Genomic DNA, 55797 nt, shown 5'->3' with positions numbered 1-55797 from the left:
ATCTTGATCTCGACCTTCAGTCCGGCCTTGAGCAGGCCGTCCTGCACCACCTCCATGGCCTCGGCGGCCTTCGGGTAGATGCCGTTGCGGCCGATCAGGGTGATGGTGGTGCCGGTCGGTACGCCGTCGGCGCGGGCCTGGGCCACCAGTTCCTCGGCGCGCTCCGGGTCGTACGGCCACGGCCTGATCCGCGGGTTGTACCCGGTGACGCCCTTCGACACCAGCTGCCCGCTGGGGCGGCCCGAGAAGACGGCCGTGACCAGGCCTTCCCTGTCGATGGCGTAGTTGATGGCCCGGCGGATCCGGATGTCGTCGAGAGGTGCCTCGGTGGCGTCGATCCTGAGGTACGAGACCTCGTTGGTGGTGAACTCCACCGCACGGTCGCCCGCTCCGTCCTCGGGGGCGAGCCCGATGGCGACATCCGCCTCGCCGTTGGTGACCATGGCCGCGCGCACACTGCCCTCCGCCCGCCACACGTACTTGGCCGCGGCGAATGCGGGGGGCTCGCCCCAGTAGTCGGCGTAGCGCTTGAGCCGCAGAAAGCGGCCCTGGCTCCACTCGTCGATCCGGTACGGCCCGGTCCCGATCGGCTCACGCACCCGGGCCCCGGGGTCCGTACTCGTCGGCACCATCTCGACGAAGGACAGGCGTAAGGGGAGGATCGGGTCGGGCTCGGCCGTCCTGACCTCGAGCGTCGCGTCGTCGACGGCGGTGGCGGTGACCTCGCTGTCGCTGAAGATGTATCCGTCGACGTTGCAGTCGATGGCCGAATCGGTGGCGCGTTTGATCGAGAACGCGGCCGCGGCGGCCGTGAAGGGCGAACCGTCATGGAAGGTGACGCCCTCGCGGATCGTGAAGGTCCATGAAGTGGCGGAGGCGCGTGCCCACTTGACGGCCAAGGCCGGCTCCAGCCGACCGGTGGAGGGGTCGCGCTCCGTGAGTGCCTCCGTGACGTTGGCGCGGGTCACTCGTCCGGTCGCGGTGAGCGAGGCGTCACAGGGCTCCAGGGTCGGCGGCTCCTCGGGCAGGACGATGCGCAGCGTGCCGGGACCTTCGCCGATGGGGTCGGCACCGGCGACGGAACAAGCGGAGACGCCCACGAGCGTGAGGGCGGACAGCAGCGCGCCCGCGGCGCGTTGTCGGGGGCGAGGGGCCCTCGCACGAGTGGTCACTGAGCCTGAACCGGTCACTGTGCCTCCATGGCCCCTGTCCATAAGAGAAAACCAGGTTTAGATATGTGGACGACTGACGGCTTGCCATTATGTGGTCGGTTACGGCGAGTGGGTCAAGGGGTCTGCAGCGGAATGCTGATCTCTCTTCCGTACGACTCAACACATCGGATCTCTTCTGGATGTATTGACGGCCAGTCGCATCATCTCTACCTTGCGCTCTGGGATAGATCCGATGAATCTCGTGAGTCGTACGAGCCTCCAGGAGGCGCGATGCCCAGCCCGTCCAGCCGACCGTTCAGCCGTCCGTCCAGACGTACCGTGCTCGCCACCGGCTCCGTGCTCGGCGGAACGCTGCTCGCGGGAGGCCTGCCCGCCCCGGCCGGAGCGGCGGACACCGCGCCGGCCGGCTCCGATCCCTGGCGCGCCGTCCTCGACGACGCCGACCTGGTCTGGCAGCGGATGCCGAAGACCTGGTACGAGGGCCCGTTCCTGGGCAACGGCTTCCTCGGTTCGGGGATCTACGCCGAACCGGCTGCCGAGGACGGCACCTTCCAAGCCGTCCGCTTCAACGTGCAGCACTCCGAAGTGCAGGACCACCGCCCGCAGTTCGGCTCACTGTTCGGGCTCGCACGGCTGCCGATCGGCCACTTCACGCTGGAGCCGGTGGGCACGATCACCGGCCTGGACTGGCGGCTCGGCCTGCGCGACGCCGAGCTGACCGGCACGCTCACCACGGACCGGGGCACCCTTACGATCCGCGCCCTGGTGCACAACTCCCGCTCCACGCTGGCCGTCGAGGTGACGCCGAGCCAGGGCGAGCGGGACTTCGCGTGGGCGTTCCATCCGGCCGAGGCGGTCAGCCCGCGCGCCGCGTTCCGGCCGCTGCCACAGGGGTACGAACCCAACCCGCCCGCGGAGACGAGCGAGCACGACGGCATCTTTGCCGCCGTACAGCCGCTCCGGTCCGGCGGGCAGCATGTCACCGCGTGGCGGGAACGGACGCGCGGTGGAGTGCGGACGCTGTACGCCCATGTCGCGCACTCGTATCCGAAGTCGACGGCACTCGGGCGGGCGCTGGCCGTGGTCCGCGACGCCTCGAAGCTCGCGTACGACGCGCTGGCGGTTTCACACCGTGCCTGGTGGCACGCCTTCTACCGGAAGAGCTTCCTCTCGCTGCCCGACGCGCGCATGCAGCGCTTCTACTGGATCCAGCTGTACAAGACGGCGTCCGCGGCCCGGCGCGACGCACCCGTGATGGCCACCTGCGGGCCCTGGCTGGAGTCGACGCCCTGGCCGGCGACCTGGTGGAACCTCAACGTGCAACTGGAGTACTGGCTCATCCACGCCTCCAACCACCTCGAACTCGACGCCGTCACAAGGGCGTTGAGCGAGTTCAGGGACAACCTGACGGCGGAGACGGCGCCCGCGTACCGCGCCGACTCGCTGGGCATCCCGCGCACCACCGACGCCTCGCTGGTCAACGGCGGCGCGACGGGCCCCGTCCTGGGCTACGGCGTCGGCATCCCGGGCCAGGACCCGCCGACTCCCGAGGTCGGCAACCTCACCTGGGCCCTGCACAACGTCTGGCTCAGTTACCGCCACACCATGGACGAGTCGATCCTCCGCGACGTCCTCTTCCCCCTCCTCCGCAAAGCGATCAACTACTACCTGCACTTCCTGGAGCCGGGCGCCGACGGCAAACTGCACCTGCCCGCCACCTTCTCGCCCGAGTACGGAGGCAACTCGCGGGACTGCAACTACGACCTGATGCTGCTCACCTGGGGCTGCCGCACGCTCCTCGAATCCGCCGAACTCCTGCGGATCGACGACGAGTTGGCACCACGCTGGCGCGAGGTCCTGGCCAGACGGGCCGACTATCCGACCGACGGCAACGGCTTCATGATCGGCGCGGACATCCCCTTCGCCAAGTCGCACCGCCACTACTCGCATCTCCTGGCCGTCTACCCGCTGTACGAGCTGACCGGCCGCACGCCCGAGGAGAGGGCGCTGATCGAGGAGTCACTGGCCCACTGGGTGGGCTTCGAAGGCGCCCTCCAGGGCTACACGTTCACCGGCGCCGCCTCGATGTCGGCGCTGCTGGGCAAGGGCGAGGACGCGCTCAGCTACCTGGGCCAGCTGATGACCCGCTTCATCCAGCCCAACACCATGTACCAGGAAACGGGCCCGGTCATCGAGACCCCCCTCTCGGCCGCCCAGTCCCTGCACGACATGGTCTGCCAGTCCTGGGGCGGCGTCATCCGTGTCTTCCCCGCGCTGCCGGCTGCCTGGGCGGATCTGACGGTGCACAACTTCCGTACCCAGGGAGCCTTCCTGCTCAGTGCCGTACGCAAGGACGGGGTGACCCGCTGGGTCCGGCTGCACAGCGAAGCAGGCGCCCCCTGCGTCGTACGGCATGGCATCAGCGGCCCGATCGAGGTACGCGACGGCAGGGGACGCCCGTTGCGGTACGAGTCCGTGGGCGACGGTGCGATCCACGTCGCCCTGCGCAAGGGGGAGTCGGCGCTCATCACCGCCAGGGGCGACCGTCCCGACCTGAGGATCACGCCCGTCGAGCCGAACGAAGAGGCACCGCGCTGGGGGTTGCCCGGTTGACCGGTCCTTGCCCGTGACCGCCGGGCGGTGTGTGCTCAGCTCCGTTCCATCGGACTGCCGGCAGCGCGCACGACGCGCGGGCCCGCGCCCAGTTCGCGACGGCACGCCTTGTTGAACGCCTGGAGATCGGGGATGCCCACTGCCGCGGCGACGGCGGGGATGGGCAGGGTGGAGGCGAGAAGAAGGTGCCGGGCCCGCTCCAGTCGGCGGCGCCGGATGTAGGCGATGACCGTGAGGCCGGTCTCGGCACGGAAGAGGCGGGTCAGGTGAGTGTGTGAGACTCCGGCCGCGCGAGCGATCTCGGGCACGGACAAGGGGCTGACCAAGTGCTCCTCGACATGGGCCTGAGCGGCGGCTACGACGGGATGCCGACGTCCGGCCTGATCGGAGCCGGTCAGGTGGGCGACGTGCCAGAGCGCTGCCCAGACCTCGGCCGAGGCTCGCGCCGCGGACATCGGCATCGCGGTGACCGCGTGTCTCAGCAGGCCGGCCAACAGTGTCCCCTCTGCCCCCGCGTCCTGCATCAGCGGCACGGTCCGCGGCGCTCCGTCCCCTTGCATGCGCAGGTGGACGTACAGGTGCTCCGATCGGCCGCGGTAATGGAAATGCACCTCGGTGTCCGGCGGGACCAGGCTCACATGCCCGGGCCGGATGGCATGGACGCTCGTCCCCACGGACAGGGCACCCACATAGCTGTACAGGTGCAGTTGCCAGAGGTCCGGCAAGCGGAAGACCTCGTGCGCGGTCGAGACGCCGTGCACACCGACGCCGGCGTTCACCACCTCGGGCGGCTCGTCGAGCCGCAGCGACACCTTCTCCATGGTGGTGGAAATCTACCAGCAGCAGACGATTACATCCCACGACGCCAAGGGTTTTGCCACCTACGTTAGTTGCATGCCAACCACCAAACAGCTGCTGACCTCGGTCCAGGTGGCGCGCTTCGTGGCGCAAGGGTTCCTGCGTCTGGACGGGGTCGTGCCACAGGAGATCAACGACCGGGCCGTCGCGTCCCTGCCCGCCGGCATACCCGAGGTGCCCTACGGCACTCCGCCGGCCAAGGCGTTCCCGCAGGACACCTTCATCCACGACCTGCTCTCCCTGCCCGTGGTGTCCGGCGCTCTGGAGAGTCTTGTCGGGCCGGGCCCGACGGTCGACCACCACGCGGTCCACGTGCGCGAGCCGCACGAGGGCGTCGCCCAGGCGCTGCACGGCGATGCCATCATCGACGTACGGCCGGACGCCTTCGACGTCCAACTCATGTACTACCCGCACGAAGTGACACCCGACATGGGCGGCACCCTCAGCGTGCCGGGCAGTCATCTGCGCCGCGTCAACGAGACCGACATAGGCCGGGTCCAGAACCTGCGCGGTCAGACCCGTCTGACCTGCCCGGCCGGCACGGTCGTCCTGGTGCACCACGGGATCTGGCACGGCGGGCGCCGCAACGACACCGGGCGCAGGCGCTTCATGTACAAGATCCGCTTCAATCCGACCGTGCCGCAGGTCCGCCTCTGGGACACCTCCGACCTGGACGACCCGGCGGTGACGGCGGAGCTGAACAGGTCCTTCCCGTGGTACGAACACGCCACCGCCCGGCTGGAGATCTACAACCGCGTACTGCTGTGGCGCGCGCTGACCGGCGACGACTCGTTCGACGTGGAGTACTGGGTCACCCGCGTCAGCAACCGTCCGGCCTTGAGGAGCCACGCATGAAGCAGCAGGTCCTGGTGCTCTACCTCGCCTCGTCGGCCCTCGACGCCGACGTCGTGGGCTGGTCCCGCTACGACGGCACCGGCGACACCCACCCGACGACCGGTGACAGCGACGAGCCGCCGTACAAGACGGGCCTCGCCGCACTGCAGGACGGCTGGCGTCTGTTCCAGGCGTCCCAGTTGCTGCCGCCCCATCCCGGCCACGAGTACGACACCTCGTTCCTCAAGCACGAGTTCTTCTTCGAGAAGCCGGCGGAGACCGCTCGCCGGGATGACTGCCACTGCCAGGGCTCTATCAGCTAACATAGAATAATTAGATAGATAAATGGCAGGCGCAGGCGAGGAGTGGCCGTGGACTTCGGGCTGACCGACGAGCAGGACCTGTTGCGCGCGACGGCTCGGCAGTTCGTCGCCGACGTGTGCCCGGCCGAGAAGGCCAAGCAGTGGGACGAGGAGGGCGTCGTACCGCCCGGGCTGTTTCAGGGCATGGCCGAACTCGGCTGGTTCTCCCTGCCGTTCGGCGAGGAGGAGGGCGGCGACGGCGGTGGGCCGCTGGAACTCATCCTGATCGCCGAGGAACTCGGGCGGGCCAGTTTCGACGTCGCCATGTGCTACATCGGGGTGCTCATCCCCGGAATCACCGTGTTCCGCTGGGGCAGCGAGGCGCAGCGCGACTTCATCCGTACGCACGTGATGACGGGCCGCCACCGGCTCGCCGTCGGCCTCAGCGAGCCGGACAGCGGGTCCGACGCCGCGGCGCTGCGCACCACCGCCGAGGACCACGGGGACAACTTCCTCGTCCGCGGCCAGAAGGCGTGGTGCACGGGCGGCGGCCTGCCCGACACGACCATCGCCACGTACGTGCGGACGGGGCCGCGCGAGCCCAAGCACGGCGGCATCAGCCTGCTGCTCGTCGATCCCGCCACCGAGGGCGTCGAGGTGCGCCGGACACCGACGCTGGCCCGGCACATCCTGGGCACCAACGAGGTCTTCTTCAACGATGCCCTGGTGGCCAAGGAGAACCTCGTCGGCCCGCGTGACGAGGGCTGGAAGGTGATGCTCTCCAACATCGAGCTGGAGAAGGTGATCATCAGCGGAGGTTACCTGGGCGCCGCGCAGGCCACGCTCGACGAGATGCTCGAATACGCCCGCACCCGGCACGCCTTCGGTCGTCCGATCGGCAACTTCCAGGCTCTCGCCCATGCCATGGCCGACCTCCAGACCGAGATCGACTCCGCGCGGCTGCTCGCCTACCGGGCCGCCTGGCTGCTCGCCCAGGGCAAGCCGTGCACCAGGGAAGGGTCGATGGCGAAACTGAAGGGTTCGGAGACGTACGTGGCGGCGGCCCGGCTCGGGATGCAGGTCTGCGCGGGGCACGGGTTCTCGACGGAGAGCGTGATGAGCTTCCGCTACCGGGAGTCGATCGTGGCCACGATCTCCGGGGGCACGAGTCAGATCCAGCGCAACGGCATAGCCCGCAGCATGGGGCTCAGATCCTACTGAGCCCCGCCGCCCGTGTCCTGTCCGGCCAGCCATTCCTGGTGCCGTGCGAAGTGGCCCTGGTCCCGGGTCACCCAGATCCCGGAGGCCCGGGCCAGCACGGCCCGCGCCGGCAGCAGCACCATCTCGCCCGCGATGTACCAGCGCCGGCCCTCCCGCTTCTCCACCCAGGCCCGCACCTCCAGCGGCCGCTGAACCGGCACCGGCTTCACGAAGCTCACGGTCAGTTCCGCCGTCACGCTCAGCACCCGGTGCAGCAGCGGCAGATGGCCGAGACAGTCGTCCAGCACGGCCGCGGTCCAGCCGCCGTGCGCGACATCGGGCCCACCCTCCTGGTCGCGCGGGCAGGACAGCTCGAACCGGGCCGTCCCGTCCTCGTCGAGCCGCTCATGCTCCACTCCCAGCCGGCAGGAACCGGCGGCGCGGCACGCCCCGCACAGGGCGACCCCGCCAGGAGTACGGGGCGGCTCCTGGAAGTCCGCTCCGGCCCAGGGCCCCGTCGGTGGCGTCGTGGACATACTGTGACTCCTCTTGTCGGGCACCGCGGTGTCAGACCTCGGCAAGCAGCGGACGCAGCTTCCCGGCGATGAGCTGGACCTGCCGGGCCACCATGTCCTCGGGCATGCCGGCCAGCGAGGCCCACAGGAACACGCCCTCCACCGGCAACCCTGCCACGTACGCCCTGATGGCCTCGGCGATGTCCTGCGGAGTGCCGTACAGGAACTGACCGACGCCGTTCGCGTTCAGTCCCGTCTCCCGCCACTTCTCGGGGTCGATGGGGCGGGGGACCGGCCGGTCGGTCCCCTCCACCATGTACCGGCGGTAGCTGTCCCATTGGTAGGCCAGGTGCTCGCGCACGACCGGCCAGTCGCCGTCGGGGTCCTCGGTGACGAACGTGGTGAACGAGCCCTGCATACGGGCCGCCGACGCGTCGTACCCGCCGTCCGCGAGCCCTTCCCGGTACGGGGCCAGCAGCGCCGGATTGAGCGACAGCAGCCCCGTGCCCAGCCGGCCGGCCCGCCGGGCGCCCTGCGGGCCCTGGTAGCCGAGCCAGATCGGCAGCGGATCCTGGACCGGGCCGGGAGTCACCCGGGATTCGGCCCACAGGCCGCGGATCTCCCGTACCCGTTGGTCGGTCGTGGTGTACCGCTTGGCCAGGTCGGCTCCGTACAGCCGGTACTCGGGCACCCGGTACCCGGTGCCGAGCCCGAGGTCCAGGCGGCCGTCGCTGATGATGTCCACGAGCGCGGCCTGTTCGGCGATCTCGGGGGCCGCGTGCAGCGGTGCGGGGATGACCGCGGTGCCCAGGCGGACCCGGCGGGTGCGGGCGGCGGCCGCGGCGGCCATGGTGAGCGGCTGGGGGAGGTAGCCGTCCTCGAAGCCGTGGTGCTCGGAGAACCAGACCGAGTCGAGGCCGAGCCGGTCCGCCTCCTCGCACATCTCCAGCGCGAACCCGTACACCCGCGACCAACTCTGCCGCCACGGCGGCGGGTTGCGCAGGTCGAAGTAGATGCCCACCTTCACGAGGAACCTCCTGCTGCTGTGTTGTCCGCCAGTCGGATCGTCGCGTGCGCGACGGCAACTCCGTCCCCGGGCGGCAGGAGCCGTACCGGGCGCAGCTCAAGCGCCTCGATCTCCGGGAGGTCCTCGACCATCGCCGAGATCCGCAGGACGGTCTCCTCGAGGGCCGCGAGATCCACTCCCGGGCCCCCGGTCCGGCCGTCCAGCAGCGGGGTGGCCCGCAGCGAACGGACCATCTCGCGGGCGTCGCGGTCGCTGAGCGGGGTGACGCGGTGGGCGACGTCCGCCATCAGGTCGGCGTAGTCCCCGGTGAGGCCGAAGGCGACCACCGGGCCGAAGACCGGGTCGGCGCGGACGGTGAGGAACGCGTCCGGTCCGGGGTCCGATCGGGGACCCGGTTCGGGACCCGGTTCGCTGTCGCGGACGGCGATTCCGTACGAGGCGAGCAGTTCGGCGGCGACCGCTGCGGGGACCGGGCCGGGGGCGCAGGAGGCGATCAGCGACCGGGCGCGCCCGGTGTCGACTCCAGCCAGATCCGGTACGACGCCCGCGGGTGTGCTGCGCCAATCCTGGTAGGCCGCCGCGTGCCCGAGCGAAGTGGCCGCCGCCTCGGGGAACGTGTACGTCGGTACCACCAGGTCGCCCCGGTGCAGGAGGTCGGCGACGCCCGCGCCGCCCAGGAAACTGGCCAGCACCGGTTTGTCGGGCCGGGCCGCGGCCGCGTCGAGGATCGCCGACGCCACCTCGTCGGGTTTGTCCGCCAGCGGCGGCATGAACAGGACGACGGCCGCGTCGATGCCGTCGTCCGCAAGGACGGCGTCCAGCGCCTGCCGGTAGTGGGCGGCCGTGGCCGTGGGCGTCAGGTCGACCGGGTTGGAGACGTCCGCATGGGGCGCGAGGGCCGCCCGGAGCGTCTGCCGGGTGCGCTCACCGAGTGCGGGCACGCGCAGGCCGCTCGCCGCGCACGCTCCGGCCGTCAGCGCCGCGGGGCCGCCCGCGTTGGTGATCAGGGCGACCCGGTTGCCGGGCGGGGGAGGCTGGTGGGCGAGCAGGAGGGCGACGTCGAACAGCTCCTGGAGACTGCGGGTGCGGATCACGCCGGACTGGGCGAACAGTGAGCTCACCGCCGAGTCGGCGTGACCCGGGTGGACCGCGACGATCGGTTTGCGCGGCGCGATCCGGCGGGCGACGCGGGCGAACCGGCGCGGATCGCCGAAGGTCTCGACGTGCAGCAGGATCACCGAGGTTCCCGGGTCCTCCTCCCACCACTGGAGCAGTTCGTCGGTGGACACGTCCACGGCGTGACCCACCGACACGAAGCCGGAGAAGCCGAGCCGCAGCCGTCGGGCGAAGTCGAGCACCGCGAGCCCCAGTGGTCCGGACTGGCTGGACATCGCCACCCGGCCGGGCGTCGGCAGGGCGGGCGAGAAGGTCGCTGCCAGCCGCGCCGCGGGTGTCGTGTTGACCACGCCCATGCAGTTGGGGCCCACCAGCCGCATGCCGGAGGCGCGGGCGAAACGGGCCAGCTCCCGCTCGGTGGCGCGTCCTTCGACGCCGGTCTCCCCGAAGCCCGAGGAGACGACGACCACCGCCTTGACGCCGACCTCGGCACACTCGCGCACGACATCGGGGACGGCCTCGGCCCGTACGGCCACCAGCGCCAGGTCCGGCGGTTCGGGCAGGTCCCGGACGCTCGCGTACGCCCGCACGCCGGCGATCCGCTCGGCCCGCGGGTTGACCGGGAACACACTGCCGCCGAAGCCGCCCCGCAGCAGGTTGGCCACGATCTCGTGCCCGATCGTCAGGGGGTCCCGGTTGGCGCCGATCACTGCGACCGAGCGCGGTTCGAGCAAGGGCTTGAGCGAGCGCCGTACGGCCGTGTGCTCGCGGCGTTCGGCCCGGGCCACGGCCTGGGCCTGCGGGTCGATGGCGATCTCGAAGTGGATGATCTGGCCGGGCGGACCGGTCTCGATCCGGTAGCCGGAGGCGAGGAACACGTTGATCATCCGCGCGTTGTCGGCCAGGACGTCGGCCTCCAGCACCCGGATGCCCCGCGCGCGTGCGGCGGCGGCGATGTGCTCCAGGAGCAGCCTGCCGAACCCCTCGCTCTGATGGTCGTCCCGGATGGTGAACGTGACCTCGGCGTGCTCCGGTTCCTCCGGGTCGCGGACGTAGCGCACCAGGCCGGCGATCTCGTCACCGGCCAGGGCGATCAGCGCCAGCTCGTTGAGGTAGTCCACGTGGGCGCCGCGCCGGATGACGTCGTCGCGGGCGCGGACCACCGGCCCGAGGGAGCGGTAGGCCAGGGTGGCCCGGGACAGGGTGCCGACGAACGCGACCAGACGGTCGGCGTCCTCGGGCCGGATGGGGCGGACGAAGGTCGACCGCCCGGTCCTGACGAGTCCGGGCCGTTCCAGGTCCTCGGGATACGAGGGGTACGAGGGGTACGAGGGATACGAAGGAGACGAGGGAGACGAAAGACTCGGGGGGTACGGAGGTGTGGGCACCGGTGATCCGTCCGAAGGCCCCGGGTCGTCGGCGCCGCTCAGACGGCCGCCTCCTGGGGAGTCTGCTCCGGCAGGCGGAAGAGCTCGTTGAAGGTGCCGCGTGTGACGCGCTCGCGGACGTCGTCCGGCACGCCGTCGAACAGGTCGTGGAGCGTTGACTGGGTGTGGCCGTAGGTGCCCTCGAGGTGGGGGTAGTCGTCGCCCCACATCACGTTGCGGTAGCCGGTCGACTCGACGATCTCCACCGAGCTCTTGTCGTGCTGGAAGGAGGCGTACACCTGCTGCCTGATGATCTCGCTGGGCAGCCGGCTCAGCTTCGGCCGGACGAACATGCCGTGCTGGCGGTAGGCCTCGTCCATCCGGTCGCCGATGACCGGCACCCAGCCCGCGCCCCCCTCCGCTATCAGGATCTTCAGGTCGGGGTGGCGGTCCAGAGCGCCGCCCGCGACCATGTGGGACACGACCCGCATGCCCGGGTAGGTCGTCTCCATGTAGTTGACGACCGCGCCGCCGGGCCCGCGGAAGACGACGTTCTGCGCGCCCGTGCCGATGTGGAAGCCGAGCACCAGCCCGGCCCGCTCGACCGCTGTCCACAGCGGCTCCCAGCGGTCGAGGGCGTACTCCTCGCCCGGTCGTGTCGAGCACGGCAGGAAGACCGCCTGGAAGCCCAGTTCCGCCACCCGCTCGACCTCGGCGACCGCGTCGTCGATGTCGGCCGTCGAGACGCAGGCCGTGGTGATGACGCGCTTGTTCTTACGGAGGATCTCGTCGTGGGCCCAGTCGTTCCACGCCCGCACCGTCTCCCGGGCGAGCTCCCGGTCGGTGATCGACACGAGCCAGAACCCCATGGACGGGAAGGCCAGTTGGCCCCACACGCCCTCCTGGTCAAGGTCCTTGAGGCGTACCTTCAGGTCCCAGGCGCCCGGCGGGCGCATCGCGTCCATGAAGTCGCCGAGCTGGCGGTCGATGCGTTCGCCGTCGATGTAGAGCATCTCGTACTTCTCGCCGCGCTCACTGCGTGGCGCCCGCGCGCCGAGCCGCGCTGACATCCTCTCGGTCCACACGTCGGCGGGTTCCATCACATGGGAGTCCCCGGAGTTGACCCAGATCTTCGTCATGACGCCCCTTCGGGTCAATGGATGCAAGTCAATCGATGCAATCAGTTAGCGATTTTAGTTGTATCGGGGACGGAAGGGAAGACCGGGATGGTGAAGATCGGCTCCCGGATCGTTCGAGAGCTGGGGGGTCGCCTCGAATCCGTCCAATTGGTTGACTGATTGATCTGATAGCTGGAAGATCTGGGCACTAGCCGCGAGGAGGCGCCATGGTCGGTGACAGGGACACCGCTGACAGGTACTTCGAGCCCCAGGTGGAGACCATGCCGCGCGAGGAGCTGCGCGCGCGGCAGGAGGAACGGGTCCTGGAGCTCGTCGAGTACGCCTATGCCAACTCGGCCTTCTACCGCGAGCTCTGGGACGAGCACGGGGCGCACCCGCGAGACATCCGGTCCCTGGAGGACTTCCGGGCACGGATTCCGTTCATCACCAAGGACATGGTGCGCGCCTACCGGGCCCGCACCGGCGATCCCTTCGGCGGTCTGCTGTGCGTCCCGACCGAGGAGCTGACCTCGGTCTCCTCCAGCTCGGGCACCACCGGCGACCCGGAGTTCTTCGCCGAGATCTGGCAGGACGCGCCGCCGCTGGTGACCGCGCAGGTCCGTGACCTGTGGGAGCTGGGCCTCAGGCCGGGGGACCGGGTGCTGAGCCCGCCCGGCACGTTCCGCAACTTCATGGACGCCGGCTTCCAGGCGCTGGGCGCGGTGGTCATCGAGGTGGACACCTGGATGGGGAACATGCCCGGGGTGGTCGAGGCCCTGCGCACCTACCGCCCCGCCTACCTGCAGATGATGTATCCGCAGATGGTCGAGCTGGAGCACATGGCCGAGAAGACCGACCTGAGGGAGGCCTTCTCCTCCCTCAAGGGCGCCTCCTGCGCCGGGCAGCCGCTCAGCCGGAAGATGCGCGAGCGGATCCGCGACGACTGGGGCATCGACGTCTACGAGTACACCAGCGCAGCCGACACCGGCACCGCCTGGGAGTGCCGCGAGCACGACGGCTTCCACCTCTGGGAGGACACCGTCTTCGCGGAGTGCGTCGAGGTCGACGAGCACGGCTGGCACGACGTCCCGGAGAGCGACCTGGGTGAACTGGTCGCCACCGACCTGGACAACCGGGCCGCGCCGCTGATCCGTTACCGCAGCGAGGACCTCGTTCGCCTCTCCCGCGACACCTGCGGCTGCGGCCGCACCCACGCCCGCATGTGGGTGGCCGGGCGGCGCGGAGACGAGACGGTGGTCCAGGGGCGCTCCGTGGTTCTGCGGGACGTCTGGCAGGCGGTGGAGGACCAGCCGGAGACGGTCGCCGGAGTCTTCCAGATCGTCCGGGACCACCGCGAGGTCGACGAACTGCGGCTGCGCGTCGGCTACGACCCCGAACTCACCGGCGACATCGACGCCCTGGCCGGCCGGCTGAGCGAGGCCGTGCGCGAGCGGACCGGCGTCAAGCCGGTGCTCGACATGCGCACCGAGGAGGACCTGTTGAAGACCATGACCAGCGTCGCCAAGTTCCCCAGGGTGGTGAAGAGCTGATGGCACGCGCCGACACCCTGGCCCGGGCCAGGAAACTCGACCGGCCCGAAACCGCCTACCTCATGCGCTTCCCCACCGCTGACGGCACGCGGGACATGGAACTGACCTGGGCGGAACTCGCCCGGGACACCGACTGGGTCACCGCACGGCTGCGGGAGCACGGACTGGCCGCCGGGCAGCGCGCGTTGCTGACCGCGTCCGGCTTCGAGGGCTTCTGGGGCCACGCGGTGATCGGCGCCCTGGGCACGCTGAAAGTGACGTACGGCATCGCCGAAGCCATGGGCTGGGACCACCGCCGCGCCGCGGTCTTCCACCGTGAACTCGCCCCGCACGCGGTGATCGGACTGTCGGCCCAGACCCTGGAGGGACTCGCCGGCGCGGCCGACATCGGTGAGATGTTCCGGCCGACGTCGGTCGTACTGGCCCGGCCCGCCGCCGTACCGCTCCTGCGTGCGGTGGGCGTGTCCGCCGCTCTGATCTCGGCCGTGGGACCGGCCCTCGCGCTGGAATGTCCCGAGCGGCGCGGCGCACACGTCAACGCCGCCGAATGGCGGGTCGGCGAGCGGGACGGGCTGTTGTCCGTGGCGGCGGGGGAGGGGCGCGCGTCGCCGCTCCCCGAGACACCGCTCGGCATCGCGGGCCGTGTCGTCGCCGGCCGGTGCGGCTGTGGCAGCGAGGACCCGCGGGTTCTGCTCGCCGAGGCCAACTGATCTTCTTACGAGAGGAGTTGAGATGTCTGAAGGAGTGGTCGACGGCCGGGTAGCGGTCGTCACCGGCGCCGGCAACGGGATCGGCAGGGCGCACGCCCTGGCGTTCGCCGCGCAGGGCGCGAAGGTCGTGGTCAACGACCTGGGCGGCTCGCGTGACGGGGCGGGCGCCTCGGCCGGGCCGGCCCAGACCGTGGTCGACGAGATCGTCGCGGCCGGCGGTGAAGCGGTGGCCAACACGGACGACATCTCCACCTGGGAGGGCGCGGGTCAGCTCGTCCGGCAGGCGGTGGACACCTACGGCGGTCTGGACGTGCTGGTCAACAACGCCGGCATCCTGCGCGACCGGATGATCGTGTCGATGACCGAGCGGGACTGGGACAGCGTGCTCGCCGTCCACCTCAAGGGCGGCTTCGCCACCCTGCACCACGCGGCCGCGTACTGGCGCGAGCGCGCCAAGGCCGGTCACGGCAACGACGCCCGGGTGATCAACACGACCTCACCGTCCGGCATCTTCGGCAACCCCGGCCAGTCGAACTACGGCTCCGCCAAGGCCGGCATCGCGAGTCTCACTCTCATCGCGGCCGCCGAACTCGCCCGCTACGGCGTCACGGTGAACGCCATCGCGCCCACCGCGCTGACCCGGCTGACCGAGGACATCGAGATGATGAAACAGGCCGCCGAGAGCCAGGACCTGACCCCGGAGGCCATCTCGCCGCTCGTGGTCTGGCTGGGCTCGGCCGCCTCACGCGAGGTCACCGGCCGCGTCTTCGGCGTCGTCGGCAACCGCATCACGGTCCTGGAGGGCTGGGTCAACGGCCCGGCCGCGAGCGCCGACACGCGCTGGACACCGGAAGAGCTGTCCTCCGTCGTCCCCAACCTGGTGGCCAAAGCGGCTCCGAACGCCGACGCCCTCGGCAACCGGAACGGGGCATGAGATGACGACGGCACAACGACGGCCGGTGGCCGAGGGCCTGTTCACCTGGCCGCCCGCCGAGTCCGCACCCCTTCGGCTCATCGGCTCCGAGTGCACGGTGTGCGGCCTGGTCAGTTTCCCGGCGGCCGCGGACTGTGTCCGGTGCGCGAGCACGGAGTCGAAGGAACGCCTGCTGGCGGACCGCGGCACGCTGTGGACGTACACGACCCAGGACTTCCGCCCGCCGTCCCCGCCGTACGACGGCCCGGCGGCCTTCGAACCCTACGCCGTCGGGTACATCGAACTCCCCGGCGAGCTGCTGGTCGAGGCCCGCCTCACCGAACCCGACCCGGAGAAGCTGCGGATCGGGCAGGACATGCGGCTGACGCTCGTGCCCTACACGGTGCAGGACGACGGCACCGAGGTCGTCACCTTCGCGTTCACCCCGGTCGAGAAGGAGACGTCATGACCGAGGCCGTCATCATCGGCGTGGGGCTCCACCCCTTCGGCCGTTTCCCCGGGAAGCCCGCGCTGGACATGGGCGCGGACGCGGTACGGCTGGCGCTCTCCGACGCGGGCGTGACCTGGCCGCAGATCCAGGGCGGTTACATCGGCAGCTACGAGGTCGCCAACCCGGACGCGATCGTCGGCCGGCTCGGCCTGACCGGCGTACCACTGCGCGGTGTCTTCAACGGCTGCGCCACCGCCGGTACGGCGGTGGCCCTGGCGGCCCGCGCGATCGAGACCGGCGAGCACGACCTGACCATCGCGATCGGCCTCGACAAGCACCCGCGCGGCGCGTTCGCCGCGGACCCGTCCGTGGCCGGCATCCCCTCCTGGTACGGGCAGACGGGGCTCTTCCTCACCACGCACTTCTTCGGCATGAAGATCAACCGCTATATGCACGAGCACGGCATCTCCCACGAGACGCTCGCCCGCGTGGCCTCGAAGAACTTCCGCAACGCGGCCGGAAACGAGAAGGCCTGGCGCCGTACGCCGCTGTCGCCCGAGGAGGTCCTCGCCTCCCCGGTCCTCAACTACCCCCTGCGCCAGTTCATGTACTGCGGCCCGAACGAGGGCGCCGCGGCCGTCGTGATGTGCCGCGCCGACCAGGCCCACAAGTACACGTCAGCCCCGGTGCGGGTCCGGGCCACCGCCCTGCGCAGCCGCCGGCTCGGCGCCTTCGAGGTGCAGAGCCCGTCGTTCCCCGTCGGAGAGGCGGTCGAGAGCCCGACCGTGGACGCCTCCCGGGCGGCCTACGAACGCGCGGGCATCGGCCCCGAGGACGTGGACGTCGCCCAGCTCCAGGACACCGACGCCGGGTCGGAGATCATCCACATGGCGGAGAACGGCCTCTGCAAGGACGGCGAGCAGGAACGCCTCATCGCCGAGGGCGCCACCGAGATCGGCGGCCGGCTCCCGGTCAACACCGACGGCGGACTGCTCGGCAACGGGGAACCGATCGGCGCGTCCGGGCTGCGCCAGATCCACGAGATCGTGCTCCAGCTGCGCGGTACGGCGGGCACGCGCCAGATCCCCGGTACGCCGCGCGTCGGCTTCACCCACCTGTACGGCGCGCCCGGCGCGTCGGCGGTGACGATCCTCTCCACCTGACAGCCCCCCACCTGACAGCGGAGCGAACACGCGATGGAACAGGACATGCAGGGCTTCGCCGCCGAGGCGCGCAGCTTCCTCGACGCGCACGCGGCGAAGGCCCCCGACCGCACCGCCTTCACCTGGGGCGAGGGCGACGACTCGATGGCGTACTTCAGCAGCCTTGCTCCCGAGGAGGACCGGGAGCACGTGCGGCGGGCGCGGGAGTGGCAGCGGGTCCGCCACGAGAACGGCTTCGGCTGGATCACCGGACCGGTGGAGTACGGCGGCCGGGGCCTGACCCCCGTCCACGACCTGCTCTACGACGCCATCGAGTCCGAGTACGACGTCGCCGACACCGGCGTGCTCGGCGTGATCGGCCTGGGCATGATCGGACCGACGATCCTCGCCCACGCCCAACCGCACCTCAAGGACCGCTGGCTGCCCGCGATGTACCGCGGGGACGCCATCGCCTGCCAGCTGTTCAGCGAGCCCGGAGCGGGATCGGACCTGGCGAGCGTGGCGACCCGAGCCGTCCGTGAGGGCGGGGACTGGGTGCTGAACGGGCAGAAGGTGTGGACCTCGGTCGCCCAGCACAGCCAGATCGGCCTCGCGCTCACCCGCACGAACCCGGACGCGCCCAAGCACCGCGGGATCACGGCCTTCCTGGTCCCCATGGACGCCCCCGGCGTGGAGGTACGGCCGCTGCGGCAGATGACCGGCGGCGCGGACTTCAACGAGGTCTTCCTCACCGACGTCCGCATCCCCGACGACCACCGCCTCGGCGAGGTCGACGGCGGCTGGACGGTCGCCCTGACCACCCTGATGAACGAGCGCGCGACCGTCGGCAGCGAGGGCGTGGGCCCGGTGGCCGCCGCCCTGTCCCCGGACCGGCTCTCCGCGCTGATGCGCGCCACCTGGACCTGGGACGACCGCGCCCTGCGCGCCCGCCTCGCCGAACTCCTCGTGGACGCCATGGCCACCGAACACCTCAACACCCGGGCCCTGCGCAAGCTCCGCAGCGGGGTCGCGCCGGGCCCCGAGATGTCCGTGTCGAAGCTGATGTACGGTCAGAACCTCACCCGGGCCGCGCACTTCATCACGGACGCCCTCGGCCCGCGCGCGATCGCCGACACCGGCCAGTGGGGCACGTACGCCTGGACCGAACTCCTCCTGGCCACCCCGGCACTCAGGATCCTCGGCGGAACCGAGGAGATCATGAAGAACATCCTCGCGGAACGGGTCCTCGGCCTGCCCAAGGAACCGGTGACCGCCGCTGCCAAGGAGGTGCGGCCGTGACCGCCGACGAGAGCGAACTGAGGGAACTGCGCTTCTCCGTACGGGAGTTCCTGGAGGCCAAGTCCCCCGAGGAAGCCGTGCGCAAGCTCATGGAGAGCGAACCGCGCTTCGACCCGGCGGTGTGGGCCCAGGCGGCCGACCAACTGCGGCTGCCGGGCCTGGCGATCCCGGAGGAGTACGGTGGCGACGGCTTCGGGGCGGTCGAACTCGGCGTCGTACTGGAGGAGATGGGCCGCGCGCTGTTCTGCGCGCCCTTCTTCGCGACCGTCGTCCTGGCGGCCCAGGCCCTGCTGGCCTCGGGGGACCGTGAGGCCTGCGCGCGTCATCTCCCCGGCATCGCGGCCGGACGGACCACGGCCGCCCTCGCCGTGGCCGAGGACAACGGCTCCTGGGACCCCGCCCTGGTCTCCGTGCGGGCCGTGCCGGACGGGGACGGCGGGTGGACGGTGCGAGGCCGCAAGTGCTTCGTCATCGACGGTACGACGGCCGATCTGATCCTCGTCGTCGCCCGCACCGTCGCCGGACCGGCGCTCTTCGCCGTGGACGGGGCGGCCACGGGGATCGCGGCGGAACCGATGGAGACCCTCGACGCCACCCGGGCCATGGGCCGGCTGACGTTCGACGCCGTGCCCGCGACGCTCGTCGGCGCGGACGGGGCGGGTGGGCGCATCATGGCCAAGGTCCTGGACATCGCCTCGGTGGGACTGGCCGCGGAGCAGGCGGGCGGCGCGCGACGGTGCCTGGAGATGAGCACCGACCACGCCCGCGTCCGCCACCAGTTCGGCCGGCCGATCGGCTCCTTCCAGGCGGTCAAGCACAAGTGCGCCGACATGCTCGTCCAGGTGGAACTGGCCGAGGCTTCCTCGCGTGAGGCGGCGAGGCTGGCCACCGAGGGCTCCCCGGACTTCCCGGTCGCCGCGGCCGTGGCGCACGCGTGCTGCTCACGGGCGTACCTGGTCGCCGCGATGGAGAACATCCAGGTACACGGCGGCATCGGCTTCACCTGGGAGCATCCGGCCCACCTGTACTTCCGGCGGGCCAAGTCCTCGCAGTTGCTGTTCGGAGGCCCGGCCGTCTATCACGAGCGGCTGCTGGACCGGCTCGGTATCTGACACCTCTAGGGCTGGGCCGGACCGGGCGACTCGGCGCGGAGCGAGTACAGGATCGGCAGGTGGGAGTCCCCGAAGGGCAGCCGGTACAGGCCGTCTTCGCCTTGCCGGAGGATGCCGCGAGGATCGAGGTCGGTGGCGATGTGTTCGCCCAGGTGCTTGGTCGTGAGGCCCGCTTCCGCGGCCCCGGTGACGATCTCCCCTAGCGAGTACGGGTACTGGACGGTGTCCAGGGCCGGTGTCGTCCGGTCGGGCTCGGCGTAGGTGCTGGTGACCGTCTCGCGCTGGGGCTCACCGCCGCCGTAGGGCCAGTCGACGACGAGTGGATCGAGGCCGGCGACCGTCTGGAACGCCGGATGCAGATCCACCAGCACCAGGCTCCCGCCGGGCTTCAGCGCCATGGCCGCACCCCGCATCCAGGCCTTGACGTCGGCGATCCAGCACAGCACCCCGTACGTGGCGACGACCAGGTCGAAGCGGTCTTCCAGCTGCGCGGGCAGCCGCTGGGTGTCGGCCTCGACGAAGGTGGCCTCAAGGCCGGCCCGTTCGGCCAGCAGCCGCGCCCGCTCGATCGCCGCCGGTGAGAAGTCGACGCCGGTGACCCGGGCACCCAGCCGAGCCCAGTTCAGCGTGTCCATACCGAAGTGGCACTGCAGATGGAGCAGATCCTTCCCGGTCACGTCACCCGCAAGCTCACGCTCGATGGCGTAGAGCGTCTGCCGCCCGGCGAGAAAGGCCTCGACGTCGTAGAACCTGTCCGTGGGAGACGAACCATGGATGCGGGCACGCTGGTCCCACAGTGCACGATTCAGCGCGAGGCCGTCGTCGTCACTCGGCACGGTGTCGGTCATGCGCCGAGAATGACACACCCCCGCGGGCGGGTTCAGCCCCGGGCGGCCTCGCCGAGCAGCGCCTTGGCGATGATCACTTGCTGGATCTGGCTGGTGCCCTCGTAGATGCGGAACAGCCGGGCGTCGCGGTAGAAGCGCTCGACGGCGACCCCGCGCATATAACCCGCGCCGCCGTGGATCTGCACCGCGCGGTCCGCGACCCGCCACACCATCTCGCTGGCGAAGTACTTCGTGCAGGAGGGGCCGATCTTGGTGTCCGTGCCGGCGTCGAAGGCGCGGGCGGCCTCCAGGACCGTGGCGCGTCCGGCGTAGTAGTCGGTCATCGAGTCGGCGATCAGGCCCTGGACGAGTTGGAAGGAGCCGATGAGCCTGCCGGACTGGCGGCGGGTGCGGGCGTACTCGACCGACTCGTCGACCAGGCGCTGGGCCATGCCCACGCAGAGCGCCGAGATGTGCACCCGGCCGTGCGCGATGCAGCCCATCGCCGTGCCGAACCCCCGGTTCAGGCCGTCCTCGCCGCCGACGAGGGCGGAGGCCGGTACACGTACGTCGTCGAAGTACACGTCCGCGGTCCACGCGCCGAGCTGGCCCATCTTGTGGTCCTTGGGCGCCACGGTGAGGCCCGGGGTGCCGGCCGGGACCAGGAAGGTGGAGATGCCGCGGGTGCGCGGGGCGTCGGGGTCGGTGCGGGCGAAGACCATGAAGACGTCGGCGAGCGGGGCGTTGGTGATGTACCGCTTGGCGCCGTTGATCACCCAGTCGTCGCCGTCGAGGTGCGCCTTCGTCGTGAGCGTCGACGGATCGGAACCAGCGTCCGGCTCGGTCAGCGCGAACGACGCCAGGACGTCACCGGACGCGATCCTCGGCAGCCACCGCGCCTTCTGCTCCTCGGTGCCGCCGACCATGAGGACATGACCCGCGATGCCGTTGTTGGTGCCGAACATCGAGCGCAGGGAGGGGGTCGTGTAGCCCAGCTCGAACATCAGCTGGGCCTCCTCGTACATCGACAGACCCAGCCCGCCGTACTCCTCGGGCAGGGCGAAGCCGAACAGGCCCATCTTCTTGGCCGCCTCGCGGATGTCCGCGGGCATCTCGTCCTTCTCGTCGATCTCCGCCTCGAGCGGCACGACGCGCTCCCGGACGAAACGCCGGACCTCGGACAGCACCGCGCTGAAGTCAGCCGCGTCCATGTCGACTCCCTTGCCGATTCGTGTTCACTGATCCGTCTCGTCGGGTTTCTCGGCGGGCTTCTCGTCGGGCCGGTAGCACATCGCCAGCAGCGCCGCCGCGCTCGCCGTACCGATTCCCGCGGCCAGCAACGCGGGCCTCGGACCCGCGTGTTGGCGTCGCAGCAGCCCGTCGAGGGAGTACGTGCCGTTGCCCAGCGCGGCCAGCGCGACGGCCGCGCCGCCCACGACACCGACGTACTCCCAGCCGCCCTTGAAGACGAAGAAGCCCTTGCCGCGATGGTCGGTCCGGGCGGCCACGGTCATCAGGCCGACGGCCGCCGCCGCGGGGAGCGGGTTGGCCGCGCCGAGCGCGATGCCCACCCCGGCCGCCATCTCGGTGCCCGCCGCCATGCGGGCGTGCACGGCGGCCGGCCGGAGACCGAGCGCCTCGAACCAGCCCGTGGTGCCTTTGAGCCCGCCCGGTCCGGCGACCTTGTTCCAGCCGTGCGCGAAGAGCATCGGGCCGAGGGTCGCGCGCAGGACCAGGGCGGCCGCGTCGTGGCCCTTCACTGGCCGACCCCCGTCGCCCGGCCTGCGGGAGCGACGCCGTACAACTGCGGTACCGCGTCGACGAGTTCCTCGTAGGTCAGGGCCTGTCCTGACCGGCTCGGGTGGACGGCCGCGACCGTCCAGCCCTGCAGCCGGTTCAGCCGGTTGCCCTCGATGCGCAGGACCTGACCGGTCAGCCAGGCCGCGCTGTCGGAGGCCAGGTACACGACGACACCGGAGGCGTTCGCGGGGTCGCGCGGGTCGAAGCCGTCGACGGCTTCGAGGCCTGCGCCGACCTCCAGCCCGTCGGTCATCCGGGTGGCCGCGATCGGCGAGATGGCGTTCGCGGTGACGCCGTACCGGCGCATCTCCAGCGCGGTGAGCACGGTGAGCCCGGCCGTCCCGGCCTTCGCGGCACCGTAGTTGGACTGTCCCTGGTTGCCGAACAGGCCGGTCCCGGACGTCGTGTTGATCACGCGGCCGGCCACCCGCTCACCTCGCTTCGACGCCGCACGCCAGTACGCGCACGCGTGCCGGGTGAGCGCGAAGGTGCCTTTCAGGTGCACCGCGATGACCGCGTCGAACTCCGCCTCGGTCATCGAGAACAGCATGCGGTCACGCACGATCCCCGCGTTGTTCACGACGATGTCGAGGCGGCCGAACTCCGCGACGGTGTCGGCGACCATGGTCTCGGTCGCCGCCCAGTCCGTCACCGAGGAGTGGTTGGCGAGCGCACGGCCGCCGAGCTTGGTGATCTCGGCGACGACCTCGTCGGCGGGGGAGTCTCCGGTCTGTTCGCCGTGGATGCCGGAGCCGAGGTCGTTCACCACCACGGTCGCGCCGGCCTCGGCGAGCGCCAGGCAGTGCGCCCGGCCCAGCCCTCTGCCACCACCGGTGACGATGGCGACCTTGTCGTCGAGGATGCCCACGCCGTACCTCCAGATGTGTGAGTTCAGTCGAGTTCGCGCAGTACTTCGTCGGTGTGCTCGCCGAGCGTCGGCGCGCCGCCGCGTGGCTTCTCGTCGACTCCCCAGAAGCTGACGGGCGTCGCCACGGTCCTCAGCGGCGGAGCCTCGCCCATGCCGGGCTGTTCGACGAACGCGCCGACTGCCTCCGCCTGCGGATCGGCCGACACCTCCGCCAGGGTCTGCACGGGCGCCCACCACACGCCCTCGGCGTCGAACCGCTCCGCCCACTCGTCCAGCGGCCGCTTCGCGAACTCGTCGTCGAATATGGCGATCAGCTCGCGTACGTGGCCACGCCGGGCCTTGCCGGTCGCGAACCGCTCGTCCGTCGCCAGGTCGTCGCGGCCGAGTGCCTTGAGCAGTCCGGGCCAGTGGCGGTGGGCCTCCAGGCCGACCAGCCAGAACCAGCGGTCGTCGGCCGCCCGGTAGCAGTTGTAGAGCGGGGACTCGTGCTCGGTGCGGTGGCGGGTACGGCCGCGCTTGCCGAAGAAGTTCTGCAGCGCGAGGTCGTTCCCGTTGGCGTACGTGCCGGAACGCAGCAGGGACACGTCGACCACACCGCCCTCGCCGGTGCGTTCCCGGCGCAGCAGCGCGGCCAGCACGCCCGCCACCAGGTTGGACGCGGCCGTACGGTCGCCGAGGCCGGGCCGGATTCCGGGCGGCGGCTCACCGGCCGGGGTGAGCATGGCGGCGATGCCGGGCCGGGCCCAGAACGCGGAGACGTCGTACCCGGCGCGGTCGCGCTCGGCGCCCGTCCAGCCGTAGCCCGTCAACGTGCCGACGACCAGGCGGGGATGGCGGGTGCGCAGTTCGTCCGGGGACAGCCCCAGCCGCTCCAGGGCGCCCGGGCGGAGGTTGGTGACGAACACGTCCGCGCGCTCCAGCAGCCGCTCCAGGACGCCCTTGCCCTCCTCCGAACGCAGGTCGAGGACGATGCCGCGCTTGCCGCGGTTGTCGGTCTCGAACGGGGGCGCGCTGTCGATGTCCTGGCCGACGTGCTTGAGCGTGTACCGGTTGGGGTCGCCGGTCGGTGCCTCCACCTTCACCACGTCCGCGCCCCAGTCCGCGAGCATGGTGGCCGCGGCCGGTGCCGCCACCCACATGCCCAGCTCGACGACGGCGATGCCCTCCAGTGGCCGCACGGTCCACCTCCAGATCTGTTGGGACGCCTGCTGCACGCCTGCTCTGCACTGCTCCAGGCCTGCTCTGCACCTGCTCCACGCCTGCTCCACGCCTGCTACGCGCCGCGGAACTCGCCCGGTCGGCGTTCCCGGAAGGCCTTCAGCCCCTCGGCCCGGTCCTCGGTGCAGAACAGCACCGAGACGGTTTCGCGCTCGTACGCGATCGCCGCCTCCAGGTCCATGCCGAGGCCGTAGTCGATCAGCCGCTTGCCCGCGGCGAGGGCCAGCGGGGCGCCGGCGGCCAGTCGCGCCGCCAAGGCCTCCGCGGCCTTGAGCGCGCCACCGGGCTCGGCCAGTTCGTTGACCAGCCCGAGCGCGTGAGCCCGCTCCGCGTCGATCGGCTCGCCGGTGAGGATCATCTGCTTGGCGATCGCTGGCGGCACCAGACGCGGCAGTCGCTGCGTGCCCCCCGCGCCCGGCAGCACGCCGAGCTTCATCTCCGGCAGGCCGAGCCGGGTGCCGCGCTCCGCCACCCGAAGGTCGCAGGAGAGGGCCAGCTCCAGACCGCCGCCGAAGGCGAACCCGTGGACGGCCGCGACCGAGGGCTTGGGGAAGTCCTCCAGGAGCGCGTACGCCTCGGTCAGCCGCCCCACGAAGGCACGGAACTGTCCGGGTGTCGTGCAGGACTCGATCTCACCGATGTCGGCACCAGCCGAGAAGGCACGGCCGGCTCCCGCCACGACCAGGGCGCGTACGTCGTCGTTGGCGCGGACGTCGTCCAGCGCCTGGGTGAGCTGTTCCACGGTCTCGGAACCGATGGCGTTGAGCTGCCCCGGCCGGTCCAGGGTCAACACGGCGATGTGGTCGCGGAGTTCCACGCGCAGCACGGTGCTCACCTCAGACCATCGTCAGGCCGCCGCTGACCGAGAGCGTCTGCCCGGTCATGTAGGCGGCGTCGTCGGACGCGAGGAAGGCCACCACACCGGCGATGTCGGCGGGCTGGGCGACGCGCCGCAGCGGGATCGCCCGCACGGTCGCGTCGTACATCTTCTGGCTGTACTCGGCGACCTGGCCGAGCAGCGCGGTGTCGGTCGGGCCCGGGCAGACGCTGTTCACGGTGATGCCGTACCGGGCGACCTCGCGGGCCAGCGCCTTGCCGAAGGCGATGACCCCGCCCTTCGTCGCGGAGTACACCACCTCGCCGGAGGAGCCGACCCGGCCGGCGTCCGAGGCGATGTGGACGACCCGGCCGCCGCCGCGCTCGATCATCGGGTCGAGCACGGCCCGGGTCACCGTGATCGTGCCGCGCAGGTTGACGGCGATGATCCGGTCCCAGGTCTCCTCGGTGGTGTCGACGAAGCGGCCGATGACGTCGACGGCCGCGTTGTTGACCAGGATGTCCACCGGACCGAGTTCCGCGGTCACCCGCTCCACGGCCGTGTGGACGGCCGCACTGTCGGAGATGTCCGCGCCGACCCCCGTCGCCCGCACCGCGTAGCGCTCCGCGAGCTGGGCCGCGACCTTGCCGGCGGCCTCGGGATCCAGGTCGCAGACGGCGACCGCGGCTCCGTGGGCGGCGAGCCGGTCGGCGATCGCCTCGCCGATGCCGCGTCCCGCTCCGGTGACGAGTGCCACCTTGTCCCGTACGCTCACGCGCCCTCCCTCGCCCAGGTCCCGATACAGCGCTATCGTATAACTACTTCAGCTAAATAAGCGAGATGTGTGAGTGGAGTCGAGCATGCGCCGTACGATCTTCACCGAGGAGCACGAGCTGTTCCGCGAGACCGCCCGCACCTTCTACCTGCGCGAATGCGCCCCGTACGCCGAGCAGTGGGAGCGCGAGGGCCAGGTGAGCCGGGCCGCGTGGGCGGCGGCGGGAAAGGCCGGCCTCATCGGCTGGCAGTTCCCGGAGGAGTACGGAGGCCAGGCGATCTCGGACTTCCGCTACAACGCCATCATGGCGGAGGAAATGGCGGCCACCAGCTCGGTCGGCATCGGACTCGGGCTGCAGAACGACGTCATACCGCCCTACCTCATGTACCTCACCACCCCGGAGCAGAAGGCCCGTTGGCTGCCCGGAGTGATCAGCGGCGAGACGATCTGCGCACTCGCACTGTCGGAGCCGTCGGCCGGGTCCGACCTCAAGGGCATCCGCACCACTGCCCGCCTGGAGGGCGACGAGTGGGTGATCGACGGCTCCAAGACCTTCATCACCAACGGCATCCTGGCCGATCTGGTCATCGTCGCCTGCAAGACCGACCCGGAGGCCGGACACCGGGGCATCAGCCTGATCGCCGTCGAGCGTGGCGCCGAGGGTTTCGAGCGCGGTAGCAAGCTCGACAAGGTCGGGATGAAGGCCCAGGACACCGCCGAACTCTTCTTCCATGAGGTGCGCGTCCCCGCCGAGAACCTCATCGGGCAGGAGGGTCGCGGTTTCTACCACATGATGGGCAACCTTCCGACCGAGCGGCTCGCCATCGCCGTCTCCTCGCTGGCGGCGGCCGAGCGGGCCTACGCGCTTGCGCTGGAGTACGCCAAGACTCGCACCGCGTTCGGGCAGCCGATCGGGGAGTTCCAGGCCAACAGGTTCGCGCTCGCGGCCATCAAGGCCAAGCTGAGCGCCGCCCGGGTCTACGTCGACGGCTGCATCATGGCGCTGTGCCAGGGTGAGCTGACGGCCGAGGAGGCCGCCGCCGCCAAGTACTGGACCTCGGAGACCGGCTGGGAGGTCATCGACCGCTGCATGCAGCTCTTCGGCGGCTACGGCTACGTCAACGAGTACGAGATCGCACGCATCTGGCGGGACAGCCGGGTGCAGCGGGTGTTCGGCGGCACCTCGGAGATCATGCTGGAGATCATCGGGCGGTCGATGGGTCTGTGACACAGGTGAACCCATTCGCATTGACTGTCTTGGATAAATAGGTTAGCTATTTAAGCGAGATCCGCACGCGGCTCCAGGAGGCACCCGTGGTCACCGTCGACGTCAAGCTGCACCAGGACAGAGCCGAGCACGATCTGCCGCAACCACGGCTGGTCATCGGCGGCAAGGACGTCACCGACACCAGCGGCGGTCTCTACGAACACCGCAACCCGGCGACCGGCCTGGTCCAGGCGCACGTCCCGCTCGCGGGGGCCGCCGAGGTGGACCAGGCAGTGGCGGCCGCCCGCCAGGCCTTCGAGGTGTGGGGCACCATGCGCCCCGCCGAACGCCGCCGGCTGCTCACCCGCTTCGCCCAGCTGCTGCGCGACCACATCCCCGACTTCGCGGCCATCTGCCCGCTGGAGAACGGCGTGTGCATCGGCGGCTGGGCGGACAACGTCGGACCGCACGTCGCCGAGTGGACCGAGTACTACGCCGGCTGGGCCGACAAGATCGAGGGCATGGTCGGCGCCGCCTACAGCCCGCACGAGAACGTCGAGTACACCATCGCCGAGCCGTACGGCGTCATCGGTCACATCATCACGTGGAACTCGCCCGCGCTGTCCCTGGCGATGAAGGTCCCGCCGTCGCTCGCCGCCGGGAACACCGTGGTCATCAAACCGGCCGAGTCCACACCGTTCTCCGCGCTGCTCTTCGCCGACCTGGCCCGTGAGGCAGGCATCCCCGAAGGCGTCATCAACGTCGTCACCGGGCTCGGCGACGCGGGGTCGGCCCTGGTCACCCACCCCGGCGTCGACAAGATCTCCTTCACCGGTGGTCCCGCCACCGCGCGCCGCATCATGGCGGACGCGGCCCTGAGCCTCAAGCCCGTCGTCTTCGAGCTGGGCGGCAAGTCCGCCAACCTGCTCTTCGCCGACACCGACCTGGACACCGTCGTCCCGTACTGCGCGGCCTTCGCCATGAGCAACACCGGCCAGGGGTGCGCACTGCCCACCCGGCTGCTGGTCGAGCGTTCCATCTACGAAGAGGTCGTCGCACGCGTCGCCGGGGTGGTGGCCCACCTGCCGGTCGGGGACCCCCTCGACCCGACGACGTACATCGGACCCCTCATCAACGAAGCGGCCCGTGACCGCGTCCAGGGCATGATCGACAAGGCGGTCGAGGGTGGTGCGGGCCGGCTCGTGTGCGGCGGCGAACGCATCGACTCCGACGGCTACTTCGTGACCCCGACCGTCTTCGCGGACGTCGACAACCGCAGTGACCTCGCTCAGCAGGAGATCTTCGGCCCGGTCCTGGCCATCACCCCCTTCGACACGGAGGACGAGGCCGTCGCCCTGGCCAACGACTCCGAGTACGGCCTGTCCGCCTACATCCAGTCCCGCGACATCGCGCGCGTCAACCGCCTGGTGCCGCGCCTGAAGGCCGGGACGGTCTATGTCAACCCGGGGCCGAATCCGATCACTTCGCCCGCCACGCCCTTCGGCGGCGTCGGCATGAGCGGATTCGGGCGGGAAGGCGGCAAGGCCGGCCTGGAGGAGTTCATCAACGTGAAGGGCGTCGGCATCGGCCGCGTCTGACCGACCATGGGGAGCCAAGACGTGAATCCCGCCCGCCGCCTCGCCTTCGGCGACATCATCCGTGAGCACCGCAGGTCGTTTCCCGACGGAGTCTCCCTCGTCGACGGTGACGTCCGACTGACCTGGCCCCAGTTGGACGAGCGCACCAACCGACTCGCCCACGCCCTCACGGACGCGGGCGTCGGCTCCGGCGACCGCGTCCTGTGGCTGGGCCAGAACTCCTTCCGGATCTGGGAGCTGCTCGGCGCCGCCGCGAAGATCGGCGCCATGGTCTGTCCCGGCTACTGGCGCTGGGCGGCCCCCGAAATGGCGTTCGCCGTCGAGGACTTCGACCCCAAGGTCGTCGTCTGGCAGGACGAGGAGATCGGCGACACGGTCGGCAAGGCACGGGCCGAACTCGGCAGTGACCACTGGGCGTTGTGGCTGCGCCATGACGTCGAGAGCGCCGCGGGTCCCGAGTCGTACGAGTCCTTCCTGGCCGCCGGCTCGCCCGAGGACCCCGTCGCCGACGTCGACCCCGACTCCGCGCTCCTGGTCATCTACACCGCGGCGATCTCCGGACGGCAGTCCGGCTCGATGCTCTCGCACCACAACCTGCTCGCCATGGGCGCGAGCGGCGCCTGGATGGGGGACATCGGCACCGAGACCGCCTTCCTGGGCGCCGGACCGATGTTCCACATCGGCAACTACCAGTTCTGGGGCGTCCCGGCCTTCGTCCACGGCGGCAAGAACGTGATCGTCCGCCGCGTCGTCGCCGAGGAACTGCTCCCGCTGCTCGCGGCGGAGCAGTGCACCCACGCCTATCTGATGCCCCCGACCATCGCGCAACTCGTCGCGTTGAACCGCGAGGCCGGTCACGACCTGTCCCACCTGCGGGCGAGTGTCGCCGCCCCCCTGTGGCAGGGCACCGTGCCCACGGACCAGAGCCGGTTCACCCGCAACGGCGGCGGCGAGGGCCGCGGCTACGGACAGACCGAGGTGACCGGCTTCGCGGTGACCGGCGCCTACGGCGGCACGGGCACCGGCAACGCGGGACGGCCGGGGCCCTTCACCGCCGTACGCGTCCTGGACTCCACCGGCGAGGAGTGCGCGGTCGGCGAGGCGGGCGAGATCTGCGTCCGCGGCGACCTCGTGCACCTCGGCTACTGGAACCGGCCGGAGATCAACGAGGAACGCTTCCGCTTCGGCTGGTGGCACACCACCGACCTGGGACGGCGCGAGCCCGACGGCACACTCAGCTTCCTCGGGACGACCACCCGCATGCTCAAGTCCGCCGCCGAGAACATCTTCCCGGCCGAGGTCGAGAACTGCGTCGAGTCGCACCCCGCGGTCAAGGAGGCCGCCGTCATCGGCGTGCCCAACGAGCGGTGGGCGCAGGACGTCAAGGCGGTCGTGGTGCTGCGCCCGGACGCCGAGCCGGTCACGGCGGCGGACCTCATCGAGCACTGCCGGGCGCGGATCGCCTCGTACAAGAAGCCGAAGACGGTGGAGTTCGTCGAGGCGCTGCCGCGCACCAAGGACTACGCGAAGGACTACGAGGCGCTCGACGAGCGCTTCGGCGGTGGCGGTTATCCCGGCGGGGACACGCTCGGTGCGGGACGGTGACCTCGTGAACGGCCGCCAACCCGTCGTCGTCGGCGTGTACGCCACCGAACAGGCGCTGACGCTGCCCGACCGCGACGCCATGGACCTCGCCCTCGAAGCGGTTCGCGGCGCGATCGCGGACGCCGGGCTCACCCCGGCCGATGTCGACGGGGCGCAGGTCGACTGGCCCGGCCCGGGCGGCGTACCCGGCGAGGGCAGCTCCTGGGCGCGGATGCTCGGCCGGGACCTGCGCTGGACCAGCGACTCGATGCTCGACAACGCGGGCTCCCGGGGCCTGCTGAAGGCGGCCGCCGCCATCGGCGCCGGATACGCGGACACCGTCGTGGTCGGCGGCTGCAAGCTGGTCTCGCGCGGGGCCGGTCCCGTCGGGGCAGGGGTGCCGCTGGAGTTCGCCGACGTGTGGGGCAGCTATGTCGTCGCCCAGTTCGCGCTGGTGGCGGCACGGCACATGCACGAGTACGGGACGACCTCCGAACAGCTCGCCGAGGTCGCCGCCACCATCCGCAACAACGGCACGACCAACCCGGAGGCGATGATGTACGGGCGCGGCCCGTACACCGTCGACGACGTGCTCGCCTCCCGGATGGTGGCCACGCCCTTCCACCTGCTGGACTGCTGCATCGTCGGCGAGGGCGGCGCCGCCCTCGTGGTGACCACCGCCGAACGGGCCCGCGACCTGCCGCACCCGCCCGTCGCCGTACTCGGCGGCGGCATGGAGTACCACCAGGCCGCGTACGCCAACCCGGCGCTGCACCGAGAGGTCGGTCAGCTCGGCCGGGACGCCGCCACCCGCGCCTACGCCATGGCCGGCGTCGGCCCGCACGACGTGGACGTCTTCTCCCTCTACGACCCCAACTCCTTCGAGGTCATCAGGCAGTTGGAGGCACTCGGCCTGTGCGGGGAGGGCGAGGGCGGACCGCTGGCGGCGAGCGGTGCCATAGCTGTGGGCGGCAAGCATCCCGTCAATCCCGACGGCGGCTGCCTGGCGTACGCCTGGAACGGCACACAGCAGATGACGCTCAAAGTCGTCGAAGCCGTACGGCAGTTGCGCGGCACCGCCGTGCACCAGGTCGAGGGCGCGGAACTGGCGGTCGTCGGCAACGCCGGATCCGGGGCGCAGCACTACGAGATGAGCGTGCTGGGGAGGACGCGATGAGCCGGCCCGTACCCGTCCCGACGCCGCTCTCCGAGCCGTTCTGGGACGCGGCCCGGCGCGGCGACCTGGTGATTCCATACTGTCCGGCCTGTGACCTGCGCTTCTTCGTTCCCGAGCCGGCCTGCCCGGGGTGCATGGCGCCGGACTGGCGATACGTGCCGAGCACGGGCCGGGGCACGGTCTACTCGGTGACGGTGGTGCACCGCGCCCCCGGTCCCGGGTTCGACACGCCGTTCGCGCTGGCCGTGATCGACCTGGACGACGGCGGCACCCTGCTGTCCCATGTCGACGCGGGAGACGGGGGAGATGCCGGAGATGCCGCCGATGTTGCCATCGGCCTGCGCGTCCGAGTGGACTTCCGTCCGCTCACCGACGAGATCACACTGCCGTACTTCGTACCGGATGCTGGTGACTGAAGGAGATGGACGCCGTGGCGAACACGCCGGTACGAGTCCCCAAGATGGCCGAACTGGTGGCGGCACAGCTGCGCCGCAAGATCGTGCGCGGGGAGCTGACGGAGGGGGAGGCACTGCCGGCCGAGACGGCGCTGATGGCGGAGTTCGCCGTCTCCCGGCCGACGCTGCGTGAGGCGTTCCGGGTACTGGAGTCGGAGTCGCTGATCAGCGTGCGCCGGGGCGCCCGGGGCGGGGCACGGGTGCAGATCCCGGAGGGCCCGGTGGCCGCCCGCTATGCCGGGGTGGTCCTCGAATATCGCGGCACGACCCTCAAGGACGTCTACGACGCCCGTACGGTCATCGAGGCGCCGTGCGCCGGTCTGCTGGCCGAGAGGCGCACGGACGAGGACCTGGAGCGGCTGCGGGCCGCCGTAGCCGAGGCCGAGCTGCTCATGGACGACCCGTCGGCCTTCATCCGCGCCCACATGGAGTTCCACGCCCTGGTCGTCGAACTGGCGGGCAACGAGACGCTGAGCGTCCTCAACGGCATGGTCCGGCACATCATCGACCAGGCGAACTGGTCCCACGTCGACCTCGACGCCGGCAGCCCCGAGAACGTACGGGCCAACCGCCGGGGCTTCCGTGCCCACGGCGCCCTCGTCGAGCTCGTCGCCGCGCGCCGGGCCGAGGCCGCCGAGGAGCTGTGGCGCCTCCACCTCCAGGAGGCCGAGGACTACCTGCTGCAGAACAGGTCCATGACCACCGTCCTGGACCTGCTCGGCTGACGCGACGTCAATTGCTGTGCAGCTCCTGCACAATGGGCTCCCACACCTCGGCGTCGATCTCGTACGCGGTGTAGAAGGACACCCGGTCGACCAGTGCCCCGTACCGGCGCCGGATCTCGCCCGCGACCTGTTCCGGCTCCGCCACGACCGCGAAGGTGTGCAGCACCTCGTCGTCGACGAGCCCGCTCATCGCCTCCCACTTGTCCTCGCGCCGGGACGTCGACAACGCGTGCAGCTCGTCGCCGAGTTCACCCCACCCGTGCAGCTCCAGCACCCCGCGATAGGCGGGAGTGCTGCCGTAGAAGGCGATCTGGCCGCGGGTGCCGTCGATCGCGCGGGCCATCTCCTCCTCCGTGCGGCCGGTCGCGGTCAGGAGCAGGTGGGACACGGAGAAGTCGCTCCGCGTGCGGCCGGACGCGGCCAGTCCCGCCTCCACGGTCGGCAGCGTCACCTCCCGCAGGTATCGCTCGGTGGTGAAGCCGTGGGCGAGGAGTCCGTCGGCGACCTCACCCGCCACCCGGGTCATCGCCTGACCGACCGCGGCCACGAACACCTTGGGCGCGCCGCCGGGTGCGGGCGGGGGAGAGAAGAAGGGGGACATCAGCGTGTGCGAGTAGAAGTCGCCGCGGAAGTTGAGCTTCTCGCCCTGGTTCCAGGCGGCCCAGATGGCGTGCAGCGCGCTCACGTACTCCCGCATCCGGGCCGCGGGCCGGCTCCACGGCATGTCGAAGCGCCGCTCGATGTGCGGCTTGATCTGGCTGCCGAGGCCGAGCGAGAACCGTCCGCCGGCGTAGGTCTGCAGGTCGTGCGCGGTGTAGGCGAGCTGCATGGGGGAGCGGGCGAAGGCCACCGCGATGGCTGTACCGACCTCCAGGCTGTCGGTGTGCTCGGCCGCCAGCACCAGCGGCAGGAAGGGGTCGTGCTTGGACTCCGACGCCCACAGGCCGTCGTAGCCGGCCTTCTCGTGGTGCCGGGCCTCCTCCACGACCGCCGCCGTGCCCCACACGTTGAGCTTGCCGTCGACCTTCATGCCGCTCCCCTGTCCGTGTCCATGCCGATTCTCCGTGCGAGCAGTTCCCGGTGGTACGCCGGATCCCCGAACAGGAGCTGTGACGTCTTGGCCCGCTTCAGATACAGGTGGGCCGGATGCTCCCAGGTGAAGCCGATACCGCCGTGCACCTGGATGTTCTGCTCCGTCGCCTGCAGACAGGCCTCGGAGCAGAACGCCTTGGCCAGACTCGCCACGGCGGGCAGCTCCGGGTCGGCGTTCACCGCGTTCTCTGGGTTCTCGGCGTTCCCTGCGTTCTCGGCGGCGAGCAGCGCGTAGTGGGCGGCGGCGCGCGCCGACTCCACCTCGAGGAGCACGTCGGCGAGCAGATGCTTCACGGCCTGGAAGGAGCCGATGGGCCGCCCGAACTGGTGGCGTACCTTGGCGTACTCCACCGCCATGTCGAGCGCGCGGGAAGCCACGCCGACCTGCTCGGCGGCCAGCGCCACCGCGGCCCTGTCGAGCACCTCCGCCACCAGGTCCCAGCCGTCTCCGTGCGTACGCAGCCGCGTCGCCGGTACGTCCTGGTAGTCGAGGCGCGCCTGCCGGCGGGTCGGATCCAAGGTGGGCAGCGGCTCACGGGTCAGGCCGGCCGCGTCGCCGTCCACCCAGAAGACGCCGATGCCGTCGCCGGTGCGGGCGACGGTGAGGACGACATCGGCGGTGGCGCCGTCGAGGACGAACAGCTTGTGTCCGGTGAGCAGCCAACTCCCGTTGCTCTCACGGGCGGTGAGGCGAACACCGGCCGCGTCCCAGCGGGCGGAGTCCTCGGTCAGGGCCAGTGTCCCGACGAGTTCGCCGGAAGCAAGGCCCGGCAGCAGGCGTTTGCGGGCGTCCTCGTCGGCGCAGCGCAGCAGTGTGGTGGTCGCGAGGACGGCCGAGGACAGAAACGGCGCGCACAGCAGCGCACGGCCCATCTCCTCCATGACCACGCCCACTTCGACCGGCCCGCACCCGGCACCGCCGTACTCCTCGGGGACCGCCAGCCCCTGAAGCCCGAGTTCTGTCCCCATCCGGCGCCACAGCGCCCGATCGAAGCCCTCGGGCGTCTCCATCAGGCGTCGCACCTCGGTCTCTGGCGAGGTGGCCGTCAGGAACGCCCGTACCGTGCGGCCCAGTTCCGCCTGCTCGTCGCTGAACGCGAAGTCCATGCCTCAGCCTTCCTCGCGGGCTCGTCGACGATCGCGGGACGCGATGATCTTCTCGACGGCGGCGATGTGGTCGGGTGCGTGCATGCTGTCCCGCTCGGCGAGCAGGGCGGGTTCCAGCACCGTCGCGAGTGCCTGCTCCAGATGCAGGTTCACCGCCCGCTTGGTCTCGCGCAGCGCCTGCGCGGGCAGTGCGGCCAGCCGTCCGGCCAGGTCCATGGCCTCGTCCAGGAGCTTGTCCTTCGGCACGGCGCGGTTGGCCATACCCAGCCGGACCGCGTCCTCGGCGCTCACCCGGTCGCCGAGGAACAGCAGTTCCTTCGCGCGGGTCAGCCCGACGAGCAGCGGCAGGACGAGAGCGCCGCCGTCGCCCGCGACGAGGCCGACCTGGACGTGCGGGTCGGCCAGGTAGGCGTCCTCGGCGATCAGCACGAGGTCGCTGAGCAGGGCCAGGCTGCAACCGAGGCCGACGGCGGGCCCGTTCACCGCCGCGATCACCGGCAGCGGGCACCGGACCATCCCGGTGATGATCCGCCGCGCCTCGTCGACGTTCTGCTGCCGGAAGGCGCGGTCGCGCTGGACCCGGGTCATGATGTCGAAGTTGCCCCCGGCGCTGAAGGCCCGTCCGCGACCGGTGAGCACGACCACCCGGGCCTCCGGGTCATCGGCGAGCGAGTCCCAGACCGAGGCGAGCGAGGAGTGCAACTCCTCGCTCATCGCGTTGAGCTGGTCCGGCCGGTTCAGCTCGATCAGCCGGACCGGCCCGACGGCCGTCACCAAGAGGTCCGTCATCTCCACCGCCATCAGTCATGAACGAACGAGTCAGTAGAGTTGAATGCTATAACTAATTAAGCTTTCTGGAAACGGCTCGCTGGAGTGACGGAGGACGCGTATGCCGGAGCAGGAGTACGAGACCGTGCGGGCCGAGGTGGCGGACCGGATCCTCACCGTCACCCTCAACCGGCCCGAGAAGCTGAACGCCTTCAGCCCCCGGATGATGAGCGACCTGCTCGACGTCCTGGACGCCGCGGACGTCGACGACGAGGTGCGCGTGGTGGTGGTGACCGGTGCCGGACGCGGCTTCTGCGCGGGCGCCGACGTCAGCTCCGGCGGCTCGTCCTTCGACCACCGTACGGCGGGTGCCTGGCACCGGGACACCGGCGGCCGGGTCGCGCTGCGGATCTTCTCCAGTACCAAGCCGGTGATCGCGGCGATCAACGGCCCGGCGGCGGGCGTCGGGGCCAGCATGACCCTGCCCATGGACATCCGGCTGGCGTCGACCTCGGCGAAGTTCGGCTTCGTCTTCGCACGCCGCGGCATCGTGCCGGAGTCGGCGGCGAGCTGGTTCCTGCCGCGGGCCGTCGGCATGCAACGGGCGATGGAATGGGTGGCGACCGGCAGGGTCTTCGGACCCGACGAGGCCCTGGCGGCCGGGCTGGTCCGCTCCGTCCACCCGCCCGAGGAACTGCTGCCGGCGGCGTACGAACTCGCCCGTGAGATCGCCGAGAACACCTCGGCGATCTCGGTCGCCCTGTCACGCCAGATGATGTGGCGCATGCTCGGCGAACCCCACCCGATGGCCGCGCACCGGCTCGACTCGCGGATCATGAGCCAGATCGGCGGCGGCCCGGACCCGGTGGAGGGTATCGAGTCGTTCCTCGCCAAACGGCCGCCCGCATTCCCGGGCCGGGTCAGCAAGGACATGCCACCCCTCTACCCCTGGTGGCAGGAGGAGGAGTTCCGACCCTTCGGGGAGCAGGAGCAGGAGGCCTCGGGGCGCTGATGGGCGTGGTTGTGCGCGGGGGATGGTGGATGACTGTGGTGCCCGCCTGGGCGAGCACCACCAGGAGGATTTCTGGCTGCTGAAAGCGGTCAGCTGGCTGCCCGGTGTTCCCGGAATTCATGCACGCTGGCAGTGAGGGTGCCGTCGTGCTGTTCGTAGTGGGACAGGGCGACACCGAGGCCGAAGAAGGTGGGAGCCCACTCGCCCACGAAGAGGCCCCACCGGTCGGCGCGGGCGACCCCGGCGCCGGGCTCCGCCTTGAGGCTGGTCATCCATGCGGCGACAGTGAGGCCGATGGAGGTGAAGGCAGCCATGTAGGCGTGCTCGCTGCGGACACCCATCTCGTGCATCTTTTTTACGATCACGGTGTTCTCCCGATCATGTGCCAGTGAACCAGGTGACAGCGTCCTGGGCCGATGGACTCTCGTGGGGCGGTGGCGTGACGGCCCCTGATCTCAGGCGATGGAAAGAGTCTCGGCGGGCGCTTCTACGGGTGAGAGTGCCCCATTTTTCCTGAGAACAACAATATCTGGTGATTTACTACTGTCTGTGTGTGCACAGGTCGCGAGCTCCACATCTGGTAGGGACGACGGCATGCAGACTTTCTTGCCCTATCCCGACTTCAGGGCGTCGGCCCTGGTGCTGGACCGCCGCCGGCTCGGCAAACAGCGGGTCGAGGCACTGCAGGTCCTTCGCGGCCTCATCGTGCCGGGTTACGGATGGCGCCACCACCAAGCGGTGCGGATGTGGGCCGGATACGAGGAAGCGCTGGTCCGGTACGGTCTGGAAGTCTGCAAGGTGTGGTGTGAGCATGGTCATCAGGACAGCTGCTCGGTCACACTCGTCACCGATCTGCGCGCGATCCGTCCCGGTGCGTCGGTACGCGACCAGGTGCCCCTCGGGGCTGCTGGGGAATTGCCTCCTTGGCTCGGTGACGACGCCTTTCACCGCAGCCACCGGTCGGCACTGGTACGCAAGGACCCGACCACGTACGCACCGCTGTTCCCCGACGTGCCGGATGATCTGCCCTACCTCTGGCCGACCTCGGACCGGACAGGCGACCCGCCTTCCGAGGCGTGAGGTTGAGGATGTAACTGCTCCCCCGGATTCCCACCTAGGAGATCTGGCCGAAACATTGTCGTAGTTTGCATGAACTGTTAGCGTCCGGTCGGCGGGCATTCAGTTGAATGCGCTAAACCATTGACCGCCTGGACGGTAGCCATGAGCGATGGTTTTCTGCACGAGTCCCTGCGCGATGTCGACTGGGGGGTCGCCACCGCCGACACCATCGCGGCCCCGCCGCCGCCCCCGCCGGAGCGCGGCGGGCACTTCCGGCAGTGGACGGACGACATCCGGCAGCTGACCGGCGTCGCCGCGGACACGCACCGCATGGTCGTCGGATGGCCGCAGCTCCAGCCCGACGGCCCCGGCAGCTGGGACCCGGAGGCCCTGGACCGCTGTGACCGCGCGCTCGATTCCCTGCTCGAGCAGGGCCTGCGGCCCAGCCTGACCCTGCTCCACCGCTCGCTGCCGCCGTGGCTGGACGCCGCCGGCGGCTGGCTCGCCCGCGACTGCGCCGAGCACTTCGCCGCGTACGCCGCCGAACTGGGCCGCCGTTTCGGCGACCGGGTGGAACGCTGGATCACCTCCACCGACCTGGCCGGGCCGACCCTCGCGGACCATGTGGCCGGAATGTATCCACCGGGCCGGGGCATCGGCCTGGCGGGGCTGCCCACGGTCCACCACATCCTGCTCGCCAACGGACTCGCCGCCCAGGCGCTCAGGGCCGCCGACGTGCACGGCCGGATCGGGACCACGATCACCCTCGTCGGCGGCTACCCGGCCACCGACGACCCCTACGACCGTCTCGCCCTGGAACGTCTGGAGAGCTGGACCAACCGCCTCTTCCTCGACCCCCTGCTGCTCGGCGAGCACATGGTGACCGAGGACGACGTCTCACCGGTCGAGGCCACCGGCTGTGTCCGCCCCGGTGACATGGAGGTCATCGCGACCGCCCAGGACCTGCTGGGCCTGTCCTGGCACACCCCCTTCCGCGTCACCGCACCGGAGAACCTGCCCCGCGTGCTGCCGTCCGCGAAGTGCCAGAGCGCCCTCAACGACGTGAACCGCCTGCTCGTGGGCCTCGGTTTCGCCATCGTCCCGTTCGACGACGTGGAGACGACGGCTTACGGCTGGCCCATCGTTCCGGAAGGGCTCGCCGACGCCGTCGCGGGCCTGTACGAGCTGTACGGGGACCGGCTGCCGCCGCTGTCCGTCGTCGACAACGGCATGGGCGACCTGGACCTGGTCGACGAGACGGGACACAGCGACGACGCCCGGCGCCGGGCCCTGCTGCGCGCCAGGCTCTCCTGGCTGGCGCGGCTCGTCGCGGCCGGTGTGGAGGTGTGCGGCTACGAGTACTGGTCGGTCCTGGACAACCTGGAGACCAAGTTCCGCTACACCCGCCTGTATGTGATGGCGGTCCCGGACCACGAGCCCCCGCCGCGCCCACCGATGCCTTCCGACTGGCTGCACCGTGGCGCGTTCGCCGACCGCACCGCGCCCGGCGCGGGCCGCGCACCCGGCCTGAGCCTGGTGCCGGCCGCGTCCCGGGCTCAGGGCGCCGGAGCCTCGTAGTCCCGGCCGCGGATCAGCCGGACCGGGGTGTAGACGAGGACCTCCTCGTCCCGTTGGTTGCGTACGGTGATCCGGCTGGTCACCACGCCCCGTCCGGGTTTGCTGGAGGGGCGGGAGTCCGTGGTCTCCACGACGGCGTGCAGGGTGTCGCCGACGTACACCGGGCCCCGCACGGTCAGCTCCATGTGCAGGAAGGCGAGGCCCGTGCCGTGCAGCACGTTGGTCTGCAGGACGAGTCCCTCGGCGATGCAGTACGTCAGCGCGCCCGGGACCAGCCGTCCGGTGTAGCCGCCGTCCGCCGCGTGCGAGGCGTCCCAGAACAGGGGCTCGTTGAAACCGCCCCAGGTCACGAAGTTGACGAGATCGGTCTCGGTGATGGTGCGGCGGGCGGTCCGGAAGATCTGGCCCTTCGGCATCTCCTCGTACGTCATCCCCTTGACCAGCGCGGGGATCTCGGTGGTGGTGTGCTCCGACGTCATTGCGGGCTCCTCATGCGTCCGTGGGCGTCCGTCTGCAACCGTGGGCATCCGGGGGGTCAGAGATCGATCGGGTGCTTGCCGGCCACACCCTCGAAGTCCGGTGCGCGCTTCTCGCGATGGGCGGCGAGCCCCTCGACGACCTCGTGCCCGGCGAAGCCGAAGAACTCCAGCCCCAGCGAGGCCTCGAAGATCGGCTGGGCCGTGCGGTACCAGTGGTTGAGGGACCGCTTGGTCCAACTGATGGCGCTGGCCGGCCCGGAGGCCAGGGCGGTCGCCACCCGCAGACCCTCGGCGTGGACCTCCTCGTCCTCCACGCACTTGGACACCAGACCGATCCGCTCGGCCTCCTCGCCGGTGAGCGTCTCGCAGGTCAGCAGGTAGTACTTGGCCTTGGCCATGCCGCACAGCAGGGGCCAGCAGATGGCGGCGTGGTCACCGGCCGCGACCCCGAGACGGGTGTGCCCGTCGACGATCTTCGCCCGGCGCCCGGCGATGGAGATGTCCGCCAGCAGGCCGATGACCAGTCCGGCACCGACCGCCGGTCCATGGATCGCGGAGACCACCGGCTTGGAACAGTTGATCACCCCGTACACCATGTCCCGCGCTTCACGCATCACGCGGGCGCGCACCGCGTGGTCCTCGGTCATCGCCTCGATGGAGTCGAAGGTCCCGCCGGCGGAGAACGCCTTGCCCGCTCCCTGCACCAGCACGGCACGGGTCTGTTCGTCCCGGTCGACGACCGGCCAGATGTCGGCCAACTCCCCGTGCATCCGCGGATCCACGGCGTTGAGATTCGGGGCGTCGAGCACGATGCGCAGGACGCCGGACGCGGGCCGCTCGAAGGTCAGGCTCGTGAACGGGGCGTAGAGATCGGTCACGTCGCGCTCCTGGTGCATTCAGTGTGGATACTATAATTATCTAACTGTATCGAGCGGCGTGCAGCAAGCGGGCGGGAAGCCCGTGGCACCGAGGACGGGAAGCTCGGCATGGATCTCACGTTCAGCGAGGAACAGGACGACCTGCGCAAGGTCGTACGGTCGTTCCTCGCCAAGTACTCCGACGAGGCTCAGGTGCGCCGCCTGGCCGCCGACCCGCAGGGTCACGACCCTGTCGCCTGGCGCCGGATGGCCGGCGAACTCGGCCTGCAGGGGCTGGCCGTACCGGAGGAGTACGGCGGCTCCGGCTTCGGCTACGTCGACCTCGGCATCGTCTTCGAGGAGGCGGGCCGCGCGCTGCTGTGCGGGCCGTACTTCGCCACCGTCGCCCTCGCGGCCGAGGCCCTGCTGCGCTGCGACGACGAGCAGGCGCGACGCGACCTGCTGCCGGGCATCGCGTCCGGCGCGACGGTGGCCACGCTGGCGCTCACCGAGGACAACGGCCGCTGGGACGAGCCCGGCATCCGGCTCACCGCACGCGACACGGCGCACGGATGGCGGCTGACCGGCGCGAAGACGTACGTCCCCGACGGACACCTCGCCGACCTGCTCCTGGTGGCCGCCCGCACCGCCCCCTCCGGCGTCAGCCTCTTCGCGGTCGACGCCGACGCGGCGGGCCTGCAGCGCACGGTCCTCCCCACCCTCGACCAGACCCGCAAACAGGCCCGCGTGGAGTTCACGGACACTCCCGCCCGCCTGCTCGGCAGCAAGGACGAGGCATGGCCGGCCCTCGAACGCGCCCTCGCCACGGCCTCCGTCCTGCTGGCCGCCGAACAGGTCGGGGGAGCCACGGCCGCCCTGGACGCCGCCGTGGACTACGCGAAGATCCGCGAGCAGTACGGCCGGCCCATCGGCTCGTTCCAGGGGATCAAGCACAAGTGCGCCGACATGCTCATGGAGATCGAGTCCGCACGCTCGGCCGCGTACGGCGGACTGTGGGCCCTGGACGCGGGCGACGAGACGGAGACCGCGATCGCGGCGGCCCTCGCGCAGACCGTCTGCTCGGAGGCGTTCACCAAGGTCGCCGGCGACAACATCCAGGTCCACGGCGGCATCGGCTTCACCTGGGAGCACCCCGCGCACCTGTACTTCAAGCGGGCCAAGAGCTCCGAGGTGCTGCTCGGCACACCGTCGTACCACCGGGAGCTGCTCGCCACCCGGCTCGGCATCTGATCACCGGCAAAGGAGCTGGCATGGAGCTGGACTTCGGGCCCGCGGTCCGCGACTTCCGCGATGAGGTACGGGACTGGCTGACGGACCACCTCGTGGGGGAGTTCGCCGCGCACCGGGGCGTGGGCGGCCCCACCGACGGCGCGGCCTGGGACGTCCGCCTGGCCTGGGACCGCGAACTGTCCGCCGGGAACTGGCTGGGCGTCGGCTGGCCACAGGAGTACGGCGGACGCGGGCTCGGCCTGCTGGAGGAGATCGTCTTCGAGTACGAGTACGCCCGCGTGAACGCCCCCTACCGGGCCACCGTCAACGCCCTCGACCTGCTCGGACCGATGCTCCTCCAGATGGGCAGCGAGGCACAGAAGAAGCGCTTCCTGCCGCCGATCCTCGCCGTCGAGGAACTCTGGGGCCAGGGCTTCAGCGAACCCGGCGCCGGCTCCGATCTGGCGTCGGTCCGCACCCGGGCAGAACGCGACGGCGAGGAGTGGGTGGTCAGCGGACAGAAGGTGTGGACGTCGTTCGGCGTCCATGCCGACTGGCTCTACGTCCTCACGCGCACCGACCCGGCATCCGCACGGCACAAGGGCCTGACCCTGCTGCTCGTACCCGCACACCAGCCCGGTGTGGAGATCCGCCCCATCCGCAACCTCGCCGGCCAGGACGAGTTCGCCGAGGTGTTCCTCTCGGACGCGCGCACGGGTGCGGACATGGCGGTGGGCGAGGTCGGTCAGGGCTGGCGCACGGCGATGGCGACGCTCGGTATCGAGCGCGGGACCACGCTCCTGCCCCAGCAGCTCACCTTCGAGCGGGAGGCCGAGGCGCTGCTCGACCTGGCCCGCGAGCGGGGCGCGCTCGAGGACCCGATGCTGCGTCGCAGGATCGTGGACGCCTGGATCTCCGTACGGATCATGCGCACCACCAACCTGCGGACCATCGCCGAACTGACCGCGGGCCGCGCGCCGGGCGCGCAGGCCACGACCGCGAAGCTGTACGCCTCGACGCGGCACCAGCAACTCGGTCATCTGGCCATGGAGTTGGCGGGCCCCGCCGGGCAGATCGTCGGCGAGGACTACGGCCTGGACACCCCGCAGCGCTCCTTTCTGCTCTCCCTCGCCGAGACGATCTACGGCGGGTCGAGCGAGATCCAGCGCACCATCATCGGGGAGCAGGTCCTCGGCCTCCCGAAGGAGCCGCGCCCGTGACGTCGATCGAGGGCCGCGTCGACCGCATCGAGTCGCAACTCGCCATTGAGCAACTGCCCATCCGCTACGCGCTCGCCGTGGACGGCCGTGACCTCGACGCCTGGGTCGGCTGCTTCCGGCCCGACGTGGACATGGGGCGCCACGGTCGCGGGCGGGATGTCCTGCGGCTGCACATCGAGCCCCAAGTGCGCGGCTTCCACCGTTCGGTCCACCAGATCTGCGGCCACCGCGTCGAGTTCACCGACCGCGACACGGCGACCGGCGCGGTCTACTGCCGGGCCGAGCACGAGGTGGGGGACCGGTGGATCGTGATGGCGATCTGCTACTGGGACGACTACGCGCGGGTGGACGGCGAGTGGTACTTCTCCCGGCGCCGTGAACAGCACTGGTACGCGGCCGACGTGACCGAGCGCCCTCAGGCGGTGGGCTTCGACGGCTGGGAGGCGGCCGGAGAACCGGCGCTGCCCGACGCCTTCCCCTCCTGGGCGGGCTTCTGGAAGGAGACGTGATGGCACGGTTGTCCGGGAAGACGGCGCTGATCACCGGCGGAGGGCAAGGAGTGGGCCGTGGCATCGCGCTCGCGCTGGCGGCCCAGGGAGCGGCCGTGGTGATCACGGGCCGCACTGGAAGCAAGCTCGAGGACACCGCACACGCGATCACGGAGCGCGGCGGGCGGGCACACACCGTCGTCGGCGATGTGGGGGAGCGGGACGACGTCGACCGCATGGTGGCCGAGACGGTGCGGGAGTTCGGCGGCCTCGACGTGCTCGTCAACAACGCGCAGTCCTCGGTCCAGCGCCGGCTGGAGAAGACGTCGTACGACGATGTCGAACTCGCCTACCGCAGCGGCCCGTTGGCCTCCTTCCACGCCATGCAGGCCGCCCTGCCCCACCTCAAGGAGAGCCGCGGCAGCGTGGTGAACCTCGGTTCCTCGGCCGCGGTGCAGGGCGAGGCGACCTTCGCGGCGTACGCGATGGCCAAGGAAGCCGTACGGGGGCTGACGCGGGTGGCCGCGCGGGAGTGGGGTGCGTACGGGATCCGCGTCAACGTCGTCTGCCCGGCGGCGTTGAGCCCGGCGGCGGAGGCGTTCTTCGCCGCCCATCCGGAGAAGGCCGAACAGGTGCTGGCCGGTATCCCGTTGGGGCGGATGGGGGATCCGGAGGCGGACATCGGCCGTGCGGTGGCCGCGCTCGTCAGTGACGACATGGCCTATGTGACCGGTGCGACGCTGATGCTGGAGGGGGGTCGGACGCTGATCGGGTGAGGCGGGATCGTGACTGGGCTCCGCCCCTGGCGGGGTCGAAGGGGCACAGCCCCTGGTGATGGGACGGGTCGCGGCGGCGGGGGCGAACAAGCCTCCCACGCGCACCCCCGCACCCACCTCACACAACACCCCGCCCCCGCAGCTCCAGCAGCTGATCCTCCGTCACCCCGGCGAGTCTGCACAGGACTTCAGCCGTATGCTCCCCCAGCGCGGGCGGCGCCGCGTATCCCCCGACAGGGGTCGCCGTGAACCGGATCGGATTGGCCAGCAGCGGCAGCCGCCCCGACACCGGGTCATCGACCTCGACCAGCATCTCCCGATGCTGTATCTGCGGGTCGGCGAAGACCTCGGGCATCTCGTTGAACGGGCCCGCCGGGACGTCGTGTTCGTCGAGTACGGCGAGCCATTCGTCCCGGGTCCGGGTGCGCAGGATTGCCTCCAGCACCGGCAGGATCTCCTCGCGGTGGTAGATCCGGGCGGACGTGGTGGCGAACCGGGGGTCCTGGAGAAGGTCGGTGCGGTCGGCCGCCGCGCAGAACGCCGCGAACTGCTTGTCGTTGCCGGCGACGAGGAAGATCGGCTCGTCCTTGCACTCGAAGGCCTGCGAGGGGATTCCGCCGTAACCGCCGTTGCCGCGCCGCTGCGGAACCTCGCCGGAGACCAGGTAGTTCATCGCGAAGTGCGACAGCGAGGCCAGGCCGCAGTCCAGCAGGGACAGGTCGATGAACTGGCCCTCGCCGGTGGCGTCCCGGTGCCGCAGTGCCGCCAGCACGGCCGTGGAGGCGTACAGGCCCGTGAGGATGTCGACCATGCTGGCCCCGACCTTCATCGGCTCCTCGGGGTGCCCGGAGACGCTCATCATCCCGGACATGGCCTGGAAGATGCCGTCATAGCCGGGGCGCGAGGCGTACGGACCGGTCTGCCCGAAGCCCGTCACGGAGAGGTAGACCAGCCGCGGATTGAGCTCCCGCAGACTCTCCTGATCGAGTCCGTACTTCACGAGCGTGCCGGCCCGGAAGTTCTCGACCAGCACGTCCGACCTGGCGGCGAGGGCACGGATCAGTTCCTGCCCCTCGGCGGTCGCGTGGTTGACGGTGACCGACTGCTTGTTGCGGTTGCAGGACAGGTAGAAGGCGGCGGTGTCGGTCCGGTCGCCCTCGGGCCCGGGCGCGAACGGCGGGCCGTACGTCCGTGAGTCGTCGCCCGCTCCGGGCCGCTCCACCTTGATGACCTCGGCGCCGAGGTCGGCCAGCATCTGGGTGGCCAGCGGTGCCGCGAGGATGCGGGACAGGTCGAGGACACGGATCCCGGACAGGGCGGTCGACGGCATCGAGGTCTCCCTCTGTTCATGGACGTGGAATCAGTTATATAAATAATACATCTACCTCCCAGTCATGCTCCGCATGATTGCCTCAACTATCCAATTCATGTAACTATATCGATCGGCTGACAGGCCGAGACCGGAGGGCGTGCTGATGACCGTCGCGGCGAGGACCCTCACCGAACAGCAACAGCGCGAACGCCGCACCTGGTTCCGGGCCCGCTGGGAACGCGGGGTCGCCTTCAACCGCCGCTGCCGTATCCGGGTGACGCGCTGGGACCCGGACGGGGTCGAGATCGCGCTCCCGTACGCCGAGTCGCTCTCCGCCCACGAAGACGTCTTCCACGGCGGAGTGATCTCCGCGCTCATCGACACCGCCGGCGCCGGCGCGGTCATCGCCGGGCACGACTTCACCAAGGGGAGTCTGCTCAGCACCGTGTCGATGTCGGTGCAGTACCTCGCGCCCGCCCGCGGCCGTGAGGCCGTCGCGTACGCGCGCTGTGTGCGGCGGGGCCGCAGGCTGCACTTCGCCGACGTCGACGTGCTGACCGACGGACGTATCTGCGCGCGGGGACAGGTCGTGGTCACCATCTCCGGGGAGCGGCCGGGCGTCGGCGACCCGATCGAACCGCTGGACGAGGAGTGACGTGATGCCCGAGGAGCCCGTCGTGTCCGCCGAGGACCTGGATCTGGTGCTGTACGAGGTCGACGAGGACGGCGTCGCCACCGTCACCCTCAACCGGCCCGAGCGCAAGAACGCGTGGAGCATCCCCATGGAGCGCCGCTTCTTCGCGCTCCTCGACGAGGCGGCGCGGGATCCCGCCGTCCGGGTGGTGATCATCACCGGGGCCGGCAGGGCCTTCTGCCCGGGGATGGACATGCAGCGGCTGGAACAGAACTCGCAGCCGGGCCAGTCCCTGGGCCTCCAGGCCCGCGTCCCCATGTACAGCAGGCGGAACATGCCCAAGCCGGTGATCGCCGCCGTCAACGGCGCCTGCGCGGGCATCGGGCTGGTCCAGGCGCTCATCTGCGACGTCCGCTTCGCCGCCCGCGGAGCCCGTTTCACCACCGCCTTCACCCGTCGAGGACTGGCCGGCGAGTACAACCTGCCGTACGTGCTGCCGCGCGTCATCGGTCTGGAGAACGCGCTCGACCTGTTGCTGTCCGGCCGGGTCTTCGACGCCGACGAGGCGAAGGACCTCGGTCTGGTCAGCCGCGTCGTGGAACCCGAGGACCTGCTCGACGCCGCCCGCGCCTACGCCCGGGACATCGCCCGCACGTGCTCCCCGCGCGCCATGGCGGTCGTACGCCATCAGGTGTACGGCGACCTGGACCGCACCTTCACCGACGCCCTCGCCCGCTCCTACTCCGCCATGGAGTTCTTCGCGGGCTCGCCGGACTTCCGCGAGGGCGTGGCGAGCTTCGTGGAGAAGCGGGAGCCGAAGTTCGAGGGGCTGCCGCCGGACTTCGACCCGGACGAGGCCACCCGCGACGCGTTCCTGCCGTACTGATTCGAGGAGCACACCAAGATGACAGGGCAACCGTTCCCCGTCGAGGCCGGGCACATCATGATGTTCGCCCGTGCCATCGGCGACGAGAACCCGGCGTACCAGGGCGCGTCCGCGCTCGCACCGCCCACCTTCACGATGGCGAGCGCCCACTACGACCCCGACTACCACCTGCGGCCCAAGCCGGACGAGGAGTGGTTCGGGTCGGGACGCGACGCCGGTGTCATGGCCGAGGGCGGCGGGGGGCTGCACGCCGAGCAGCACTTCGAGTACCACCGCCCGGTGCGCGCCGGCGAGACCCTCTACGCGCACACCTCCCTCGGACGCAGCTGGGAGAAGCAGGGCCGCACCGGTCGTCTGCTCTTCAGCGAGCGCATCACGGAGTACCGGGACGCCGACGGCGAACCCGTCGTCAGCGCGAAGACCGTCGCCGTCGTCCCCGAGGGCCCCGCCACCCCGAAAGAGGACGCCCGATGAGCCTGAGCCCGGACGACATCAAGGTCGGCGAGACCCGCGAGAGCGTCCTCGTCGACGACCTCAAGCGCACCCGCATCGTGCAGTACGCCGGCGCCTCCGGCGACTTCAACCCGCTGCACACGGACGAGAAGTTCGCCGTCGAGGCCGCCGGATACCCCGGGGTCTTCGCCCACGGCATGCTGACGATGGGCATGACCGGCCGGGTCCTGACCGACTGGGTCGGCCCCGAGGCGCTCGTGCGCTACGGCGTGCGATTCAAGGCCCAGGTCTGGCCCGGCGACACCCTGACGGCCACGGTCACCGTCGAGTCGATCGAGGACACTACGGCCGGCCCGGTCGCCCACTTCACCCTGCGCACCGTCAACCAGGACGGCGCCGAGGTGGTCACCGGCACCGCGGCGGCTCGCCTGGAGCCCTGAGCCGATGGGCGCCGCGCAGGAAGGCGTACAGGCGGCCACCTGGACCGCCCTGGTGAGCCGCGCATACGACCACGCCCGCGCCGCCGTCCGGTTCGGCGACCTGTCCTGGACCGGACGCGAACTCCTCGACCGTGCGGCCGGCGCGGCCGACTGGCTGGACACTCTCGGCCTGGAGCCCGGTGAACCGGTCCCCGCACTGGTCGCCACCTCCGCCGACGCCCTCGCGCTGGTGATCGGCGGTGCAGGGTCCGGCCAGCCGCTCGCACCGCTCGGCGTCCGCATGACGGCGTACGAAATCGCCGCGGTGGTCAAGGGGACACGGTCCCACGTCCTGCTGGCTCAGCCGGAGTTCGCCGACCTCGGTAGGCAGGTCGCCGAACTGTCCGGCCGACGGATCGCCATCGTGCCCGAACTACCCACCAGCGCGAGGTCGTTGACCGCCGAGCCCGACGACCTCGCCGCCGTCCTGCACACCTCCGGGACGACGGGCCTGCCCAAGCCGGTCCCCATGAGCCAGCGGCGCCTGGCCGCCCGGGCCCGGGTGAACGGGCGGCTGTGCGGGCTCGACCCCGACAGCTTCTACGGCGGCAGCGCGCCCTTCCACCACATCGCCGGTCTGGGCAATATCGCCGTCGCGCTCGCCGCGGGCGCTCTGGTCACCGGCCTGCCCCGCTTCACGGTCGAGGGCTGGACCCTGCTGCGGGACCTCGGCACCACGCACACCAGCATGGTCCCGGCGATGCTGGAGACCCTGTTGGCGGCCGGACAGGCCCGCCACGAAACGCTGCGAACCCTCCAGTACGGCGGCGCGCCCGTCCGCCCCGGCACTCTTCGCCGGACCTACGAGGCGATGCCCGGCGTCCGCATGCTCAACATGTTCGGCCAGACCGAGGGCTCACCGATCAGCGTGCTCACCCCCGAGGACCACCGGGAAGCGGTGGCCGGACGCACCGAACTGCTGCGCTCGGTGGGACGGCCCGCCCCCGGTGTCGAGGTAAGGGTCCACGATCCCGGGCCGGACGGCATCGGCGAGATCCAGGCCCGCGCCGACCACCTCTTCCGGATCGACGCCGAAGGCTGGCTGCACAGCGGCGACCTGGGCCGGGTGGCGGAGGACGGCTATCTCTACCTGCTCGGCCGGCGGACCGACATGATCATCCGCGGTGGCGAGAACGTCCACCCGCTGGAGGTGGAGACGGTCCTGGCCGCGCATCCCGGCGTGGCGGACGTCGCGGTCACCGGCGTTCCCGACGAGCGGCTCGGGCAGACCGTCGTCGCCTTCGTCGTTCCCGCCGATCCCGGCGCCCCGCCCCGGCCGGCGGCGCTCAGAAGCCACACCCGCGCCCGGCTCTCCGGGTTCAAGGTCCCCGTCCGCTGGTGGTTCGTACCCGACCTGCCGCGCAACGCGAACGGCAAGGTCCTACGCCGAAGCCTGCGGGAGCCCGCCGTTCGCGAAGGAGAACCACGTGACGCTTGACCGGACGCTCGTCGCGCCGGAGACCGCGGGGGTCGACCCGCACCGGCTGGACGTACTCCTGCGCCGGATCCGCCTGGAGGTCGAGCACGGTCCCCTGCCGTCCGCGCAGGTTGCCGTGGCGAGGGGCGGGAGGCTGGTGGCCTTCGAGACCTGGGGGGATGCCGAACCGGACACGCGCTACGTGCTGCAGTCCGTCGGGCGGTCCATCGTCGCGGGTGCGGTGTGGAAGCTGATCGGCGATGGCCTGCTGGACGTGGGCGAGCACGTCGCCGCGATCATCCCGGAGTTCGCGCCGAACGGGAAGGAGGAGGTGACGGTCGAGCAGGTGCTCACCCATACCGCCGGCTTCCCCTTCGCACCGCTCGGGTACCCGAAGATGCTGGACCGCGAACAGCGGCTCGCAGCCTTCGGCCGGTGGCGGCTCGACTCCCCGCCGGGCAGCCGCTTCCAGTTCCATCTCACCTCGGCCGCCTGGCTGATCGCCGAGATCGTCGAGCGGCGTACGGGCCTGGCCTTCGCCGAGTACCTGCACGAGCGGATCACCGGGCCGCTCGGCCTGACCTCGGTCGAACTCGGTGTGGCGGTCGACCGGCAGGCCGGCACCGTCGCCCCGATGACCGCCACCGACCGGACGAGCGACGACCAGGAGGCCGATCCCTGGGGCCCCTGGTATCTGTCCGACCCGCGGGTGCTCGCGGCCGGGGAACCCAGTCACGCCCTGGTCGCCACGGCCGCCGACGTCGCCCTGTACTTCCAGGCGCTGGAACACTCCGGCCTGTGGAAGCCGGAGGCCGTGGCGGAGGGCACCCGGATCCGGCTGACGGACCACCCGCACGGGGAGCAGATCTACGGGGGCGGCTCCAACCGCCGTACCAGCATGGGCCTGTTCGTCACCGTGGCCGGACCGGACGCGGGGAGCAACCTGCCGTCCACCGGTTCGCCCGCCCTCTTCGGCAGCGCCGGAGCCGCCTACCAACTCGGCTTCCTGGACCCGGAGTCCGGCCTGTCCTTCGCCTGCCTGAGCAACGGCTACCCCCTCGCGGGCTACGACCACTCCCGGCGCGGCACAGCGCTGCTCACCAACATCGCGAACCTGGCAGCGGATCTCACGGACTGATTCCCCAGACTGATTCCTCAGACTGATTCCACGGACTGATTCCACAGACTGGAGCCCGGTACCGAATTCCGGTACCGGGCTCCGAGCCTCTCTCTCCTGCGACGCTCAGCGGCTGATCAGCTGCTGGGCGTTGTTGTACATGATGTCGTCCTGGGCGGACTCGTCGAGCTCCGCGATGAGCTTGCGGAAGTCGGCAGGGTCGGCCAGACCCTCGGCGTGCGGGAAGTCGGAGCCCATGACGATGGACTCGTGGTAGCCGAGGCGCTGGACGACGTTCACGATGTCGTCCTCGGGATAGGGCACCACGCGGACGTGCTTGCGGAAGACCTGGCTGGGACGCTCGTCCAACTGCCCGCCGATCCACGGACCGTTGCGGCCCATGCCCCGGCTCTTGTCCATGTGACGCACGAAGTGCGGCACCCACTCGGAGCCGAACTCGGACACCAGGACGTTGATGTCGGGGAAACGGCCGAAGAGGTTGTCGAAGATCAGCGCGGACAGCGTCTCCTCGACGGGACGCTGGCCGTAGGTGTTCTGCCACTGCCAGGCCGACATCCGGAAGTGGATGGGGTGCGGGTCGTAGCCCCAGGCGGGCGCCACCTGCGAGTTGTAGTAGAACTCGCTGATGTGGTAGCAGACGCTGGCCTTGGCCTCGTTGACCAGCTTCCAGAACGGGTCGAAGTACGGGTCACCCGGCGAGCGGCCGTACACCGGACCGGTGGGCATGAGGATGAAGCGGGCGCCCTGCTCCAGGACGTACTCCAACTCCTTGACGGCGCTGGGCAGATCGCGCAGCGACAGCAGCGCGGGGGCGTAGATGCGGCCCTGGTGGTTGAAGCCCCAGACCTCGTTCATGTACCGGTTGAAGGAGTGGTAGTTGGCGTAGAGCGGCTCGACGCCCTTCACGTACTCCTCGGCGACCAGTGCCCAGCCGCCCGGATAGATGATCGTCTGGTCCAGTCCCTGCTCGTCCATGACCCGCAGCCGGGCCTCGCGGTTCTGGTACGACTCGTGCATCGGCTCGAACTGGTAGGTCTCCTCAGGATTGCCCGAGGCCATCGCCTTGAGCATCTCCTTCAGCGAGCCGGGGCGGTAGACCTGCCCGAACTCCGGCTCCAGACATACGACGATCCGGTCCCCGGCGAGGATCACCTCCCGCCCGTCCGGCAGGGTCACCGGTGCGACCGCCGCACCGAGGAACTCCTTCGGAAGGTAGCGGGTGAAGGAGTCCCGCTCCTCGTACATGTGCTGGTCGCAGTCGAAGATGCGCTTGCGCTGTTCGGCCATGGCCGTCGCCTCCGGACCCCAGGATCTATTCAGTACGCCTTCTATAATTATCTAACTGTTTATTGAGCGCAAGGGGGAGTGGGGATCGGCTCGCCGCGGTGAGCGGCGTGGTCTGCCGCAGGGGCGCTGGTCAGTCCAGGAGCTCGAGCACCGTCTTGGGCCCCGCGGCGTTGACGACGTCGTCGGCGCTGGAGATGTGCCGCTGCCACAGCTTCTCGGCCTCGTCCGCCTTGCCGGACTCGATCAGGCCGACCATCCGCACATGCGCCCGGTGGCCCTTGAGGGCCTGCGCCTTCTGGGCCTCGGCATCGGCCGCGCCCGCGGTGTACGAGGCGTTGGCCCGGTCGATGATGTTGCGCAGCATGCCGCACAGCAGGATCAGGGTCTGGTTGCCGGTGAGTTCGATCAGCAGGGCGTGGAAGGCGTCCTGCGCGTCCACCAGGGCGAGCGGGTCGTCCATGACGGCCTTCTCGGCCGCCACCGCGTCGCGCAGGCGCTTGATGTCGTCCGCCGTGTGCTTGGTGGCGAGCTGGCGGGCGCAGGGCGGCTCGATCAGGGCCGCGGCACGGTAGATGTCGCCCAGGGTGGCGCCGCGGTACTCGAGGATCAGGCCGGCGAAGCGGGCGGCGACATCCGAGTCCGGCGCGCTCACCCGGGCGCCGCCGTGGGCGCCGCGGCGCACCGTGATCAGGGACTCCGACTCCAGCACCCGGAAGGCCTCGCGCAACGTGGGCCGCGAGATACCGAACTGTTCCATCAGCCCCGACTCCGGCGGCAGCGCGTCGCCGGGCTTCAGCTCGCCCCGTACGATCTGGCGGCGCAGGTGCCCGGCGACCAGTTCGGCGGTCTTCGGCACCCGCACCTGGCGTCCGACGCGGCTGCGGGCGGGGACTGGCACGGTCGCCGTTTCTGCGGTGCGGGCTGCCTCGGCCACGGTGGGCTCCTCGTATAGCTAAATGAATCGTCTTAGTGCATCGAGGGTACCAGGTCAAGGCATCGGTGATCGTCTCTTTGTGCGACCTGAGCTGGTGCTCGGACGGCTGTTGGGTATATAGATGATTCATCTATCTATAAAGCTAGGTCGGTCAAGCAAATCCAAGCCAACGGACCCCGTGGGAGTGACCTCGATGACCGAGAACCCGGCCCCGGTGATCCTCACCGAGCTCACCGACGACGGAGTCATGCTGCTCACCCTGAACCGGCCCGAACGGCACAACGCCTGGACGCTGGAGATGGAGCTGCTCTACAACGAGCTGTTCGACCGCGCGGAGATGGATCCGCGGGTACGCGCCGTGGTGCTCACCGGCGCGGGGCGCAGCTTCTGTCCGGGCATGGACATGAGCGTGCTGGACGCGGCGTCGTCAGGTGCCCGCCCGTGGCCGACGGACCAGCTGCCCCCGCGCACCCGGCCCATGTCCTTCCCGAAGCCCGTGGTGGCGGCCGTCAACGGCGCCTGTGCGGGCATCGGGTTCAACCAGGCGCTGATGTGTGATGTCCGGTTCGCCGTGCCGCACGCCAAGTTCGCCGCCGCGTTCAGCGCGCGCGGGCTGGTGGCCGAGGACGGCGTGTCCTGGGTCCTGCCCCGGCTGGTCGGCTACGGCAACGCCGCCGATCTGCTGCTGTCCTCGCGCCGGGTCACCGGGCCGGAGGCCCTGTCGATGGGGCTGGTCAACCGCCTGGTCGAGCCGGAGGACCTGCTCCCGGCGGCGCTCGCGTACGCCACCGAACTCGCCCGGTCGGCCAGCCCGTACGCGATGTCCCTCATCAAGCGGCAGCTCGCAGACGACCAGACGAGGACCTTCACCGAGAGCCGCGACCACGCGGCCGCCCTCCTGGCCACGGCGAAACGCGCCCCGGACTACCGCGAGGGCGTGCGCAGCTTCATCGAGCGCAGGCAGCCGGAGTTCGCGGGGCTGGGGGAGGCCCCCGCCCCGGCGCTCCCGAGGGAGGCCTCCTCATGACACGCTCCGAGCTCCCGCTGCACCGCCGCACGATCACCGTCACCGCGTACGCGGAGGACGGTGACGAGATCTCGGTCGAGGCGGAACTGAGCGACGTGCGTCCCTGGGCGGAGCCGTCGGCGGGCGTCGTCCACCGGATGGTGCTCGGAGTCCGCATACGCCTTGCCGACATGGTCATCGTGCACGCCGACGCGGAGATGCGGACCTTCCCGCACGCCGAGTGTCCGTTGATCACTCCGGTGTTCGACGGCTTGGTCGGGCTCAGTGTCGCCGCCGGATACAACCGGGCGATCCAGGAGCGGTTCCGCGGAGTGTCCGGCTGCTCGCACCTGCACGAGCTGGCCCGCGTCCTGGGCCCCGCGGTCGTACAGGCGGCCATCTCGGCGAACGCGGGCCTGCGTTACGCCGGTGAGCAGTCCCACGACCCGCGCTCCACGGCGGGCGTGCTGAACAGCTGCCACATCTGGGCGCCGAACGGGGTGGGCCTGCGCAAGCTCGACGCGGGCTGGGTCCCGGGCACCGGGCCGCGCCCGGTGCCGGAGCTCAGAACCTTCAAGAACCCTGGCGAATCCTAGATCCGTGGCTCACGCGGCAGCCCCAGCACCTTCTCCGCGAGGATGTTCCGCTGCACCTGGGACGTGCCCGCGTAGATCGTGCCCGAGCGGGCGATGAGGTACGTCGTCGACCAGGACCCCGACGAGTTCGCCGCGCCGGGGTCGTCGGTGCGGTAGGTGCGCAGGGGCGGACGGCCGACCGGTACCTGGCCGTGCAGGCCCATGATGTCCATCGCCAGATCGGTGACCTCGGCGTGGTACTCGCTCCAGTACAGCTTGGCGATCGACGTCTCGGGGCCCGGGTCGGCGCCCTTGAGCCAGCCGGTGAGGATGCGATAGCCGAGATAGCGCATGATCTCGACCTTCGACCAGCACCAGGCGATCCGCTGCCGGACGACCGGGTCCTGGTCCTTGCCGTGCAGACGCGCCAGCTCGACGAGGCGTTCGACCTCCGCCTTGAAGAGGATGGGGTTCGTCGCGGCCTCCTCCCCGCGCTCGACGCCCAGCAGGCTCTGGGCGACCGTCCAGCCGTTGTCGACGCCGCCGACGACGAGATCGGCGCGGGTGCGGGCTCCGTTGAAGAAGACCTCGTTGAAGTGCAGCTGTCCGCTCATCATGCGGAAGGGCCGCACCTCGACGCCGGGCTGGTCGAGCGGGACGAGCAGGAACGAGATGCCTCGGTGCTTGGAGGCGTCCGGGTTCGTGCGGGCCAGGACGAAGATCCAGTCGCAGTGATGGGCACCGGAGGTCCACACCTTCTGGCCGTCGATCACCCATTCCTCGCCCTCCCGCACCGCGCGCGTCCTCAGGGAGGCGAGGTCCGAGCCGGCGTCCGGCTCCGAGTAGCCCTGGCACCAGGTGTCCTCACCGCTGAGGATGCGGGGGAGGAAGTGGCTCTTCTGTTCCTCCGTACCCCAGCGCAGCAGCGTGTTCGCCAGCATCTTCACGCCGAAGGTGTCCTGCGGCAGGCCGAACGGCACACCGGCCAGGGCCAGTTCCTCCATCAGGACGACCTGGTGGAGCTTGGACAGGCCACGGCCGCCGTACTGCTCGGGCCAGGTCAGGGAGAGGTAGCGGCGCTCGGCCAGCAGGCGGCGCCAGTCGCGGGCGAAGGCCCAGGCACTGTCCTCGTCGAGGGCGCCGATGCCCTTCCATTCCGGCGGCAGCGTCTCGGCGAGGAACGCCCTGACCTCGGTGCGGAAGGTCTCGGTCTCCGGGGGATAGCTGATGTCCACCTGGGTTCTCTCCTCGTCCGGCCCGCTCGCACAGTCGATCGCTGTATTGATTGTTTCAGCATAATAGGTTATCTATTTGAGAGGAATAGCGTCGAGTCGGGGCGGGCTGACATGGGACTGCTGGACGGCCGGAACGCGGTGATCACCGGCGGCGCACAGGGCATCGGTTTCGAGATCGCAGGCGTCCTCGCCGCCGAGGGCGCGTCCGTCGTCCTCGGCGACATCAACGAGCACGCCGCGGCGGAAGCCGCCGAACGCCTCGCCAAGAACGGCGTGGCCGCCACCTCGCTGCGCTGTGACGTCACCGACGAGGACGAGGTCGCCGCCCTCGTCACCCACTGCGCCGACATCTTCGGACCGGTCGGCGTCATGGTCAACAACGCCGGGATCACCCGGGACGCGACCCTGCGCAAGATGGCTCTCGC

Annotated in this window: 56 protein-coding genes (2 of these 56 cut by a window edge); 33 read left to right on the top strand and 23 right to left on the bottom strand. The window is 70.5% G+C overall.

The genetic code is table 11. The features are described from left to right. Positions 1 to 1172, bottom strand: the 5' portion of a protein-coding gene (locus OG252_RS04465) for an ABC transporter substrate-binding protein (RefSeq protein WP_329333870.1). 382 nt of this gene lie to the left of the window's left edge; the window shows 1172 of its 1554 coding nt (coding positions 1-1172); its start codon is at positions 1170 to 1172; the stop codon falls past the left edge of the window. A 270-nt stretch (positions 1173 to 1442) separates the two neighbouring features. Between OG252_RS04465 and OG252_RS04460 the strand changes: the two genes are divergently transcribed. Further along, positions 1443 to 3785, top strand: coding sequence for a glycosyl hydrolase family 95 catalytic domain-containing protein (locus tag OG252_RS04460; RefSeq protein WP_329333868.1), 2343 nt, complete (start codon positions 1443 to 1445; stop codon positions 3783 to 3785). A gap of 35 nt (positions 3786 to 3820) precedes the next feature. Here OG252_RS04460 and OG252_RS04455 read toward each other — a convergent pair whose 3' ends face one another. Continuing rightward, positions 3821 to 4606, bottom strand: coding sequence for an AraC family transcriptional regulator (locus OG252_RS04455; RefSeq protein ID WP_329333866.1), 786 nt, complete (start codon positions 4604 to 4606; stop codon positions 3821 to 3823). 73 nt (positions 4607 to 4679) lie between these two features. On the opposite strand from OG252_RS04455, the gene OG252_RS04450 reads away from it, so the two are divergent. From OG252_RS04450 to OG252_RS04440, 3 genes are read left to right on the top strand one after another with little or no spacing between them, the layout of a single operon-like run. Continuing rightward, positions 4680 to 5498, top strand: a complete 819-nt coding sequence (locus OG252_RS04450) for a phytanoyl-CoA dioxygenase family protein (RefSeq protein WP_329333864.1) — start codon at positions 4680 to 4682, stop codon at positions 5496 to 5498. Continuing rightward, positions 5495 to 5800 (top strand): hypothetical protein, encoded by a 306-nt coding sequence (locus OG252_RS04445; RefSeq protein ID WP_266451781.1) that lies wholly within the window; start codon positions 5495 to 5497, stop codon positions 5798 to 5800. The genes OG252_RS04450 and OG252_RS04445 overlap by 4 nt, the downstream gene beginning before the upstream one ends. Positions 5801 to 5848: 48 nt before the next feature. Then, on the top strand, positions 5849 to 7000 hold the full coding sequence (locus tag OG252_RS04440) for an acyl-CoA dehydrogenase family protein (protein WP_266451782.1): 1152 nt from the start codon (positions 5849 to 5851) through the stop codon (positions 6998 to 7000). On the opposite strand, the gene OG252_RS04435 is transcribed toward OG252_RS04440, so the two are convergent. From OG252_RS04435 to OG252_RS04420, 4 genes are read right to left on the bottom strand one after another with little or no spacing between them, the layout of a single operon-like run. Next, positions 6994 to 7515: a PaaI family thioesterase gene (locus tag OG252_RS04435; RefSeq protein WP_329333860.1), complete on the bottom strand. Its 522-nt coding sequence runs from the start codon at positions 7513 to 7515 to the stop codon at positions 6994 to 6996. The two genes, OG252_RS04440 and OG252_RS04435, sit on opposite strands and share 7 nt — an antisense overlap. Positions 7516 to 7546: 31 nt before the next feature. Then, on the bottom strand, positions 7547 to 8521 hold the full coding sequence (locus OG252_RS04430; RefSeq protein ID WP_329333858.1) for an LLM class flavin-dependent oxidoreductase: 975 nt from the start codon (positions 8519 to 8521) through the stop codon (positions 7547 to 7549). Then, positions 8518 to 11025: a bifunctional acetate--CoA ligase family protein/GNAT family N-acetyltransferase gene (locus OG252_RS04425; protein WP_329333856.1), complete on the bottom strand. Its 2508-nt coding sequence runs from the start codon at positions 11023 to 11025 to the stop codon at positions 8518 to 8520. Before OG252_RS04425 ends, OG252_RS04430 begins: the two co-directional genes overlap by 4 nt. Before the next feature lie 38 nt (positions 11026 to 11063). Continuing rightward, on the bottom strand, positions 11064 to 12143 hold the full coding sequence (locus OG252_RS04420) for an amidohydrolase family protein (protein WP_266451786.1): 1080 nt from the start codon (positions 12141 to 12143) through the stop codon (positions 11064 to 11066). 206 nt (positions 12144 to 12349) lie between these two features. On the opposite strand from OG252_RS04420, the gene OG252_RS04415 reads away from it, so the two are divergent. Genes OG252_RS04415 through OG252_RS04385 form a run of 7 tightly spaced genes read left to right on the top strand, consistent with a single transcriptional unit; the run spans position 12350 to position 19299 of the window. Beyond that, positions 12350 to 13672 carry a phenylacetate--CoA ligase family protein gene (locus OG252_RS04415; protein ID WP_329333854.1) on the top strand — a complete coding sequence of 441 codons (1323 nt, stop codon included), beginning with the start codon at positions 12350 to 12352 and terminating at the stop codon, positions 13670 to 13672. Further along, positions 13672 to 14382 (top strand): hypothetical protein, encoded by a 711-nt coding sequence (locus OG252_RS04410; protein WP_329333852.1) that lies wholly within the window; start codon positions 13672 to 13674, stop codon positions 14380 to 14382. Before OG252_RS04415 ends, OG252_RS04410 begins: the two co-directional genes overlap by 1 nt. Positions 14383 to 14404: 22 nt before the next feature. Next, complete coding sequence (locus OG252_RS04405) at positions 14405 to 15316, top strand: SDR family oxidoreductase (protein ID WP_329333850.1); 912 nt, start codon at positions 14405 to 14407, stop codon at positions 15314 to 15316. Between the two features lies 1 nt (position 15317). After that, positions 15318 to 15764: a Zn-ribbon domain-containing OB-fold protein gene (locus OG252_RS04400; RefSeq protein ID WP_266451790.1), complete on the top strand. Its 447-nt coding sequence runs from the start codon at positions 15318 to 15320 to the stop codon at positions 15762 to 15764. After that, positions 15761 to 16909 (top strand): thiolase family protein, encoded by a 1149-nt coding sequence (locus OG252_RS04395; RefSeq protein WP_329333847.1) that lies wholly within the window; start codon positions 15761 to 15763, stop codon positions 16907 to 16909. The genes OG252_RS04400 and OG252_RS04395 overlap by 4 nt, the downstream gene beginning before the upstream one ends. A 33-nt stretch (positions 16910 to 16942) precedes the next feature. Next, on the top strand, positions 16943 to 18187 hold the full coding sequence (locus OG252_RS04390; RefSeq protein WP_329333845.1) for an acyl-CoA dehydrogenase family protein: 1245 nt from the start codon (positions 16943 to 16945) through the stop codon (positions 18185 to 18187). Next, entirely contained in the window at positions 18184 to 19299 is a 1116-nt protein-coding gene (locus OG252_RS04385; protein WP_329333842.1) for an acyl-CoA dehydrogenase family protein, read from the top strand. Before OG252_RS04390 ends, OG252_RS04385 begins: the two co-directional genes overlap by 4 nt. Before the next feature lie 5 nt (positions 19300 to 19304). Here the strand turns inward: OG252_RS04385 and OG252_RS04380 are convergent, their stop codons facing one another. The 7 genes from OG252_RS04380 to OG252_RS04350 all read right to left on the bottom strand — a co-directional run bounded on the left by OG252_RS04380 (position 19305) and on the right by OG252_RS04350 (position 25604). Beyond that, positions 19305 to 20147, bottom strand: coding sequence for a class I SAM-dependent methyltransferase (locus OG252_RS04380; RefSeq protein WP_329333840.1), 843 nt, complete (start codon positions 20145 to 20147; stop codon positions 19305 to 19307). Positions 20148 to 20179: 32 nt separating this feature from the next. Then, a complete protein-coding gene (locus OG252_RS04375) occupies positions 20180 to 21337 on the bottom strand; it encodes an acyl-CoA dehydrogenase family protein (RefSeq protein WP_266451795.1) in 1158 nt (385 codons plus the stop codon). Positions 21338 to 21361: 24 nt separating this feature from the next. Further along, entirely contained in the window at positions 21362 to 21886 is a 525-nt protein-coding gene (locus OG252_RS04370; RefSeq protein WP_329333837.1) for a DoxX family protein, read from the bottom strand. After that, positions 21883 to 22794, bottom strand: coding sequence for an SDR family NAD(P)-dependent oxidoreductase (locus tag OG252_RS04365; RefSeq protein ID WP_266451797.1), 912 nt, complete (start codon positions 22792 to 22794; stop codon positions 21883 to 21885). The genes OG252_RS04370 and OG252_RS04365 overlap by 4 nt, the downstream gene beginning before the upstream one ends. A 23-nt stretch (positions 22795 to 22817) precedes the next feature. Next, positions 22818 to 23972, bottom strand: a complete 1155-nt coding sequence (locus OG252_RS04360; RefSeq protein ID WP_329333833.1) for a CaiB/BaiF CoA transferase family protein — start codon at positions 23970 to 23972, stop codon at positions 22818 to 22820. 95 nt (positions 23973 to 24067) lie between these two features. After that, positions 24068 to 24847 (bottom strand): enoyl-CoA hydratase/isomerase family protein, encoded by a 780-nt coding sequence (locus OG252_RS04355; RefSeq protein ID WP_329333831.1) that lies wholly within the window; start codon positions 24845 to 24847, stop codon positions 24068 to 24070. Position 24848: 1 nt separating this feature from the next. Beyond that, on the bottom strand, positions 24849 to 25604 hold the full coding sequence (locus OG252_RS04350; RefSeq protein ID WP_329333830.1) for an SDR family NAD(P)-dependent oxidoreductase: 756 nt from the start codon (positions 25602 to 25604) through the stop codon (positions 24849 to 24851). A gap of 85 nt (positions 25605 to 25689) precedes the next feature. Here OG252_RS04350 and OG252_RS04345 point away from each other — a divergent pair, with 85 nt between their 5' ends. From OG252_RS04345 to OG252_RS04320, 6 genes are all read left to right on the top strand, one after another. Continuing rightward, on the top strand, positions 25690 to 26832 hold the full coding sequence (locus OG252_RS04345; RefSeq protein WP_329333829.1) for an acyl-CoA dehydrogenase family protein: 1143 nt from the start codon (positions 25690 to 25692) through the stop codon (positions 26830 to 26832). A gap of 86 nt (positions 26833 to 26918) precedes the next feature. Continuing rightward, positions 26919 to 28409 (top strand): aldehyde dehydrogenase family protein, encoded by a 1491-nt coding sequence (locus tag OG252_RS04340; RefSeq protein ID WP_329333827.1) that lies wholly within the window; start codon positions 26919 to 26921, stop codon positions 28407 to 28409. Between the two features lie 21 nt (positions 28410 to 28430). Next, a complete protein-coding gene (locus OG252_RS04335; RefSeq protein ID WP_329333825.1) occupies positions 28431 to 30014 on the top strand; it encodes an AMP-binding protein in 1584 nt (527 codons plus the stop codon). 4 nt (positions 30015 to 30018) lie between these two features. Further along, complete coding sequence (locus tag OG252_RS04330) at positions 30019 to 31170, top strand: thiolase family protein (protein WP_329333823.1); 1152 nt, start codon at positions 30019 to 30021, stop codon at positions 31168 to 31170. Continuing rightward, positions 31167 to 31586, top strand: a complete 420-nt coding sequence (locus OG252_RS04325; RefSeq protein ID WP_329333821.1) for a Zn-ribbon domain-containing OB-fold protein — start codon at positions 31167 to 31169, stop codon at positions 31584 to 31586. Before OG252_RS04330 ends, OG252_RS04325 begins: the two co-directional genes overlap by 4 nt. Before the next feature lie 5 nt (positions 31587 to 31591). Beyond that, positions 31592 to 32350: a FadR/GntR family transcriptional regulator gene (locus tag OG252_RS04320; RefSeq protein ID WP_329333819.1), complete on the top strand. Its 759-nt coding sequence runs from the start codon at positions 31592 to 31594 to the stop codon at positions 32348 to 32350. Between the two features lie 7 nt (positions 32351 to 32357). Here the strand turns inward: OG252_RS04320 and OG252_RS04315 are convergent, their stop codons facing one another. Genes OG252_RS04315 through OG252_RS04305 form a run of 3 tightly spaced genes read right to left on the bottom strand, consistent with a single transcriptional unit; the run spans position 32358 to position 35338 of the window. After that, positions 32358 to 33380, bottom strand: coding sequence for a TIGR03617 family F420-dependent LLM class oxidoreductase (locus tag OG252_RS04315; RefSeq protein WP_329333817.1), 1023 nt, complete (start codon positions 33378 to 33380; stop codon positions 32358 to 32360). Continuing rightward, complete coding sequence (locus OG252_RS04310; RefSeq protein ID WP_329333815.1) at positions 33377 to 34549, bottom strand: acyl-CoA dehydrogenase family protein; 1173 nt, start codon at positions 34547 to 34549, stop codon at positions 33377 to 33379. The genes OG252_RS04315 and OG252_RS04310 overlap by 4 nt, the downstream gene beginning before the upstream one ends. A 3-nt stretch (positions 34550 to 34552) precedes the next feature. Beyond that, on the bottom strand, positions 34553 to 35338 hold the full coding sequence (locus OG252_RS04305) for an enoyl-CoA hydratase/isomerase family protein (protein ID WP_266451809.1): 786 nt from the start codon (positions 35336 to 35338) through the stop codon (positions 34553 to 34555). A gap of 100 nt (positions 35339 to 35438) precedes the next feature. On the opposite strand from OG252_RS04305, the gene OG252_RS04300 reads away from it, so the two are divergent. Beyond that, positions 35439 to 36329, top strand: coding sequence for a crotonase/enoyl-CoA hydratase family protein (locus OG252_RS04300; protein ID WP_329333813.1), 891 nt, complete (start codon positions 35439 to 35441; stop codon positions 36327 to 36329). Between the two features lie 89 nt (positions 36330 to 36418). On the opposite strand, the gene OG252_RS04295 is transcribed toward OG252_RS04300, so the two are convergent. Further along, entirely contained in the window at positions 36419 to 36679 is a 261-nt protein-coding gene (locus OG252_RS04295; RefSeq protein ID WP_266451811.1) for a hypothetical protein, read from the bottom strand. A 244-nt stretch (positions 36680 to 36923) separates the two neighbouring features. Between OG252_RS04295 and OG252_RS04290 the strand changes: the two genes are divergently transcribed. Together OG252_RS04290 and OG252_RS04285 are read left to right on the top strand one after the other, a co-directional pair. Then, on the top strand, positions 36924 to 37409 hold the full coding sequence (locus tag OG252_RS04290) for an MSMEG_6728 family protein (RefSeq protein ID WP_329333811.1): 486 nt from the start codon (positions 36924 to 36926) through the stop codon (positions 37407 to 37409). Positions 37410 to 37550: 141 nt separating this feature from the next. Further along, the gene (locus tag OG252_RS04285) at positions 37551 to 38966 is read left to right on the top strand and encodes a glycoside hydrolase family 1 protein (RefSeq protein WP_329333809.1); all 1416 of its coding nucleotides are present in this window, start codon (positions 37551 to 37553) and stop codon (positions 38964 to 38966) included. Here the strand turns inward: OG252_RS04285 and OG252_RS04280 are convergent. Both OG252_RS04280 and OG252_RS04275 read right to left on the bottom strand, forming a co-directional pair. Continuing rightward, a complete protein-coding gene (locus OG252_RS04280; protein ID WP_266451814.1) occupies positions 38945 to 39445 on the bottom strand; it encodes a MaoC family dehydratase in 501 nt (166 codons plus the stop codon). The genes OG252_RS04285 and OG252_RS04280 overlap by 22 nt on opposite strands. Before the next feature lie 56 nt (positions 39446 to 39501). Beyond that, complete coding sequence (locus tag OG252_RS04275; RefSeq protein ID WP_266451815.1) at positions 39502 to 40323, bottom strand: enoyl-CoA hydratase/isomerase family protein; 822 nt, start codon at positions 40321 to 40323, stop codon at positions 39502 to 39504. A 108-nt stretch (positions 40324 to 40431) separates the two neighbouring features. On the opposite strand from OG252_RS04275, the gene OG252_RS04270 reads away from it, so the two are divergent. Genes OG252_RS04270 through OG252_RS04255 form a run of 4 tightly spaced genes read left to right on the top strand, consistent with a single transcriptional unit; the run spans position 40432 to position 44016 of the window. After that, positions 40432 to 41553 carry an acyl-CoA dehydrogenase family protein gene (locus OG252_RS04270; protein WP_329333806.1) on the top strand — a complete coding sequence of 374 codons (1122 nt, stop codon included), beginning with the start codon at positions 40432 to 40434 and terminating at the stop codon, positions 41551 to 41553. Between the two features lie 20 nt (positions 41554 to 41573). Beyond that, entirely contained in the window at positions 41574 to 42752 is a 1179-nt protein-coding gene (locus tag OG252_RS04265) for an acyl-CoA dehydrogenase family protein (protein WP_329333804.1), read from the top strand. Then, a complete protein-coding gene (locus OG252_RS04260) occupies positions 42749 to 43261 on the top strand; it encodes a nuclear transport factor 2 family protein (protein WP_329333802.1) in 513 nt (170 codons plus the stop codon). Before OG252_RS04265 ends, OG252_RS04260 begins: the two co-directional genes overlap by 4 nt. Next, complete coding sequence (locus tag OG252_RS04255) at positions 43261 to 44016, top strand: SDR family NAD(P)-dependent oxidoreductase (protein WP_266451819.1); 756 nt, start codon at positions 43261 to 43263, stop codon at positions 44014 to 44016. The genes OG252_RS04260 and OG252_RS04255 overlap by 1 nt, the downstream gene beginning before the upstream one ends. Before the next feature lie 118 nt (positions 44017 to 44134). Here OG252_RS04255 and OG252_RS04250 read toward each other — a convergent pair whose 3' ends face one another. Next, a complete protein-coding gene (locus OG252_RS04250; RefSeq protein ID WP_329333800.1) occupies positions 44135 to 45346 on the bottom strand; it encodes a CaiB/BaiF CoA transferase family protein in 1212 nt (403 codons plus the stop codon). Between the two features lie 145 nt (positions 45347 to 45491). On the opposite strand from OG252_RS04250, the gene OG252_RS04245 reads away from it, so the two are divergent. The 6 genes from OG252_RS04245 to OG252_RS04220 are packed head-to-tail and all read left to right on the top strand — an operon-like array spanning position 45492 to position 50335. Next, positions 45492 to 45983, top strand: a complete 492-nt coding sequence (locus OG252_RS04245) for a PaaI family thioesterase (protein ID WP_266451821.1) — start codon at positions 45492 to 45494, stop codon at positions 45981 to 45983. Positions 45984 to 45987: 4 nt separating this feature from the next. Beyond that, complete coding sequence (locus tag OG252_RS04240) at positions 45988 to 46848, top strand: enoyl-CoA hydratase-related protein (protein ID WP_329333798.1); 861 nt, start codon at positions 45988 to 45990, stop codon at positions 46846 to 46848. Positions 46849 to 46866: 18 nt separating this feature from the next. After that, positions 46867 to 47322 (top strand): FAS1-like dehydratase domain-containing protein, encoded by a 456-nt coding sequence (locus OG252_RS04235; protein WP_329333796.1) that lies wholly within the window; start codon positions 46867 to 46869, stop codon positions 47320 to 47322. Continuing rightward, positions 47319 to 47741: a MaoC/PaaZ C-terminal domain-containing protein gene (locus tag OG252_RS04230; RefSeq protein WP_329333794.1), complete on the top strand. Its 423-nt coding sequence runs from the start codon at positions 47319 to 47321 to the stop codon at positions 47739 to 47741. The genes OG252_RS04235 and OG252_RS04230 overlap by 4 nt, the downstream gene beginning before the upstream one ends. 4 nt (positions 47742 to 47745) lie before the next feature. Further along, on the top strand, positions 47746 to 49218 hold the full coding sequence (locus tag OG252_RS04225; RefSeq protein ID WP_329333792.1) for a class I adenylate-forming enzyme family protein: 1473 nt from the start codon (positions 47746 to 47748) through the stop codon (positions 49216 to 49218). Then, on the top strand, positions 49208 to 50335 hold the full coding sequence (locus OG252_RS04220) for a serine hydrolase domain-containing protein (RefSeq protein WP_329333790.1): 1128 nt from the start codon (positions 49208 to 49210) through the stop codon (positions 50333 to 50335). Before OG252_RS04225 ends, OG252_RS04220 begins: the two co-directional genes overlap by 11 nt. Positions 50336 to 50440: 105 nt before the next feature. Here OG252_RS04220 and OG252_RS04215 read toward each other — a convergent pair whose 3' ends face one another. Next, complete coding sequence (locus OG252_RS04215; protein ID WP_266451827.1) at positions 50441 to 51622, bottom strand: amidohydrolase family protein; 1182 nt, start codon at positions 51620 to 51622, stop codon at positions 50441 to 50443. Positions 51623 to 51752: 130 nt separating this feature from the next. Beyond that, a complete protein-coding gene (locus OG252_RS04210; protein WP_266451828.1) occupies positions 51753 to 52556 on the bottom strand; it encodes a FadR/GntR family transcriptional regulator in 804 nt (267 codons plus the stop codon). Positions 52557 to 52749: 193 nt separating this feature from the next. Here OG252_RS04210 and OG252_RS04205 point away from each other — a divergent pair, with 193 nt between their 5' ends. Both OG252_RS04205 and OG252_RS04200 read left to right on the top strand, forming a co-directional pair. Beyond that, the gene (locus OG252_RS04205; protein WP_329333787.1) at positions 52750 to 53583 is read left to right on the top strand and encodes an enoyl-CoA hydratase-related protein; all 834 of its coding nucleotides are present in this window, start codon (positions 52750 to 52752) and stop codon (positions 53581 to 53583) included. Next, a complete protein-coding gene (locus tag OG252_RS04200) occupies positions 53580 to 54158 on the top strand; it encodes a DUF2889 domain-containing protein (RefSeq protein WP_329333785.1) in 579 nt (192 codons plus the stop codon). Before OG252_RS04205 ends, OG252_RS04200 begins: the two co-directional genes overlap by 4 nt. Here OG252_RS04200 and OG252_RS04195 read toward each other — a convergent pair. Beyond that, the gene (locus tag OG252_RS04195) at positions 54155 to 55372 is read right to left on the bottom strand and encodes an acyl-CoA dehydrogenase family protein (RefSeq protein WP_266451831.1); all 1218 of its coding nucleotides are present in this window, start codon (positions 55370 to 55372) and stop codon (positions 54155 to 54157) included. The genes OG252_RS04200 and OG252_RS04195 overlap by 4 nt on opposite strands. A 111-nt stretch (positions 55373 to 55483) precedes the next feature. Between OG252_RS04195 and fabG the strand changes: the two genes are divergently transcribed. Continuing rightward, positions 55484 to 55797, top strand: partial view of a 3-oxoacyl-ACP reductase FabG gene (gene fabG, locus OG252_RS04190; protein WP_266451832.1) — the 5' portion only. 433 nt of this gene lie beyond the right edge of the window; only the first 314 of its 747 coding nucleotides appear in the window; it begins with the start codon at positions 55484 to 55486; its stop codon lies beyond the right edge, outside the window.

The sequence above is a fragment of the Streptomyces sp. NBC_01352 genome, assembly GCF_036237295.1.
Classification (GTDB): Bacteria; Actinomycetota; Actinomycetes; order Streptomycetales; family Streptomycetaceae; genus Streptomyces; species Streptomyces plumbiresistens.
Note: the sequence above shows the minus strand (reverse complement) of the source record. Positions and strands in the feature narration are given on the sequence as shown.

Bases quoted from the DNA above. Each gene is read 5' to 3' on its own strand.
- OG252_RS04255 (WP_266451819.1), top strand. From the start codon at position 43,261: ATGGCACGGTTGTCCGGGAAGACGGCGCTGATCACCGGCGGAGGGCAA.
- OG252_RS04460 (WP_329333868.1), top strand. From the start codon at position 1,443: ATGCCCAGCCCGTCCAGCCGACCGTTCAGCCGTCCGTCCAGACGTACC.
- OG252_RS04325 (WP_329333821.1), top strand. From the start codon at position 31,167: ATGAGCCGGCCCGTACCCGTCCCGACGCCGCTCTCCGAGCCGTTCTGG.
- OG252_RS04215 (WP_266451827.1), bottom strand. From the start codon at position 51,622: ATGGCCGAACAGCGCAAGCGCATCTTCGACTGCGACCAGCACATGTAC.
- OG252_RS04280 (WP_266451814.1), bottom strand. From the start codon at position 39,445: ATGACGTCGGAGCACACCACCACCGAGATCCCCGCGCTGGTCAAGGGG.
- OG252_RS04240 (WP_329333798.1), top strand. From the start codon at position 45,988: ATGCCCGAGGAGCCCGTCGTGTCCGCCGAGGACCTGGATCTGGTGCTG.
- OG252_RS04420 (WP_266451786.1), bottom strand. From the start codon at position 12,143: ATGACGAAGATCTGGGTCAACTCCGGGGACTCCCATGTGATGGAACCC.
- OG252_RS04265 (WP_329333804.1), top strand. From the start codon at position 41,574: ATGGAGCTGGACTTCGGGCCCGCGGTCCGCGACTTCCGCGATGAGGTA.
- OG252_RS04235 (WP_329333796.1), top strand. From the start codon at position 46,867: ATGACAGGGCAACCGTTCCCCGTCGAGGCCGGGCACATCATGATGTTC.
- OG252_RS04205 (WP_329333787.1), top strand. From the start codon at position 52,750: ATGACCGAGAACCCGGCCCCGGTGATCCTCACCGAGCTCACCGACGAC.
- OG252_RS04270 (WP_329333806.1), top strand. From the start codon at position 40,432: ATGGATCTCACGTTCAGCGAGGAACAGGACGACCTGCGCAAGGTCGTA.
- OG252_RS04290 (WP_329333811.1), top strand. From the start codon at position 36,924: ATGCAGACTTTCTTGCCCTATCCCGACTTCAGGGCGTCGGCCCTGGTG.
- OG252_RS04310 (WP_329333815.1), bottom strand. From the start codon at position 34,549: ATGGACTTCGCGTTCAGCGACGAGCAGGCGGAACTGGGCCGCACGGTA.
- OG252_RS04375 (WP_266451795.1), bottom strand. From the start codon at position 21,337: ATGGACGCGGCTGACTTCAGCGCGGTGCTGTCCGAGGTCCGGCGTTTC.
- OG252_RS04300 (WP_329333813.1), top strand. From the start codon at position 35,439: ATGCCGGAGCAGGAGTACGAGACCGTGCGGGCCGAGGTGGCGGACCGG.
- OG252_RS04380 (WP_329333840.1), bottom strand. From the start codon at position 20,147: ATGACCGACACCGTGCCGAGTGACGACGACGGCCTCGCGCTGAATCGT.
- OG252_RS04395 (WP_329333847.1), top strand. From the start codon at position 15,761: ATGACCGAGGCCGTCATCATCGGCGTGGGGCTCCACCCCTTCGGCCGT.
- OG252_RS04250 (WP_329333800.1), bottom strand. From the start codon at position 45,346: ATGCCGTCGACCGCCCTGTCCGGGATCCGTGTCCTCGACCTGTCCCGC.
- OG252_RS04345 (WP_329333829.1), top strand. From the start codon at position 25,690: ATGCGCCGTACGATCTTCACCGAGGAGCACGAGCTGTTCCGCGAGACC.
- OG252_RS04225 (WP_329333792.1), top strand. From the start codon at position 47,746: ATGGGCGCCGCGCAGGAAGGCGTACAGGCGGCCACCTGGACCGCCCTG.
- OG252_RS04390 (WP_329333845.1), top strand. From the start codon at position 16,943: ATGGAACAGGACATGCAGGGCTTCGCCGCCGAGGCGCGCAGCTTCCTC.
- OG252_RS04295 (WP_266451811.1), bottom strand. From the start codon at position 36,679: ATGCACGAGATGGGTGTCCGCAGCGAGCACGCCTACATGGCTGCCTTC.
- OG252_RS04450 (WP_329333864.1), top strand. From the start codon at position 4,680: ATGCCAACCACCAAACAGCTGCTGACCTCGGTCCAGGTGGCGCGCTTC.
- OG252_RS04200 (WP_329333785.1), top strand. From the start codon at position 53,580: ATGACACGCTCCGAGCTCCCGCTGCACCGCCGCACGATCACCGTCACC.
- OG252_RS04435 (WP_329333860.1), bottom strand. From the start codon at position 7,515: ATGTCCACGACGCCACCGACGGGGCCCTGGGCCGGAGCGGACTTCCAG.
- OG252_RS04410 (WP_329333852.1), top strand. From the start codon at position 13,672: ATGGCACGCGCCGACACCCTGGCCCGGGCCAGGAAACTCGACCGGCCC.
- OG252_RS04455 (WP_329333866.1), bottom strand. From the start codon at position 4,606: ATGGAGAAGGTGTCGCTGCGGCTCGACGAGCCGCCCGAGGTGGTGAAC.
- OG252_RS04245 (WP_266451821.1), top strand. From the start codon at position 45,492: ATGACCGTCGCGGCGAGGACCCTCACCGAACAGCAACAGCGCGAACGC.
- OG252_RS04405 (WP_329333850.1), top strand. From the start codon at position 14,405: ATGTCTGAAGGAGTGGTCGACGGCCGGGTAGCGGTCGTCACCGGCGCC.
- OG252_RS04400 (WP_266451790.1), top strand. From the start codon at position 15,318: ATGACGACGGCACAACGACGGCCGGTGGCCGAGGGCCTGTTCACCTGG.
- OG252_RS04415 (WP_329333854.1), top strand. From the start codon at position 12,350: ATGGTCGGTGACAGGGACACCGCTGACAGGTACTTCGAGCCCCAGGTG.
- OG252_RS04230 (WP_329333794.1), top strand. From the start codon at position 47,319: ATGAGCCTGAGCCCGGACGACATCAAGGTCGGCGAGACCCGCGAGAGC.
- OG252_RS04315 (WP_329333817.1), bottom strand. From the start codon at position 33,380: ATGAAGGTCGACGGCAAGCTCAACGTGTGGGGCACGGCGGCGGTCGTG.
- OG252_RS04320 (WP_329333819.1), top strand. From the start codon at position 31,592: ATGGACGCCGTGGCGAACACGCCGGTACGAGTCCCCAAGATGGCCGAA.
- OG252_RS04305 (WP_266451809.1), bottom strand. From the start codon at position 35,338: ATGACGGACCTCTTGGTGACGGCCGTCGGGCCGGTCCGGCTGATCGAG.
- OG252_RS04285 (WP_329333809.1), top strand. From the start codon at position 37,551: ATGAGCGATGGTTTTCTGCACGAGTCCCTGCGCGATGTCGACTGGGGG.
- OG252_RS04445 (WP_266451781.1), top strand. From the start codon at position 5,495: ATGAAGCAGCAGGTCCTGGTGCTCTACCTCGCCTCGTCGGCCCTCGAC.